This window comes from Metapseudomonas cellulosilytica (assembly GCF_049334135.1).
GTDB lineage: Bacteria > Pseudomonadota > Gammaproteobacteria > Pseudomonadales > Pseudomonadaceae > Metapseudomonas.
This window is the reverse complement of the sequence record NZ_JBHZGN010000008.1, coordinates 56,646-111,263: the sequence shown is the minus strand read 5'-3', so window position 1 is coordinate 111,263 and position 54,618 is coordinate 56,646. Positions and strand designations below refer to the sequence as shown.

Below are 54,618 nucleotides of genomic sequence, written 5' to 3'. Positions count from 1 at the left end.
GCGACGACGCCCCGATCATCAACAGGGTGTCGAAGATGCCCTGCAGCAGGCGGTCAAGCATGGGCGACATAGCCGAGCACCTCCGCCTTGTCCGCCAGCGGTCGTGCCCGCTCCAGCAACTCCAGGCCACCCTGCCCCGCCAGCGCGGCGCTGAGCAGCAGGTGCCCTTGTGCGCGGCCCTGGATGCGGTCGATGCCGCCATGCACCAGGCTCACCCGGGTGCCCAGCGCCTGGGCGATGGCCAACAGGTCCGGCTCGCGGCCGCTGGCGCCGGTGAAGTGCAGGTCCAGTAGCAGCTCGTTGGCACCGGCCTGTGGCTGGTTGACCAGGCGCGCCAGCAGATCGTCCGGCAGGTCATGACGCAAGGTGCCCAGCAGGGTCCGGGTGACCTCGTGCTGCGGGTCGCCGAACACCCGCCAGACTTCGCCCTGCTCCACCACCTGGCCACGCTCCAGCACCACTACGCGGTCGCAGATCTCGCGGATCACGCCCATCTCGTGGGTAATCAGCACGATAGTCAGGCCGAGGCGCCGGTTGATGTCCCGCAGCAGCGCGAGGATGGCCTGGGTGCTTTCCGGGTCCAGGGCCGAGGTGGCCTCGTCGCAGAGCAGGATTTCCGGCTGGTGCACCAGCGCCCGGGCGATGCCGACGCGCTGTTTCTGCCCACCGGAGAGCTGCGCCGGGTAGGCATCGCGCTTGTCCGCCAGGCCCACCAGCTCCAGCAGTTCGCCGACCTTGCGCTCGATCTCGGCCTTGGCCACGCCGGCCACCTTCAGCGGTAGGGCGACGTTCTGCCAGACCGTCTTGGCCGACATCAGGTTGAAGTGCTGGAAGATCATGCCGACCCGGCGGCGCAGGAGCACCAGCTGCTTGTCGTCGAAGGCGCCGATATCTTCCTGGTCGATCACCACCTGACCCGACGTGGGCTTCTCCAGGCGGTTCAAGGTGCGGATCAGCGACGACTTGCCGGCGCCGCTGCGACCGATGATGCCGAACACCTCGCCGCGGCGGATCTCAAGGTCGATGCCTTGCAGCGCCTGCACCGGCCCCTTGCTGCCCTGGTAGGCCTTGCCCAGTCCCTGCAGGCGGATATGCGGCAGGTCCAGGCTGATGTTGCGATTGAAACTGACCATGTAGGGCCCTCTCTGTTTCGTATGACCTCAAGGCGAAGAACCTGTAGGGGCGAATTCATTCGCCAAGCAGGCCGAAGGTCTGCCCTTCCAGGCCGCAGGGGGCAGCGTTGCTGCCCTTGGCGAATGAATTCGCCCCTACATCGCCTGCTTATTGCCAACCCGGCTGGTAAAGCTTGCCGTGGGCCTTGTCGAGGGCGGCGCGGACCTGCGGGGAGTGCTGGTAGATATCCACGAACTTGCCCAGGCGGCCGTCGTCCCGGTAATCGGCACGGGTGACGAACTGGATGATGTATTCCTTGTTCTCGATGCCGTCGAACAGCAGCGCGCTGTTCGGGTCGAGGGTGCCGGCCAGGCGGATGTAATGCGGGTAGCCCTGGGCCAGGTCGACGTCATCCAGGGCGCGCACCAGCTGCACCGCCTCCAGCTCGATGATCTTGATCTTCTTCGGGTTGTCGACAATGTCGTCCAGTGTGGCCTTGTACCCCACGCCCTCCTTCAGCTTCAGCAACCCGGCCTTCTGCAGCAGCTGCAGGCCGCGCCCGCCGTTGATGGGGTCGTTGGCGATGGCCACCTTGGCGCCTTCCGGCAGGTCGGCCAGGCCCGCGTACTTCTTCGAGTAGAGGCCGACGTTGTTGATCACGCCGGGGGCGAAGGGCTTGAGCTGGAAGCCGCCCTCCTTCTTGGCGTTTTCCAGGAAGGGCGTGTGCTGGAAGTAGTTCACGTCGATGTCGCCGGCGGCCAGGGTGATGTTCGGCGAGTTCCAGTCGGTGAACTCCACCAGCTCGACCTTGAGGCCCTGCTTCGCGGCCTCCTCCACCGCCACTTCCAGCGGCGGGGCGAAGGCGGCGGTGGTGCCGACCTTGAGGGTTTTGCTGTCGGCGCCATGGGCGAGGCCGGTGGCCAGGAGCAGGCCGAGGGTGAGGGATTTGAGGAGGTGTTTGGGCATGGTCGTCATCCTTATGAGCAAGGTCTTGAAGGGAAATCAGGTTGTTGTAGGGGCGAATTCATTCGCCAAGGAGCGCGCAGCGCTCCCACGGCCCTCGAAGGGCAGACCTTCGGCCTGCTTGGCGAATGAATTCGCCCCTACAGTGGTAATTCGCCCCACCGAGAAATGGGCGCCCGGGTGGTTCTCGGGAAGGCGATCCCCCGCGCCGAACAACTTGTGGCGCAGGGTGCCTTCGGCATACGCGGTCTTGTAGGCGCCACGGGCCTGCAGTTCCGGCACCACCAGGTCGATGAAGTCGGCGTAGCTTTCCGGGGTGACGATGCGGGTGAGGTTGAAGCCGTCCAGGCCGGTCTCGTCGATCCAGGCCAGCAGCTCATCGGCCACCTGGCTGGGCGACCCCACCAGCAGGATGTAGCGCCCGCCCAGGGCGTGCTGTTCCAGCAACTGGCGGCGGGTCAGGCTGTTGTCCCGGAGCTTGCTGGCGGCAGACTCGATGGCGTTGGTTTTCACGTAGGGAATCGGCTCGTCCAGGGCGTAGCGGGAAAAGTCGATGCCGGTGGAGCTGGCGAAGTGCGCCACGCCCGCCTCGGCGCTGGCATAAGCCAGGTACTCGGCATGCTTCGCCCGCGCCAGGGCTTCAGTCGGCGCGACGATCACGCTGATGCCCATGAACACCTTCACCGCCAATGGATCGCGGCCGGCGGCCTGGGCGGCGGCGCGCACCTTGTTCACCTGGGCGCGGGTGGCGGCCTTGTTGTTGCCGCTGATGAACACGCACTCGGCATGCTCGCCGGCAAAACGCAGACCCCGCGCCGAAGACCCGGCCTGGAACAGCACCGGGGTGCGCTGGGGCGAAGGTTCGCAGAGGTGGTAGCCCTCGACGTCGAAGAACTCGCCGTGGTGGCTGACCTTGTGCACCTTCTCCGGCTGGGCATAGAGCCGCCGCTGCCGGTCATTGAGCACCGCACCCTCCTCCCAGCTGCCCTGCCAGAGCTTGTAGAGCACCTCCAGGTACTCGTCGGCCTGGTCGTAGCGGCGGTCGTGCTCCACCTGCTGCGTGAGGCCCATGGCGCGGGCGGCGCTTTCCAGGTAGCCGGTGACGATGTTCCAGCCCACCCGGCCTTCGCTGAGGTGGTCCAGCGTCGACATGCGCCGGGCGAACAGGTAAGGCGCGTCGTAGCTCAGGTTGGCGGTGAGGCCGAAGCCCAGGTGGCGGGTCACCCCGGCCATGGCCGAAACCAGCAGCAGCGGGTCGTTCACCGGCAGTTGGATGCTCTCCTTCAGGGTCAGGTCGACGTTGCCCTGGTAGACGTCGTAGACGCCGACTATGTCCGCCAGGAACAGCCCGTCGAACAGGCCGCGCTCCAGCAGTTGGGCCAGGTCGGTCCAGTAGGAGAGCTTGCGATAGTCGGCCGAGCGATCGCGCGGGTGGGTCCAGAGCCCGTGGTTGATATGCCCCACGCAGTTCATGTTGAAGGCGTTGAGGAGGATCTCTTTGCGCGCCATCAGATCGTCCCCCGGCGCGGCGGCAACTGGCCGTTGAGGTAGTAGTTGCCCACCGCGTGGTACTTCCAGCGCACCGGGTCGTGCAGGGTATGCACCCGGGCGTTGCGCCAGTGGCGGTCGAGGTTGTGCTCGGCCAGGCTGGCGCGGGTGCCGGCGAGCTCGAACAGTTTGCTGCCGGCGGCCAGGGACACCTCGGTGGTCAGCGCGCGGGCCTCGGCCACGCCGAGGGAGGCGGCGGCCACGGTTTCGGCCTTCGGTTCGGCAGTGGCGGCATCCAGCAGGCGGCCGGCGCGGTCGAGGATGGCTTCGGCGGCGTGCAGGCGGATGGCCAGGCGACCGAATTCCTGGATGGTCAGCGGGTCGTCGCTGGCCTTGTCCACTCCGGAGTCGATCCAGGGCCGCGAACGGCTGCGGACGAATTCCAGGGCGTCCTCATAGGCGGCGCGGGCAATGCCGGCGTCGATGGCGGCATGGAGAATCTGGGCGAAGGGCCCGACCGTGGTCGGGCGCTCGAAGGCGGCCTGGAAGGACACCAGGTCCTCGGCCGCCACCGGCACGTCGTCGAACACCACCGAGCCGCTGCCGGTGGTGCGCTGGCCGAAGCCGGACCAGTCGTCGATCACTGTCAGGCCGGGGGCGTTGCGCTCGGCGAAGGCCAGGTACTGGTGGCCATCCTCGGCCACCACCAGGGTCGGCACGCGGTGGGCGTAGAGGGCGCCGGTGCAATAGAACTTGCGGCCCTGGATGCGGTAGCCGGCGCCATCCTTCACCAGCCGGGTGGTGCGGTCGTTGGCGGTACGGGTGCCGATCTCGGCCAGGGCGTTGCCGAAGCGCTGCCCGGCCAGGGCGGCGGCGAACAGGCGGCGCTGCTGCTCCGGCGTGCCGTTCACCCGCAGCACTTCCAGGGCATAGAAATGGTTCTGCGGGATCTGCCCCAGGGAGGCGTCCGCCGCACTGATAATGGCGATCACCCGCGCCAGGGTGACGCGGGATACCCCGGCGCCGCCGAATTCACGGGGCACGCCAATGCCCCACAGGCCAGAGCGGCTGAACAGTTCCAGTTCATCCAAGGGCAGGCGCCGCTCGCGGTCGCGTTCAACGGCGCCCGGTTTGAACAGGGCGGCGATGCGCCGGGCCACGTCGAGGGCTTCGGCATCGTCGCGGATGATGGCCACAGCATCGATGGGTTGCGGATGGACGATGGTCATGGCGGTCCTCAGATCCAGGAGTGGCGCGCCGGGAAGGCGCCGTTCAGGTGGTAGTTGCCGACGGCCTGGACCTTCCAGCGCACCGGGTCGTGCAGGGTATGCACGCGGGCGTTGCGCCAGTGACGGTCGAGGTTGAATTCGGCGAGGGTGGCGCGGCTGCCGGCCAGCTCGAAGAGCTTTTCGCTGGCGGCGAGGCTGATCTCGGTGGTCAGTACCTTGGCCTCGGCCACGGCGATGGAGGCACGCGCGGCGGACTCGGCGTCGATGGGCGCGGCGGCCACTTCGTCCAACACTTGGCCGGCGCGCTCCAGCAGGGCGTTGGCGGCATTCAGCTCGACCTTCAGGCGGCCGATCTCGGCGATGGTGTAGAGCTCTTCGCTGGCGCGCTCGACGCCGGCGTCCACCCAGGGCCGCGAGCGTTCGCGGATGAAGGCGATGGCGTCGTCGATGGCGGCTTCGGCGATGCCGGCATCGATGGCCGCCTGGATCAGCTGCGACAGCGCGCCCTGGATGCTCGGCACCTCGGCCAGGCGGCTGTTGTGGAACACCAGCTCATCGGCCACCGGGGCGCCATCCAGCAACACGGTGCCGCTGGCGGTGGTGCGCTGGCCGAAGCCGGACCAGTCGTCGACTATGGAGAGCCCCGGCACGCCCCGCTCCACCAGGCCGAGCACGCCGACACCGTTGTCGTCGATCGCCTTCACCGCCACCCAGTGGGCGAACAGCGCGCCGGTGGAATAGAACTTCTCGCCGGAAACTTTCAGGCCTTCGTCGGTGCGAGTGATGCGTGCCTTGATCTCCAGCGTGTGTTTCGTGTTCCGCTCCGGGCCGGCGTTGGCCAGGCGGCGGCCAGCCAGGATGCCGGTGAACACCTTGTGCTTTTGTTCCTCGCTGCCGACGTTCTCGACCACGCTGAGCAGGCCGAACTGGTTCTGCGGAATCTGCCCCAGCGCCGGGTCGGCGGCGCAGATGATGCGGAAGACTTCCGCCAGGGTGACGTGGGATACCTCGGCGCCGCCATAGGCGCGGGGGATGCGGATGCCACCCAGCCCCAGGCGGGTGAAGAGTTCCAGCTCGCGCCAGGGCAGCAGGCGCTCGCGGTCCCGCCTGGCGGCCTCGATCTTGGCCAGCTTCGCCACCTCGTGCGCGGCTTGCAGGGCCTGTGCATCGTTCTCGATCAGCGCCGCCGGGAGTAGTGGCGGGGCTTCATCACGAAATGCGTTGTGGGCTTTTTCGTTTGTCATGGGGTGTGGCCTTCAAGTGCGGAGTTGCGCCCTGCCCTCTCCCCCGGCCCCTCTCCCTGAAGGGAGAGGGGAGGCAAGCGGTGCGGAGCGGGAGGATCAGAACGCCGGGGCGATCTGGCCCTTGTAGCGGCTGAGGATGAAATTGCGGACTTCCGGCGAGTTCAGCGCCTTGGCCAGCTTCTGCAGGCCCGGGTCCTCGCGGTTGTCGGGACGGGCGACGAGGAATTCGGCATAGAGGTCCTTGCCCTTCTCCACGATCAGCGCGCTGTTGGTGTCGATGCCGGCTTCCAGGGCGTAGTTGGCGAAGACGAAGGCCAGGTCAACCTGGCTCACCGAGCGGGCCAGCAGCGCACCTTCCAGCTCACGAATCTTCAGCTTCTTCGGGTTCTCGGCGATGTCGCGTTGGGTGGCCAGGGTATTGCTCGGGTCCTTCAGCTTGATCAGCCCGGCTTCGTGCAGCAGCACCAGGGCGCGGCCGGTGTTCACCGGGTCGTTGGGGATGGCGACGGAAGCGCCGTCCTTCAGCTCGTCGAGTTTCTTGATCTTGGTGGAGTAGGCGCCGAAGGGTTCGATATGGATGCCCACCACTGGTACCAGGTTGGTGTGGCGGCTCTTGTTGAACTCATCGAGGAAGGGCCGGTACTGGTAGTAGTTGGCGTCGAGGTTCTTCTCCGCCAGCTGCACGTTGGGCTGGATGAAGTCGGTGAAGACCTTGATGTCCAGGTCCACGCCTTCCTTGGCAAGGGCGGGTTTGACGAACTCGAGGATCTCCGCGTGGGGAACCGGAGTGGCGCCGACCACCAGCTTCTCGCCCGCCTGGGCAGAGAAGGCAACGACGGCGGCCAGAATGGCGATGGCCTTTTTCATGTTTCGGGTGCTCCTGGGCTGTGATTGTTGGCCGTCGTGGGGTGAACGTGGGGCCGAAGTGGGCAGCGAAAGCCGGCTGCCCGGCGGTATGGGGATTCAGCGGCGGCTGTAGCGCACCACCAGGCGGTCGCCGCTCATCTGCAGGGCCTGCACCAGCAGGATCAGCAGGGCCACGGTGACCACCATCACGTCGGTCTGGAAACGCTGGTAGCCGAAGCGGATGGCGAGGTCGCCGAGGCCCCCGCCACCGATCACGCCGGCCATAGCCGTGTAGTCCACCAGCACGATGGCGGTGACGGTCACGGCGGCGATCAGCCCGGTGCGCGCCTCCGGCAGCAGCGTGTGCCAGATGATCTGCCAGGTGCTGGCGCCCATGGCCTGGGTGGCCTCCACCAGGCCACGGTCCACCTCGCGCAGGGCGGTTTCCACCAACCGTGCGAAGAAGGGTGTGCAGCCTGCCACCAGTGGCGGGATGGCCCCGGCAACACCGAGGGAGGTGCCGGTGACAAGCGTGGTCAGCGGGATCATCACGATCAGCAGGATGATGAAGGGCAGCGAGCGCAGCGCATTCACCAGGGCCGAGGCGAAGCGGTAGAAGCCGGGCTTCTCGTGCAACTGTTTCTTCGCGGTGAGGTAGAGCAGCACACCCAGCGGCAGGCCTAGCGCGACGGTGAAGCCCAGCGCCAGGGCGAGCATGGTCAGGGTGTCGATGCAGGCCTGGCCGATCTCCAGCCAGTCGAGGTTCGCGAGCAGCTCGTTCATGGCGCCACCTTCCTGCGCAGGCGCGCCGCCGGGTGCGGTTCGGCGAGGCGGTCGCCCTGGCCGAACAGCTTCTGGCGCAGGCTGCCGTCTTCGTACTCGCGCTTGAACAGGCCACGGGCCTGCAGCTCGGGCACCAGCAGGTCGACGATATCCACGAAGGTTTCCGGGGCGACGATGCTGGACAGGTTGAAACCGTCGACATCGGTCTCCTCCACCCAGGCCTGCAGCTCATCGGCCACGCTCTGCGGCGAGCCCACCAGCAGTGGGCCGTCGCCGCCGAGTGCGCAGTAGTCGGCGATCTCGGCGGTGGTCCAGGTGCGGCTGGGGTCGGCGGCGGTAAAGGCGTCCACCGCTGACTGGATGGCGTTGCTCTCTACCTGGCGCAGCACCTGGTCCGGCGCGTACTGGCCGAAGTCGATGCCGGTCCAGCCGGACATCAGCGTCAGGGCGCCGTCCCGGCTGGCGAACTCACGGTACTCGCGCCACTTGGCCTGGGCCTCGGCATCGGTGGCGGCGACGATCACGGTGAGCTGGTTGAACACCTTGATATCGCTGCCCTTGCGGCCGGCAGCCTCCGCCTGGCGGCGCAGATCGGCCACCTGGTTGCGCAGGATGTGGCAGGTGGGCGCGGCAACGAACACGCACTCGGCGTTGGCGGCGGCGAAGGCCTTGCCCCGGCTGGAGGCGCCGGCCTGGTAGAGCACCGGAGTGCGCTGCGGCGACGGCTCGCTGAGGTGGAATCCGGGCACCTGGAAGTGCGCGCCTTCATGGGCGATGGGGTGCACCCTGGCCGGGTCGGCGTAGATACCGCGCTCGGCGTCGGCGATCACCGCACCCTCCTCCCAGCTGGCTTCCCAGAGCTTGTAGCAGACCTCCAGGTACTCGGCGACCAGGGCGTAGCGCTGCTCGTGATTGAGCTGCTGTTTCAGGCCGATATTTCGCGCGCCGCTCTCCAGGTAGGAGGTGACGATATTCCACCCGGCGCGGCCGCCCGTGAGGTGGTCCAGAGTGCTCATGCGCCGGGCGAAGGGGTACGGATGCTCGAAGGACACCGAGGCGGTCACGCCGAAACCCAGGTGGCGGGTGGCGGCGGCCATGGCCGGCACCAGCAGCAGCGGGTCGTTCACCGGTACCTGGGCCGCTGTGCGCAGGGCCTGCTCCGGTCCGCCGTGGTAGACGTCGTAGACACCCAGCACGTCGGCGAGGAACAGGCCGTCGATCTTGCCGCGTTCCAGGGTCCGCGCCAGCTCGATCCAGTAGTGGATATCGGTGTAGCGCCGCGCCTGGTCGCGGGGATGGCGCCAGAGGCCGGGGGACAGGTGGCCCACGGCGTTCATGGCAAAGGCGTTGAGGCGGATCTGTTTGCTCATGGCGCGCGCCTCAGGACCAGTCGTGACGCGGCGGCTTGACGCCATTGAGCAGCCAGTTGCCGACCACGTGGTACTTCCAGCGCACCGGGTCGTGCAGGGTGTGCACCCGCGCGTTGCGCCAGTGGCGGTCGTGGTTGTGGCGTTGCAGGGTGGACCGGGTGCCGCCCAGCTCGAACAGCTTGTTGGCGGCCTCGATGGCGATCTCGGTGGTGAGCACCTTGGCCTTGGCCACGGCCACCGAGGCGGCGGCCACGTTGTTCTCGTCGGTTGCCGGGCGCGCTTCATCCATCACCTTGCCGGCGCGTTCCAGCAGGGCTTCGGCGGCTTCCAGGCGAATGCCCAGGTTACCCACCTGGATGATGGTCAGCGGGTCCTCGCTGGCCTTCTCCACCCCGGCATCGATCCAGGGCCGCGCCTGTTCACGGACGAAGACGAGGGTATCGCGCAGGGCGGCGCGGGCGATGCCGGCGTCGATGGCGGCAGTGGTGATCTGGGCGAAGGGGCCGGCCAGGGTGGGGTTGTCGTAGGAACGATGGGTGGGGAACAACCGTTCGGCCGGCACCCGCAGGTCCTGGGCCAGCACCGTGCCGCTGGAGGTGTTGCGCTGGCCGATGCTGGACCAGTCGTCGACTACCACCAGCCCTTCGCTGTTCCGAGGGACGAAGGCGAGTTGCACCTTATCCTCTTCGTCCAGGGCCAGCACCGCCAGCCAGTGGGCAAAAAGCGAGCCGGTGCAGTAGCCCTTGCGGCCGTTGATCAGGTAGGCGTCGCCATCGCGGCGGATGCGGGTCTGGATGTCTTGCACGTTCTTGCCGCCGGTTTCCGACAGGGCATTGGCGAAGCGGTTGCCCTTCAGCGCCAGGCCGAAGAAGTAACGCTTTTGCTCGTAGGTGCCCTGCAAACGGATGTCTTCCAGCAGGCAGTAATGGTTCTGCGGAATCTGCCCGAGGGAGGCGTCGGCAGCGGAAATGATGGCGATCACCTCGGCCAGGGTGGCGTAGCTCACCTCCGCGCCGCCGAACACCTTGGGCACGGTGATGCCCCACAGGCCGCTGTTGGAGAACAGGTCCACCACCTCCGGCGGCACCTCGCGGGTGCGGTCACGCTCCGCGTCACCCTCCAGCAGGAAGGCGGCGACGCGATGGGCTACTTCGATGGCCTCGGCGTCGCTGCGAATGATGTGGGCATCCGGGATGCCGAGGGGGTACTGGGCGGAAATCGGGGTCTGCGACATGGGGTTCTCTGCACTACTGTTTCGCCGCGAACAGTCGCGGCCTTGCTTGCAGAGGGATAAAGCAGTACCCGTGCCAGTTTTATTTTTCTTTTAAATTCAATAACTTGAACAAATCATCCAACAGTTCCCGACGAAGAAAGCAGGCAACTTGTTGGTCAGGTGTTGCTGGAGCAACACTTCGGCCTTCGCTCTCCATTCAGCAATTTTTTTGCACTTAACCACCAATAACATTCATTAGCCCGCTACCCAAAGCTTCCCGTAGGATTCCCGCCATCCCCGACGCCCGGCCCGGCCAGGGCCTGCGCAAGCAGGCCTCCCGAGGAACCGCGCGCGAGAAAAAGTCGTTTCCATATCCAAGGATGGAACCCCACCCCGGTGGGATTGAGGGGTCCCAGGGTCTGTACGAAAAGTCGTCGAGCGAAGGCCACTGAGCCTTGGCACTTTTCGTACAGCGCCTTGCGGCCCCTCCTTTTATCAACTGCCCAGTGTCATACCCATGCCCCAGAACCCTCTGCGTCTCTGGCTGCAACGCCTGCTGCCGGACGCCAGCAACGCCCCTCCCAGGGAGTGGCTGCGTGCCGCCATCGGCGGCTGCATCGCCGTCACCCTGGCCACATTCATCTGCTCCCGGCTGTTCGGCGCCGACCTCGCGTTGCGCCTGGCCGCGCCCTTCTGCGCCTCGTCCGTGCTGATCTTCGCCCTGGCCTCCAGCCCAGTCGCCCAGCCCTGGTCGGTAGTGGGCGGCAATGTGCTGGCGGCGGCCGTCGGCCTGCTGGTGGGGCACTGGGTGCAGCAGCCGCTGCTGGCCCCCGCGCTGGCCTTCGGCTTCAGCCTGGTGGGCATGCAGGCCCTGCGTTGCCTGCACCCGCCGAGCTGCGCCGTGGCCCTGGTCGCGGCCATGAGCGGGCACTTCCTTGCGGGATCGGGCTGGCACCTGCTGCTCCTGGTACTGTTGGGTTCACTGCTGCTGGTGGTCACGGCGCTGCTGTTCCACAACCTCAGTGGCACACCCTATCCGCGCAAGATCGCCCATCCCGCCAGCGGCCCGCACCTGACCGCCGACCCGCTCCCCGGGGAGCGCAATGGTTTCGCCGAAGTGGACCTGGACCGCGCCCTGGCCGAGTTCGGCAGCGTCGTCGACGTCACCCGCGACGATCTCCAGCGCCTGCTGCAACTCACCGAGAAGCACACCCTGCGCCGTACCATGGGCGACCTGCGGGCGGCGCGGATCATGTCCCGCGACCTGCGCACCGTCGGTCCCCAGGCGCCGGTCAGCGAGGCCTGGCGGCTGCTCGACCGCCATCACCTGAAAGCCCTGCCGGTGGTGGACGACAAGCAGCGGCTGGTGGGCATCCTCACCCTCTCCGACCTGCTCGGCCACGCCGCCAACACTGCATCACGCAGCCTGGCCGAACGCTTCCGCGCCCGCCGCGAGGCACCGGTATCGCGACTGATGACGCGCCCGGTGCGCTGCGTGACCCTGGATACGCCCGTGGTGGAGCTGGTGTCACTGCTGTCCGACCAGGGCCTGCATTGCCTGCCGGTGCTGGACGACGGCGGCCGCGTGGTGGGCATCGTCAGCCAGAGCGACCTGATCGCCGCGCTCTACCGCAACTGGCTGCAGGACCTGCACCAGCCGCCGGTGTTGCAGCTGGCGAGCTGACCGTAGGGTGCGCTGCGCGCTCCGGTGCGCACGGCGCACCCTACGCAATGGCCACCCATGTAGGGTGGATAGCGCTTTTCTATCCACCAGCGGGGTCGTGCAAGGCACCGATCGTGGAAATCCCCAAAGGGATTTCCACCCTACGTGCCGATTGACATGAAATCGCCCACTGTCCTCAGATCGGATCCCAGCGCCGGGACCAGTCGATATCCTCGGCCACCACTTCGCGCAGCACCTCGATGGCCTGGCGCAGCGCCGGAGAGTCCTTCTCGCGGGAATAGACCAGGTAGGTGGGATAGGTGAATTCCGGCGCCTTCTCCACCCGTTCCAATTCGCCGCTTTCCAGGTGGCCCTGCACCACGCGGGTGCGGAAGTAACCGGAGCCTCCGCATTGCAGGATGTAGTGCAGGGCCAGTGGGCCGAGGTTGGTGGCGAGCACGGCGCTGGCCTTCTCGGGTAGCGCGGCGTCGTGGCGCTGACGGAATTCCGGGCCCCAGTCGTTGTAGATGTAGGGCTCGGCGGTGACCACCGAACGCACCTGGATCAGCTTCTCCTCCAGCAGCAACTCCACCTGCAGGCCCGGCCAGTAGTCGGGACGGTAGACCAGCGCGGCATCCAGCAGCCCGCTCTGCAGTTGCTGTTGCAAGTGACTCGCCTCGCCCACCTCGGCGCGCACCGCAAGGGACGGCATGCGCTCGCGCAGGCGGATCACCCAGTTGAGCACCAGCGGGCTGCACAGGCTCGTCTCGCCCCCCAGGTTGAGCACGTCGCGATAGCCCTCGGGCAGCGGCAGGTCGCGCCTCGCCGCCTCCCAGGTCTGCACCAGCTGGTTGGCATAGGCGACGAACACCTCGCCGTCGGGAGTCAGCCGCGCCCCGGCGCGATTGCGCACGAAGAGTCGGCAGTCCAGCTGCTGCTCCAGGTTCTGCACCCGTGCGGTGATGGTGGTCTGAGTGACATGCAGGCGCTCGGCGGCAGCGACGAAGCTGCCGGTGCGGACGATCTCCAGGAAGGTACGCGCCAGGTCGATATCCATGGGCTCGCTCGGATACTGGGGGAAGGCCGAGTTTACCGGCTGGCAGGTGGCGCCGCCCCGTCTTGTGAGGGCGAATTCATCCGCGAAGAAGGATACCGCTCTTCTTATCCACAACCGGCGCCAGATCATAGTCCGCCTGGTGGACGAAAAGGCGCCGTCCACGTTACGGGCTGACTCGCTTTTCGTAGGGTGGATAGCGCTTTTCTATCCGCCAACGCGGCCGAGCCCGCCCCCGATGGTGGATCGATCAAGCGTGATCCACCCGGGCCGGGCCCGGATCAGGGCTGCAGGTCGAACAGGGCCTTGCCGCTTTCCATATCGAAGGGCGCGGAGAAGTGCTCGTGGACGATCTTCCACTGCCCGTCGCGCTTCACGTAACACTGGGTGCCGCGCATCCAGCTGGTCTTCACTTCGCCGTCCTGCTCGCCCCCGCAGCGAACGAGGCAGTGCAGGAAGGCCACGCTGGCGTCGGCCTGGATGGTCGGCTCGGCCGGCTCGAAGATGCTGTCGCCGCTGCATATCTCCATGCAGAAGCGCCAGTGCTGGTCGTAGGCCTGGATACCCTTGAATTGCAGCTTGAGGACGGCGTCGTAGGCGATCACGTCATCGGCATAGCAGGCCATGATCTTGTCCACGTCCTTGGCGCGGGCGGCTTTCAGCCACCGGTTGAAGACGTCGTGCACTTCCAGTTCGGCGGTGGCCTTGAGGGTTTCACTGCTCATGGTGCATCTCCTTGGTTCCAAGAAGGTGTTCCGTCCGGCGGCGTGCCGGCGGGTTCATCCCCGGTCGTGGATCGTGGTCCGGTGTCGACACCGCCATCGCCGCCAGCGACGAATGGCGTCGTCACGCCTCCAGTTCACGCAGGCGCTTCTCGATGAAGCGCCGCTCCGGCTCCTGGCGCACCAGCGCCAGGGCGCTGCGATAGGCCGCGATCGCCTCGCTCCTGCGCCCCAGGCGGCGGCACAGGTCGGCGCGGGCGGCATGGGCCAGGTGGTACTCGCCGAGCTCGCCGGCGTCCAGCAGCGCATCCACTTGCTTCAGGCCCGCCTCGGGCCCATCGCGCATGGCGATGGCCACCGCACGGTTCAGCGCCACCACCGGCGACTGCAGCAGGCGCTGCAACACATCATAGAGGCCGACGATCTGCCCCCAGTCGGTATGTGCCGCGTCCGGCGCCTGGGCATGCACGGCAGCGATGGCGGCCTGCAGCAGGTAGGCGCCGACGCGCCGGCTGGCCAGGGCCTGGTTCACCAGGGCGAGCCCCTCCACGATCTGCGCGCGATCCCAGAGGGAACGGTCCTGGTCGTCCAGCAGGATCAGCTCGCCATCGGCCGTGGCTCGCGCGGCCCGGCGCGAATCGTGCAGTAGCATCAGCGCCAGCAGGCCCATGACTTCCGGGTCCGGCAGCAGTTCGAGGAGCAGCCGCGCCAGGCGGATGGCTTCGGCGGAAAGATCGGTGCGGGTCAGGGAATCGCCGGAGGACGCGGAATAGCCCTCATTGAACACCAGGTAAATGACCCGCAAGACGTTATCCAGCCGCTCCGGCAGTTCGGCCAGGGCCGGTACCTGGTAGGGGATGCGGGCATCGCGGATCTTCGCCTTGGCGCGCACGATGCGCTGGGCGATGGTGGACGGGCTGCTGAGAAAGGCGCGGGCGATTTCCTCGGTCTTGAGGTCGCAGACCTCGCGCAGGGTCAGGGGTACCTGGGCGTCGGCGGGCAGCGCCGGGTGGCAGCAGGTGAAGATCAGCCGCAGGCGGTCGTCCTCCACATCCTCACCCTCCTCGAAGGCGCTGGCGGCCTCTTCCAGTTCCGCCACCAGGTGACGCTTGGAAGCATCGAAGCGGGCGCGCCGACGCAGGCTGTCGATGGCCTTGAAGCGGCCGGCGGACACCAGCCAGGCACGCGGACTGGCCGGCACGCCATCCCGCGGCCACTGCTGCACGGCGGCGATGAAGGCGTCGTGCAGGGCTTCCTCGGCCAGGTCGAAATCCCCCAGCAGGCGGATCAGGGTGGCGAGCACGCGCCGCGAGTCGCTGCGGTAGATCGCCTCGACCCGCTGGCGCAGATCGACCTCTTCCATCAGGGGCTCCTTGTCATCAGGAGGCGGCTTCCAGGGGGCGGATGTTCGGCCGCACCTCGGGCTCGCGGATCGGCCGCACCTCGATGCAGCCCAGCCGCGCCGGCGGGATCTTCGAGGCGATCTGGATGGCCTCGTTGAGATCGCGGGCTTCGATCATGTAGAAGCCGCCGAGCTGCTCCTTGGTTTCCGCGAAGGGGCCGTCGGTCATGGAGAGGCGACCGCCCTGTATGCGCAGGGTGGTGGCGCTCTGCACCGACTCCAGGGCATTGGATGCCAGGTAGTGGCCGCTGGCGGTGAGCTGCTCGGTGTAGTCCAGGCATTCGCTGGCGATGGCGTGGTAGTCGGCATCGGTCAGGCTGGCCAGCTTGGCTTCGTCGATATAGATCAGGCACAGGTATTTCATGGCGGGTTCCTCGGGTGGCTGTGGGGTACTGACACCCATTGGTCGTTCGGCGGCGCCAGGAATCGACAGGGCCGCTGGAAAATTCCGTTCTCCTTGAAAGCTGACCATCCTGGTAGGGGCGAATTCATTCGCCCCTACCAGGATTCCATCGAGGAATGAAGAATAGCCCGTCGGCCGCACCCGGCCCGACAAGGGGCCGGGTGGTCTGCGGGGCTATTTCTCGGCAGCCGCCTTGAGGTTGGTCAGGCCCTGGTCGAATTTGCCGCCCACCATGTCATCCATGTCGAAGAACACCTGCATCAGCCGGTGGGTGTAGGGCGAGGGACCGTACATCGCCCAGGTGACCTGGGTGCCGTTGCCGTTATGCGGCTGCAGGGTGAATTCAGCCGTGTTGTGGGCTTCGAAGGGCATCTCGAAGTCCAGCTTGATCTCTACCCGGGAAGCCGGTTCGCTGTGGGTGATCTGCATTCTCCCGGTGCCCACCTCGTTGTTGCCCTTCCATGCGTAGACCGAGCCAACACCCTGCTTGGGACCGCTGTATTCGCGTTTCAGGGTCGGGTCGAGCTTTTCCCATGGCGACCACGCGGTCCATTGACTGAAATCGTTGATCAGCGGGAAGACCTTGTCCGGCGGCGCCGCGATGGTGGCCGTGCGTTCGATGCGGAAATGGTCGGGACTGATTGCGGCGTACCCCAGCACGCCGAGTATCGCGACGACGATGATGGCGAGTATGGCTTTGAACATGGCGCCCTCCGGGGGGCTTCAGGCGGGTGGACTGGCACTTCGGCAGTACATCCTGAACAAGGTTAGCCGCTCTGCGAAGCGGTGCCCGGAAGACGGATGTACCGCCCCAGTTCGTCGAACAGCGTGGTGACCGAGCGCAGGGCACGGCAGTCGGGGCGGGTCAGAAGCCAGAGGGCACTGCTGCAACCGGGCAGGTCGGCTTCCAGCACCGCGAGTTCCTTCGCTCCTTCCACCAGGAAGGCCGGAAGTGCCGCCACGCCGAGGCCGGCCCGGACCAGTTGGGCCACCGACAACATGCTGTTGCAGCGATAGGCCGGCTGCGCCTCGGGATACCGTTGGCGGCGCCACGCCAGGCTGGGGTGGTTGGGCAGGAAATCGTCCGGGGCGATCCAGGCCAGGCGCGCCGGATCGCGGCTGGCCTGCCGCGCCAGATAGTCCTCCGCGGCGCAGAGCACATAGGGCACCGCGCCGAGGCAACGTCCTACAAGATGGCCCGGCGGCGTCGTGGTCAGGCGCAGGGCGATGTCGGCATCGCGGCGACTGAGGTTGGCGAAGTCGTTGGAGGTGGTCAGTTCCAGCTCCAGCGCCGGATAGGCCGGCATGAAACGCGCCAGCGCCGGCAGCAGCAGGCCGTGGAGCACCGCGTCGGTGCAGGTCAGGCGCAGGGTGCCGCTGACCGCCTCGCGGCCCTGTTCCAGCCCGAGGCGTGCGGCCTCCAGCGCCTTCTCCGCCAGCTCGGCCTGTTGCGCCATGAGTTGCGCCCTGGCATTGGGCAGGTAGCCCGCGCGGCTCTTTTCGAACAGCACGCTGCCCAGGGCCTGTTCCAGGCGCCGCAGGGAACGGAACACCGTGGACACATCCACCCTGAGCAGTTCAGCTGCCCGCGCCAGGGTGCCGCCACGGACCAGCGCCAGTACCAGGGCGAGGTCCGCATGGTCGATCCGATATTGCGTCATTGCAATCTCGCTTTGCTCAATCGCCAATATTGATTGCCATGACGCAACTATATAGTCGGCCTGAACGGGCGCAAGCCGCGCCCTCATGGGAGAACGGAAGATGCAGGAACCCCGGCAAGGACAGAGGACGCTGCGTATCGCCCTGGTGGGCGAACGGGACGATCGGATCACCGCTCACCGCGCCATTCCCCGCGCGCTGGAGCTGGCAGCGGAGGCCAAGGGCCAGGCGTTGCGGGCGGACTGGCTGGCCACCGACAGCATCACTGCGGCACACCTCGACGACTTCGACGGCCTCTGGTGCGTGCCCGGCAGCCCCTACCGTGACACCGAAGGCGCCCTGCAATCCATCGCCCATGCGCGGCGCCAGCTCCTGCCGTTCCTCGGCACCTGTGGCGGCTTCCAGCACGCGCTGCTGGAATACGCGCGCAATGTGCTCGGCTGGGCCGACGCCGAACATGCCGAATGCACCCCGGACGCTCCGCGCGCCGTGATCAGCCCCCTGCCCTGCGCCTTGCGGGAAACCCTGGAGCGGGTGCAACTGCGAGAGGGTTCACGGCTCGCCGAGGCCTACAGCGCGAGCGAAGCCTTCGAAGGCTATCACTGCGGTTACGGCCTCAACCCCGCCTTCCGCGAGGCGCTCACCCGGGGGCCGCTGCAGGTGGCCGCGACCGACGCCGTCGGCGCCGTGCGGGCGGTGGAGCTGGAGGGCCACCCCTTCTTCGTCGCCACCCTGTTCCAACCGGAACGCGCCGCCCTGATCGGTCGCCTGCCGCCGATAGTGGCGGCCTTCATCGAGGCCTGCCAGGGAGTCGTCCGATGATCGCCCGGACGCCGGAGCCACCTTATTACGCCGTGATCTTTACCTCGCTGCGCAGCGAAACCGATCAGGATTACGCCGCCACCGCCGAACGCATGCTGGAACTGGCACGCGAGCAACCGGGATTCCTCGGTGTGGAATCCGCCCGTGGCGCCGATGGACTGGGGATTACCGTGTCTTACTGGGCCAGCGAGGAGGCCATCCGAGCCTGGCGCACCCAGGCCGAGCACCGGGAAGCGCAGCGGCGCGGGCGGGAGGAGTGGTACCGGGCCTTTCGTACGCGGGTGGCTTATGTGGAAAGGGAGTATGGAACGACGTGATGGCGTCCGGGGCAGGCCTGCGGCCTGCTTGGCGATTGAATCCGCCGCTCGCCGCTAGCTCCCTCACCCCCGACCCCTCTCCCGGAGGGAGAGGGGTGACTCGCGCCGGTGGGTCCAGAGCCATCCTGAAGCCCAAACGGGCATGACGCCGAGCAGAAATGGTGGGACAGCGACTCCGCCCCGTCAGGAGGCCGAGCGGAATCGTTGCAGAGGGGGACGAGCGGCATGGATGCCGCGAGAGGCGTGCGGGGCCATGGATGGCCCCTCACGCCGGGCCCCCGGAGCGACGATGGAGCAAGGGAAGTTTGGCGAAGCCAAACCCGGATGCCGGGGCAAGCCTTTTGGTTCCTTTTTGGGGGGCGGCCATCCGTCGTTTGAAAAAGGGACTCACCCGGGAGGGCGAAACAGAAAGCCGCCGCCCACTCGGCAATGAGCTGGGCCGTTGAACAACAAGCTCACACAAGATTGCCCGTCCTCTGTGTTCCCGGAATTCCGCGAAGAATCAAAAAAAAAGCCCCGCCAGATGGCGGGGCTCAAGAAACCAAGAAGGAGCGGGACGTTTCGTCCTCTTAGAACACGTACTGGCCGCGGAGTACGAAGCCGGCGCCATCGTCGTCGCCGTTGGCGTTGGTGGCGTTGTCCACTTTGGTCATGACGTAGTAGCCGCCGATCTTCACCGCTTCGTTGGCGTACCAGTTCACACCGATGTTGTGCACCTTGGCTTCGACGTCATCGATGTTGGCGAAGGCGCCGTTGTCGTCATCCGCGCCGATGTCGTCATAGCGGTAGAACACTTCCCAGGCACCCAGACCCTTGTTGGCGGGCTTGATCTTGTCGAACTTGCCGAGTTTGTAGTCGCGGGCTTCACCGGTCAGGGTGTAGGCGACCTGGACGTAGTAGCCGTCGGCCTCGATGTCTTGGCGGTTGGCGGCCTTGGCTTCGACTTCGCGCTTCAGGTATTCGCTCTGGATGGAGAACGGACCCGCGGCGAAGGCGGCTTCCAGGCCCCAGGTGCTGTCGTCTTCGAACGCGCCGACCGGAGTGTTGTTGGCGCCGGCCAGTACCAGGCGGTTGCCGTTAGCGCCGGCATCCTGGCCACCGTCGGTGCTCACGCCACGCATGCCGAGGCGGCTGCGGATACGGCCGTCGAAGGCGGTGTCGGACAGGTCGCGCTGGGCGTAGTTGACGCCGAAGTGCAGTACGTTGCCGGCTTCATGCAGCGGTGCGAAGACGCCGCGGGCGTTGAACTGGCGAACGCTGTCGCCGTCCTTTTCCTGGTTGAGGGCGTCGTTGGCAGTGACGCCAGCGGAACCGTACAGGGAAGCGCCGTAGGTACCGGAAACCTGGATGCCCATGCCGCCGTTGTGGGCGTTGACGTAGTCGGCCAGGTCATAGGCAGCGGTACGCTCCTGGGCGGTCACCCACTTGGAGCTGGTGGCCTTTTCCAGGCCGAAATCGGGGTCGAAGCGGCCGAACTTGATGGCCACCGGCTGGAAGCCGAGGTAGGACAGGGAGGCTTCGTCGAAGTAGCCGTCACCGTTGGCGTCGCCGTTGCTGCCGCCACGGTTGTCGCCGCCGGCGTTGTGGGAGAAGTCGTAGTTGACCTGGTAGGCCCAGTCGGTGAAGGCGATACCGCCGATTTCAAGGAAGGCGCGGCGGAAATAGCCGGCGTCAGCGGTGTTGCCGTTGACGGTGTAGAAACCGTCGAAACGGCTGTAGTCAGCCTGCAGGCGGCCACCCAGCTTGAAGCTGAATGCTTTGTCGGTGGTGCCAACTTCAAGGCCGCCTTTGGTCTTGACGACGATGTCGGCGCCGTCAGTGGTAACGGTACCTGCGAAAGCCTGGGCGGAAATGGCCAGGGCCATGGCGCTGGCGGCAAAACCGGCGAAGTGCTTACGGATCATCGAAGAATTCCCCTATTGGTCTTTAGCGTTAGAAAACACTCGAGCGGAGGGCTCGTCGGTGCTGGTGGGGAATCTTGGCGATGGGTTATTTCAGCTCGGTTGCTCCTATATAAATATTTTGTGACAACGGAACTTTTTTACTTCGATTTTTCATAAGCAAAGAACCGCTCTGGAACGGGCATTCCAGCCATTTTCAGCGGCTTTTGAGCGACGATGGGACGTAAAAAAGCGGGTTGCGAAAATCGCGATTCGCGACTACCCAGTGGTTGGATTGGGTGGCTAGAGGGGTTCCCGGCGTTTCTGCGCCAGGAGCGCAGCCAGGTCGTCCAACTCGTCTCCATGGCGTTCGGGCAGGAGGCGGATGACGGCCTGGGTCAGCTTCATCTGCTTGATGAAGCGCCGGCAGTTGCGGCAGAGCATCAGGTGGCGGCGCATGGCGATGCGCTCGCGGAAACTCATTTCACCATCGAGAAGATCACTGGAACGGGCAACCAGCTCCTTGCAACTCAGCATTGGCCTGTCTCCTCGAAATGCTCCAGCGTGGCGAACAGCTTCAATCTCCCCCGGTGCAACAGCACCCGGACATTGGAGAGCGAGATCTCCAGTAAATTACAGATCTCCTCAAGCTCCAGTCCCTGGCGTTCGCGCAGCAACACCACGCTGCGCTGCATCTCCGAAAGGCTCAGCAGGGTCTTTTCCAGGCATTGGCGCAATTCGTCCTCGGCGAGCAGGGCTTCGGGCGAGTCCTGATGCCAGGCGGGAACGATCGCGGCCCAGTGGCCGTCCTCGGCGAAACGGGACTCGCCGATGGTCCCGTGGGGCGCTGGCAGGTCATCGAGCAGCACTTCGCGGCGGCTCTGCTTGAGGCGGCTGCGGGCGGCGTTGGCGACGATGGTCAGCAGCCAGGTCTTGAGGCTGGAGCGCTGCTGGAAGCCGTCGAGATTGCGCACCACCGCCAGCCAGGCGTCCTGCACCACTTCATCGGCGTGGCGCTGGCCAGCGATGGCATAGGCCACCGCACGCATGGCGCCCTGGTAGGCGCCGATCAGCTCGCGAAAGGCCGCCTGTTCCCCGGCCAGCAGCCGGGGCAGCAGGTCCACGTCGGCCGGGACGCTCATCAGCGCTTGCGCAGGATCACGCTGCCGATGGAGTAGCCGGCGCCGAAGGAGCTGAGCACGCCGAGCGCGCCACTGGGCAGGTCGTCCTGGTGCTTGTGGAAGGCGATCACCGAACCGGCGGAGCTGGTGTTGGCATAGGTGTCGAGGATCACCGGCGCCTCCTGGGGCTCGGCGTCACGGCCCAGCAGCTTGCGGGCGATCAGCAGGTTCATGTTGAGGTTCGCCTGGTGCAGCCAGAAGCGCTTCACGTCGGCGACGTTGAGCTTGTTTTCGTCCAGGTGGGTGGCGATCAGCTCGGCGACCATCGGGCAGACGTCCTTGAACACCTTGCGGCCTTCCTGGACGAACAGTTTGTCGCGGGCGCCGACGCCCTCTTCCGCCGCGCGGTTGAGGAAGCCGAAGTTGTTGCGGATGTTGTTGGAGAACTGGGTCAGCAGCTTGGTACCGACGACCTCGAACTGATGGTTGGAGGTGGCCTGGTCGGCGCGCTCGATGACCACCGCGGTGGCCGCGTCACCGAAGATGAAGTGGCTGTCGCGGTCGCGGAAGTTCAGATGGCCGGTGCAGATTTCCGGGTTGACCATCAGCACCGCGCGGGCCTCGCCGGTCTTCACGGCGTTGGTGGCCGCCTGGATGCCGAAGGTCGCCGAGGAGCAGGCGACGTTCATGTCATAGCCGAAGCCCTCGATGCCCAGGGCCGCCTGCACTTCGATGGCCACTGCCGGGTAGGCGCGCTGCAGGTTGGAGCAGGCGACGATCACGCCGTCGATGTCGGCCGGGGTCCTGCCGGCGCGCTCCAGGGCCTGCTTCGCGGCGCCCACCGCCATCTCGCAAAGGATGCCCCACTCGTCGTTGGAGCGTTCGGGGATGCGCGGCGTCATGCGCTTGGGATCGAGGATGCCGTCCTTGTCCACCACGAAACGGCTCTTGATGCCGGATGCCTTCTCGATGAAGGCCACACTGGATTCGGCCAGGGCTTCGATCTCGCCACGCTCGATGGCGGCGGCGTTCTCCGCATTGAACGCCTGGACATAGGCATTGAAGGACGCCACCAGCTCCTCGTTGGAGATGCTGTTGGGCGGGGTATACAGGCCGGTGCCACTGATCACGACATTGTGCACGGTCGATCCTCTCGATACTGGGCTGCCCCGGGAGGCAGCCGGTTAGGCATTCAGCTGTCGGCCATATCGGGCCGACGGCGTGAAGGGGTTGCCTCGCCACCGGGGCGAGACAAGCGATTCTTCCTGGCATTTGTTCCCGTCGCCCCTTCCAGCCTGGAAAGGAGCCCGGAGATAGCCGCAGGTCGATGCGAAGGTTAACTCCAGAAATGGCCTGTGGCGACGGGGACTTTGGCCAGAATTACGCCTAAATCGGGTGGATAAATAGTCAAAGTTGGACTACCCATCCACTTTCCTCCCCTCACCCCGGTTCGCGAATCCAAGGCGCACCATCACGCCGAATCCGTGCATTTCGGCCGGTCCGGGCTTCAATCCGCTGTCGACGGACGGTATGGTGCGCGGCTACTACCCGCCAATCGGAGAATGCTCGATGAGCCTGCACGGCACCTATGATCCGCAGAACGTCTTCGCCCAGATCATTCGCGGCGAGGCCCCCTGCTACAAGCTCTACGAAGACGACGACGTGCTCGCCTTCCTGGATATCTTTCCGCAGTCCTTCGGCCACACCCTGGTGATTCCCAAGCGCTCGGCCGCGCGCAACATCCTGGAGATCGAGGCCGAGGCCCTGGCCAAGGTGATGGCCGTGGTGCAACGACTGACCCATGTGCTGGTGAAGGAACTCGAACCGGCCGGCGTGCAGGTGGCCCAGTTCAACGGCGCGCCGGCGGGCCAGACGGTCTTCCATATCCACATGCACATCGTGCCGCGCTTCGAAGGCGAGTCCCTGGGCATCCACGCCAGCAAGAAAGCCGACCCGCAGGAGCTTGAATCTCTCCAGGCGCGCCTGCTCAAGCACCTTCAGTAACACCCGGCTGCGGTGCCGCTGCGGGACCGCAACGGTGGCTCGGTGAAGCGTGATCCACCCTACCACGGGCAATCCGAGCTACGCAGGGTGGATGGCGCTTTTTCCATCCACCATAGCGGGCCGACATGTGCGGCCTCTGACACGTCGCTTGTTGGGTTTCGTACCTCTACCCAACCTACGAGACTGCGGGGTCCCGTAGGTTGGCGCTGCGGAACGAAGCCCAACACAGGTGCCGGCCGTGAACGTTGGGCTTCGCTGCGCTCAGCGCCAACCTACAGATCCTTCACCGCCCCCAGCCAGGCCGGCTCCAGGCGGTTCTGCTCCGGGTCGAGGCCCTGGGCTTCCATGGCCTCGCGGTGCTGGTCCATCTCGCGCACCTGCTGGCTGAGGTCGGAGAGGTTGCCATCGAGCTGGTACATCTGGGTCAGGGCCAGGTGGTAGAAGCGCAGCAGCTTCATGGCCGTGGGGTCGCCCACGGCGACGCCCGCCTTGACCTTGTGCATGACATTGCCGATTCGCATCAGGCTGCGCTTGAGCTGCCAGCCGTACACTGCTGGCGCCATCCAGGGGCGCGGCCAGAACTGCAGGCGGACCATGGCCACAGTCAGGGCCAGGCCCAGCAGCACGCCGACCAGGTTCCAGCGGAAGTTGTCGCCACCGGCGCTGCCGAACAGCTGCACGCAGAAGGTCGACAGCAGCAGCGCCAGGGCGATGAACAGGCCGGCGACAATCAGGGTGATGCGCCGGGTCTGCTTGCGGTAGAGCTCGGGGCTCATGGGGCGGATTTCGAAGGTCGCGCTCATCAGGCTTCCACTTGGCTCCACTGCTTGTTCAATCGTTTGTCCGAAACCGCCATGCGCGTTCCCAGTTGCTGGGCGAACAGCGAGACGCGGTACTCCTCCAGCATCCAGCGGTAGAGCACCAGCTCGGGGTCGCGCTTGCCTTCCTGGGCGTGCTTGGCCAGGCGCGCCTGGTACTGCTCCCAGTAACCGGCCAGCTCGCCGGACCAGACGCGGTCGCGTTGCAGCTGCGCGGCGATCTTGTCGAAGCGCTGTTCGATGGCCTTGAGGTAGCGCGGCAATTCCTTCAGCCATTCAGCCGGGGTTTCACGGACGAAGCCCGGATAGACCAGGTTGCCGAGCTGCGCCTTGATGTCGTTCAGCGCCACCGCCTGGGCCAGGTCGATACGGCCCTTGAAGCGCTTCTGCAGGGCATGCCAGAGCTTGAGGATATCCAGGGTCAGCCGCGCCAGGCGCTCGGCGTGCTCGGCCCAGGCGCCGCGCTTTTTCTCGGCGAGCGATGCCAGGGCCGCGCCGTCGCGGGGCAGGCTGGCTTCGCCATCGAGGATGCAGCTGTCCAGGCTGGCCAGGAGGATGTCCTCCACCAGGGCATCGACACGGCCCATGTCGCGGTAGAGCAGGCCCAGCTCGGTCAGGCCAGGCAGCTTGCCGCGGAGGAATTTGGCGGTCTCGGCCAGCTGTTGCAGCAGCAGGCGCTGCAGGGCGCGGCGGTGCTGCCAGTCGGCCTCGGCCTGGGTCGGGAAGCGGCTTTCCTTGACCGTGCCACCCTCCTCCACCAGCGCCGGGTAGACGGTCATGGACAACCCGGCGACCTTCTGCTGGGTCTTCTCGGCCACCTGGGCGAAGCCCTTGGCCTCGACCGGCTTCTGCTCCTGCTGCGCCTGGGGGATGGCCAGGGCGGCCTGGCTGGCTTCGGCGAAGCGCGCGGTGATCTCGGCCAGGTCGCGGCCTTCGCCGAGGAACTTGCCGCGGGCGTCAACCACTTCCAGGTTCATCTTCAGGTGGTTTTCGAGCTGGGCCGCAGCCTCGGCCCAGGCGTCTTCCGGCACCCGGGCGCCGGTCATGCGGGTCAGCTCGCGGCCCAGGGATTCGGGCAGGGAGCCCTGGGCGAAGACGATCTTGTCCAGGGCGGCCTTGACGAAGTCCGGCACCGGCACGAAGTTCTTGCGTATCGCCTTGGGCAGGTTGCGCACCAGGGCGATGCATTTGGCTTCCAGCAGGCCGGGCACCAGCCACTCCAGGCGCTCGGCCGGCAGCTGCGGCAGGAGCGGCGCCGGCACCCGCAGGGTCACTCCGTCGCGGGGGTGGCCAGGCTCGAAGTGGTAGGACAGCGGCAGCTGCAGCTCGCCCAGGCGCAGCTTGTCCGGGTACTGCGCGGCGGTGACCTCGCTGGCCTCGCGGGCCAGCACGTCTTCCTCACGCATGATCAGCAGATCGGGGTTCTGCGCCCGTTCGCGCTCGTACCATTTCTCGAAGGAGGCGGTCTGGTAGATGTCCGCCGGCAGCCGCGCGGCATAGTAGGCGAAGAGGGTTTCCTCATCGGCCAGGATGTCGCGACGGCGCGCCTTGGCTTCCAGTTCGTCGAGCCTTTCCAGCAATTGGCGGTTGGCGGCGAGGCATTTCGCCTTGCTTTGGATTTCGCCGCGCACCAGCCCTTCACGGATGAACAGCTCGCGGGAAACCTCCGGGTCCACCGGACCATAGTGCACGGCACGGCGGCCAACGATGATCAGGCCGTAGAGGGTGATCTGCTCATAGGCCACCACCTGGCCACGACGCTTCTCCCAGTGGGGCTCCAGGTGGTTCTTCTTCACCAGGTGGCCGGCCAGCGGCTCCAGCCAGTCCGGTTCGATCTTGGCCACCATGCGCGCGAACAGCTTGGTGGTTTCCACCAGTTCGGCGGTCATGAGCCACTGCGGGCGCTTCTTGGCGATGGCGGTGCCGGGGTGGATCCAGAAACGCCGCTGGCGCGCGCCCAGGTAGTCGCCTTCCTCGGTCTTCTGGCCGATCTGGCTGAGCAGGCCGCAGAGGATGGCCTTGTGCACCTTGGCGTAGTCGATGCTGCGCTGTTGCTGTTCGGCCTTGGCCACAGCACCCGTCGCGTGATGCGGCGGATTGGCAGGAGCGCTCTGCGTAGGATGGCGCTGAGCGGAACGATGCCCATCGTTTCCGACAGCATGGGTATCGCTCCGCTCCACCCATCCTACGGGGGCTTCGGCGCGGGCTTTCTTGCCGGATTCGGGGAAAAGCTTCAGTTCGCGGCAGATCAGCACCAGTTGGCGGTGGGCATCGCGCCACTCGCGCAGGCGCAGGTAGTTGAGGAAGTTCTTCCGGCACCAGTTGCGCAGGGCGTTGGAGCCCAGGGCCTGACGTTGCTCCTCGAAGCCGCGCCAGAGGTTGATCAGCGCTGCGAAGTCGGAGTCCACGTCCTTCCACTGGGCATGGGCCTGGTCGGCGGCCTGCTGGCGCTCGATGGGGCGCTCGCGCGGGTCTTGCACGGACAGCGCGGCAGCGACCACCAGCACTTCGTCCAGGCTGCCCTGGCGGGCGCCCTCCAGCACCATGCGGCCCAGGCGCGGGTCGATGGGCAGGCGTGCCAGTTGGCGGCCGATGGGGGTGAGCTGGCTCTCGCGGTTCACCGCCGAGAGTTCCTGCAGCAGGGTGAAGCCGTCCTTGATCGCCTTGCCGTCCGGCGGCTCGATGAAGGGGAAGGCCTCGATGTCACCCAGGCGCAGGTGGAGCATCTGCAGGATCACCGCTGCGAGGTTGGTGCGCAGGATCTCCGGGTCAGTGAAGGCCGGGCGGGCGAGGAAGTCCTCCTCGCTGTAGAGGCGCACGCAGATGCCGGGCTCAACCCGGCCGCAACGGCCCTTGCGCTGGTTGGCGCTGGCCTGGGACACCGCTTCCACCGGCAGGCGCTGGACCTTGGCGCGGTAGCTGTAGCGGCTGATGCGCGCAGTGCCGCTGTCGATCACGTAGCGGATGCCGGGCACAGTGAGCGAGGTTTCCGCCACGTTGGTGGCCAGCACGATCTTGCGTCCCGGCATGGGCTGGAAGATCTTCTGCTGCTCGGCCGGGGTCAGGCGCGCATAAAGAGGCAGCACTTCGGTGTGGCGCAGGTTGGCCTTGCGCAGCACCTCGGCGCAGTCGCGGATTTCCCGCTCGCCGGGCAGGAACACCAGCACGTCGCCGGGGCGCTTGCCTACTTCGCGCTCATGGACGGTGATCTCGTCCAGGGCGCGGAGGATGCCCTGGTCCACGGACAGGTCGTCGAACAGCGCCTCGCCGTCCTCGTCCACTTCGGCGGCGAGCGGCCGGTACCAGGTGTCCACCGGATAGGTGCGGCCGGAGACTTCGATGATGGGCGCATCGCCGAAGTGCTTGGCGAAGCGCTCCAGGTCGATGGTGGCCGAGGTGATGATCAGCTTGAGGTCGGGGCGACGCGGCAGCAGGGTCTTGAGGTAGCCCAGCAGGAAGTCGATGTTCAGGCTGCGCTCGTGGGCCTCGTCGACAATGATGGTGTCGTAGCGCTCGAGGAAGCGGTCGTGCTGGGTCTCGGCCAGCAGGATGCCGTCGGTCATCAGCTTGATCAGGCTGCGCTCGTTGGACTGGTCCTCGAAGCGCACCTGATAGCCCACCAGCTCCCCGAGGGGGCTGCCGATCTCTTCCGCCACCCGGGTCGCCACGCTGCGCGCCGCCAGCCGGCGCGGCTGGGTATGGCCGATCAGGCCGTGGGCACCGCGACCGATCTCCAGGCAGATCTTCGGCAGCTGGGTGGTCTTGCCCGAACCGGTCTCGCCGGCGATCACCAGCACCTGGTGCTTCTCCAGCGCCGCCTTGATCTCGTCGCGCTTGGCGGCGATGGGCAGGGCGTCGTCATAGCGCATCCGCGGCACACTGGCGCGCCGCGCCTCGACCCGCGCCACCGAGGCCTGGAAGCGCTCGGCCCACTGCGCCAGCTTGGCGTCGTCCGGCTGCTTGCGCAGCTCGTGGAGCTGCCGGCGCAGGCGATGGCGGTCGGCGCCCATGGCCTGGTCGAGGCGTTTCAGGAGTTGTTCGGGGCTGGGGGATTGCTCGCTCATCGGGTCCGCTGGTTCTGCTGTCAATTTCGGCAAGGGCGGGATTGTCGCAGATTTCCCCGGGGGAGGGCTCGGACCTGTGGGGGCGAATTCATGGCATCTGCCCCCATGAGGGGCCTGACGGTGGACCTGCGGCCCACTTGGCGATTGAACTCTACAGCGGCAAGGGCTACAGCCTATCGGCAGGCATCACGCCGGTCGCGCCAGTACTCTGGGGCGCGGTGCAGGTGAGCAATGGCGAGCACCAGCAGGTCATCGCCGTCCTGGGCGTAAATCACGCCATAGGGGAAACGCGCCAGGCGGCATCGGCGGGTGTTCTGGCTGAGCGAGTGCCAGGCGTCGGGATAGTGCTCGATGAGCCGGAAGACCCGGACCAGTTCGATCAGGAAAGCATCGCCCAGGCCGGGGGCTTGTTCTTCGTACCAGGCGACCGCCTCGGCCAACTCGATCTCAGCCGCCTGGAGGAGCTTGAGGCTCATTTGTTCAGGTATTTTCCCAGTACCTCGGCCAGCGGCAGGGCCTTGATTTCGCCGCGTCGGTATGCGGCCAGCCGATCCTCAGCTTCCCCCGCCCACTGGGCGTCGAGGGTGGCGTCCGGGCTATCCAGGCTGTCCAGCAGGTCTTCCACCAGCTCCAGGCGCTCGCTGGCGGAAAGGCGCCGGGCCTCCTTGGACAGGGTGTGGCTGGACTGGCTCATGGGGTTCGCTCCAGTTGGGCAAAGTGGAAGTGACGCAGCACCTATATAACACGCCGGCACGCGGCGCCAGTCATGGAGCCACCACAGAAACGACAAGGCCCCGCGATTGCGGGGCCTTGTCTGGCAGGGGGGAAGGATCAGGCCCGGGCCTTTTCCTGCTTCGCCTTGAGCTTCTTCAGCTCTTCGTCGCGCAGTTCGCGGCGCAGGATCTTGCCGACGTTGGTGGTCGGCAGGGCGTCGCGGAACTCGATGGCACGCGGCACCTTGTAGCCGGTGACATTGCCGCGCATGTGCTCCATCACCTGGTCCTTGGTGAGGCTGACGCCGGGCTTGACCACCACGAACATCTTGATCGCCTCGCCGGACTTCTCGTCCGGCACGCCGATGGCGGCGCACTGCAGCACGCCCGGCAGGGTCGCCAGCACGTCTTCCAGCTCGTTCGGGTACACGTTGAAACCGGACACCAGGATCATGTCCTTCTTGCGGTCGACGATGCGCATGAAGCCGTCGTCCTGGATCACCGCGATGTCGCCCGTACGCAGCCAGCCGTCAGCGTCGAGGATTTCGTCGGTGGCGTCCTGGCGCTGCCAGTAGCCCTTCATTACCTGCGGCCCCTTCACGCACAGCTCGCCCGGCGCGCCCAGGCCGACGTCCTTGCCTTCCTCGTCCACCACCTTGCACTGGGTGGAAGGCACCGGGATGCCGATGGTGCCGACCTGGATGCTCTGGAAGGGGTTCACCGACACCACCGGGCTGGTCTCGGTCATGCCGTAGCCTTCGCTGATGGCGCAGCCGGTGACCTGCTTCCAGCGCTCGGCGGTGGCCAGTTGCAGCGCCATGCCGCCGGACAGGGTCAGTTTCAACGCGGAGAAGTCCAGCTTGCGGAAAGCCTCGTTGTTGCACAGGGCAACGAACAGGGTGTTCAGGCCGACGAAACCGGTGAACTTGTACTTCGCCAGCTCCTTGGTCATGGACGGCAGGTCGCGCGGGTTGGAGATGAGGATGTTGTGGTTGCCGGTCAGCATCATCGCCATGCAATGGAAGGTGAAGGCGTAGATGTGATAGAGCGGCAGCGGGGTGATGAGGATCTCGCAACCTTCGTTGAGGTTGGCGCCCATCAGCGCCTTGCACTGCAGCATGTTGGCGATCAGGTTGCGGTGGGTCAGCATCGCGCCCTTGGCCACGCCGGTGGTGCCGCCGGTGTACTGCAGCACGGCGATGTCGCCGCTCTGCGGGCTGACTTCGCGGACGGCGCGGCCGCGCCCCTTGGCCAGGGCGTCGTTGAGCTTGACCGCCTGGGGCAGGCTGAAGGGCGGCACCATCTTCTTCACATGCTTGATCACGGCATTGACCAGGATGCGCTTGAAGGTCGGCAGCAGGTCGCCCACTTCGGTGACGATGACGTGCTTGACGCCGGTTTTCGGCAGCACTTCCTCGGCCAGGTGGGCCATGTTGGCCAGGCACACCAGGGCCTTGGCGCCCGCGTCGTTGAACTGGTGCTCCATTTCCCGCGCGGTGTACAGCGGGTTGGTGTTGACCACGATCAGGCCGGCGCGCATGGCGCCGAAGACCACCACCGGATACTGCAGGATGTTCGGCAGCTGCACGGCGATGCGGTCGCCGGGCTTGAGGTCGGTGTGGTTCTGCAGGTAGGCGGCGAAGGCGCCGGACAGATCAAAGAGCTCACCGTAGGTGAGGGTCTTGCCCAGGTTGCTGAATGCGGGCTTGTCGGCAAAGCGTTGGCAGGACTGCTTCAATACCGCCTGGACGTTGGGGTACTGATCGGCGTTGATCTCGGCAGGAACGCCCGCTGGATATTTGTCCTTCCAGAAGTTATCGGTCATGGAGGCCCACTCCTAAGCAACAGCTGATTTCACTGCCCTCGGAGGGGCAGTTGTTTGTTGTGTTCTGTGCGATTGTGCGCCCGTCCGGGCAAAAAAACGCGCCGAGAGTAGCAGCTTTGCCAGAGGCTCACCAGCACCAAACCTGCCCTTGCCGGTCAGAAAAGTGACTACCACTAGTATTTACGGTCATTTTTGGAGTCTGAACTCTAAACGACCGACAAACGGCGTATTTCGGGGCTTTCGCGGGTTCTGCAATGGGCTTGGGGAAGGACCGAGACGGCGGAAGGGGGAAACGCGAAGGGGAACGGCGAGGGCAGGACGGACGACCCGCCCTGCCCTTTCGTATCAAGCGATGTCGCGCAGCTCGCGACGCAGGATCTTGCCCACCGGCGTCATCGGCAGGGCGTCCTTCAGCACGATGTGCTTGGGCACCTTGTAGCCGGTGAAATTCTCCTTGCAGTAGGCCTTCAGCTCCTCGACGCTGACGCCGCCGTCACGCGGCACCACGAAGAGCTTCACCGCCTCGCCGGACTTGTCGTCCGGTACGCCGATGGCCGCGCAGCTGGCCACCTTGGGGTGGGCCATGACCACATCTTCGATCTCGTTCGGGTAGACGTTGAATCCCGAGACGATGATCAGGTCCTTCTTGCGATCGACGATGCGCACGAAGCCATCCGGGTCGATCACGGCGATGTCGCCGGTCCGCAGCCAGCCCTCGGCGTCCAGCACCTCGGCAGTGGCCTCCGGGCGCTGCCAGTAGCCCTTCATCACCTGCGGCCCCTTGATGCACAGCTCGCCGCGCTCGCCCAGCGGCATCTCGTTGCCCGCATCGTCAATGGTCTTGAACGCCGTGCCCGGCACCGGGATGCCCACGGTACCCAGGCGCGCCTGGGCGCCGTAGGGGTTGGTGCTGGCCACCGGGGATGTCTCGGTCAGGCCGTAGCCTTCCACCACCGAGCAGCCGGTGATGGATTGCCAGCGCTCGGCGGTGGCCTTGACCAGGGCGGTGCCGCCGGAGTTGGTGACCTTGAGGTTGGAGAAGTCGAGGTGCTTGAACTCGGGGTGATCCATCAGCGCCACGAACAGGGTGTTCAGGCCCAGCAGCGCGGAGAAGCGCCACTTCTTCAACTCCTTGATGAAGCCGCCGATGTCCCGCGGGTTGGTGATGAGGATGTTGTGGTGGCCGTTGACGATCATGCACATGCAGTTCGCGGTGAAGGCATAGATATGGTAGAGCGGCAACGGCGCAATCATGATTTCCTGGCCCTGCTTCATCAGCGGCGCGCCGTCCGGCCCCAGCTGCGACAGGCAGGCGTCCACCTGCTGCATGTTGGCCACGAGGTTGCCGTGCGTCAGCATGGCGCCCTTGGCCACCCCCGTGGTGCCGCCGGTGTACTGCAGCACGGCGATATCCTCCAGCCCCACCCGGACCGGTTTCAGCGCGTGGCCCTGCCCCTGCTTCAGCGTCTCCTTGAAGGGTACCGCCTGGGGCAGGTGGAACTCGGGCACCATCTTCTTCACCTTCTTCACCAGGGTGTTCACCAGGCAGCCCTTGAGGCTTGGCAGCAGGTCCCCCATGCGGGCTTCGATCAGGTACTCGATCTCGGTGTCGGGCAGCACCTCTTCGACCAGCTTGCCGAACAGGTTGATATAGACCAGCGCGCGCACACCGGCGTCCTTGAACTGGTGGCGCATCTCGCGGGCGGTGTAGAGCGGGTTGGTGTTGACCACGATGAGCCCGGCGCGCAGGGCGCCGAACACGGCGATGGGGTATTGCAGGACATTGGGCATCTGCACGGCGATGCGGTCGCCGGGCGCGAGATCGGTGTGCTTCTGCAGGTAGGCGGCGAAGGCGGCGGACAGGCGATCCAGCTCGGCATAGGTCAGGGTCACGCCCAGGTTGCTGAAGGCCGGACGGTCGGCGAACTTCTTGCAGGACCGCTCGAACACCTCGATCACCGACTTGTAGGCGGCCAGATCGATATGGTTGGGCACGCCGGCCGGGCGTTTGTCGCTCCAGAAATCAGGTTGCATTGTTATTGTCCTCTAAGCCCTGAAATAGTCTGGCCCGCGCTGCGGGGTTGCCCGGAACTTAGCAGCTCCCCGGCTTAGCGCAAATACTCCGGGGCACGTCATTGACGGCGTGAATCTTGCCGCTCAAGAGTTGCACTTCATGGAACCGGCCGGTCACGACCGGACGCTTTGCTCTGCCTCGGAGGCCGTGCACAATGCGGCGATCAACCGGCAGAAGGATCGGCCATGCGCCACGATGCTTTCTGGCTCGACGCCAGCGATGCAGTGTCCCTGTACGTCAATCACTGGTCCGGCGATGCCGCGCCCAGGGCGGTGGTCATGCTCTCCCACGGCATGGCCGAGCACAGCGGCCGCTACGCCCGGCTGGGGGAGGCCCTGGTGGCCGCCGGCATCGAGTTGTACGCGATGGACCAGCGCGGCCATGGGCGCAGTGCCGAGCACGGCGTCCTTGGCCAGTACGCCGCGGAAGATGGCTGGAACAAGGTGATCGGCGACCTCGCCAGCCTCAACCACCATATCCGCCAGCAGCACCCGCATGCCCCGATTTTCCTGCTGGGCCACAGCATGGGCAGCTACATCGGCCAGGCCTACCTGATGCAGCACAGTTGCAGCCTGCACGGCGCCATTCTCTCCGGCTCGAACTACCAGCCGGTGGCGCTGTACAAGGTGGCCGGCCTGGTGGCCCGCTTCGAACGCTGGCGCCAGGGCAAGGAAGGCCGCAGCGCGTTGATCGACTTCCTCTCCTTCGGTTCCTTCAACAAGGCCTTCAAGCCCAACCGCACGGCCTTCGACTGGCTGAGCCGGGACTCGGCGGAAGTGGACAAGTACGTGGGCGATCCGCTGTGCGGCTTCCGTTGCACCAACCAGCTGTGGCTCGACCTGCTCGGCGGGCTTCTGAACATCACACCACCGAAGAACCTGGCGCAGATCGACCCTGACCTGCCGCTGCTGGTGATCGGCGGCGAGCACGACCCGGTCAGCGATGGCCGGCGCCTGCAGGATCTGGCCGCAGCCCTGCGCCAGGCCGGCATCAAGGACGTGCAACTGAACATCTATCCCGGCGCCCGCCACGAGTTGCTCAACGAGAGCAACCGCGACGAGGTGACCAGCGACTTGATCGACTGGCTGGAGCAGGCCCTTGCCCACAGTCGGCACCCACAACCGCAAGCCAAGGAGACCGCATGAGCCAGGTAACCAACTTCACCTACGACGCCCTGGAAGTCGGGCAGAAAGCCAACTTCTCCACCACCGTCGAAGAGCGCCACATCCAGCTGTTCGCCGCCGTCTCCGGCGACCGCAACCCGGTACACCTGGATGCCGAGTACGCCGCCGGCACCCTGTTCAAGGAACGCATCGCCCACGGCATGTTCACCGGCGCCCTGATCAGCGCGGCCATCGCCTGCGAGATGCCCGGCCCGGGCAGCATCTACCTCGGCCAGCAACTCAAGTTCACCCGCCCGGTGAAGCTGGGCGACAGCCTGACCGTGGAACTGGAAATCCTCGAGAAGCTGCCGAAGAACCGCGTGCGCATCGCCACCCGCGTGTTCAACCAGAACTCCGAGCAAGTCGTGGACGGCGAAGCCGAGGTGCTGGCGCCCAAGCAGCAGCTGTCGGTGGAACTGCCGGAGCTGCCGCCGATCACCATCGGCTGAGATTCGGCAGAATCGAAAAAGCCCGGCTGAGTCCGGGCTTTTTCATGGGCGACGCTGCCGCTTTTCTGTAGGGGCGAATTCATTCGCCAAGCAGGGCGAAGCCCTGCCGTAGGTTGGTGCTGAAGAGCGAAGCCCAACGATTCATACCTTCAGCCCCCTGCCGCGCCCAACCACCCTCACCCCCGACCCCTCTCCCGCAAGCGGTAGAGGGGTGACTCGCGCCGGCAAGGCACGAACAATCCTGAAGCCGACTGCAGCCTGAAACTGAGCAACGGAGGTGAGGCAGCGACTGCGCCCCGTCAGGAGGCCGAGCGGAATCGTTGCAGAGGGGGACGAGCGGCATGGATGCCGCGAGAGGCGTGCGGGGCCATGGATGGCCCCTCGCGCCGGCCCCCGGCGCAACGATGGAGCGAGGGGACCCGACGAAGTCGGGCCGGATGCAGGGGCAAGCCCTCTTGGTTACTTCTGGGGCGACTGCCAGAAGTGACTCGCCGGGAGGCGAAACAGATACCTCAAACCCACTCAGCAATGAGCCGGACTACATGACATCGGCCGCTCCTTCAAAAGGACAAGGGGCGAAGCTCCTACTCCTCCACCGTCACACTGGCCGTCATCCCCGCGCTCAACTGAACATCCTCAGGCACCTGGTCCAGCTTGATCCGCACCGGGATCCGCTGCGCCAGGCGCACCCAGTTGAAGGTGGGTTCGACATTGGCCAGCAGCTGGGTATCCGGGCTGGCATTGCGGTCGGTGATGCCCCGGCTGATGCTCTCCACCTTGCCGGTCAGCGGTTCGCCGGCACTCATCAGCCAGACCTTCACCGGCGCGCCCACCTTGATGCGCGGCAGCTTGGTTTCCTCGAAGTAGGCCTGGACATAGAAGGAGCCATCGTCCACCAGCGCCATCACCGGCTGGCCGGCACTCACGTAGTTGCCCTGGGCGAGGCGCAGGTTGGTGACCTGCCCGTTGCGCGGCGCACGCAATTCGCTGCGGGCCAGGTTCAGCTCGGCCACCTTGAGTTCAGCCTGGGCTTCGCGGTACTCGGCACGGGCCACTTCAGCGGTGATCAGCGCGTTCTCCCGCAGCTCGGCGCTGATGGCCTGGGTCCCCAGGTGCTCGCGGCGGGAAGCCTCGTGCTCACGCAGGCGCAACTGGTGCTGGCGGGTATCGGCCACCGCGCGGGCCTTTTCCACTGCCGCCTGGTAGCGCTCGCGGTCGACCGACAGCAGCAGGTCGCCGGACTTCACCTCCTGGTTGTCCCGGACCTTGAGGTCCATCACCCAGCCGGACACGTCCGGCGCGATCACCACCACGTCGGCGCGTACCCGCGCGTCACGGGTCCAGGGTGCAAGCATGTAGTGCTGCCAGAGCCAATAGCCGGACACCAATGCCGCCACGACCAGGCCGAGGGTTACCAGCACACGCAACATGGAACGCATTTCTCTCTCCTTCACCACTGCCCGGTCAGCGCTACCAGCGCGGCCAGCACACAGACATACAAAGCAGAATCGAACAGCGCTTCATGCCAGATCCAGCGGGTCGCGCCAATCCGGGCCAGGCCGAAGCGCAATACGCCGGTCGCCAGCAAAGCCAGCACTGCGTAGATCAGAAAGGGGCTGAGCAGCACGCCGCCCAGGGACCATTCACGCAAGCCCATGGCTCGCCTCCTGTTGTTCACACCATTGCCACCAGCTCTGCTGCAACTGCAGCAAGGCCGCCTGGGCCAGGCGGCGGTCGATGCTGCGCCCGGCGGCACGCAGCGCCGACAGCAGCTCGCCGGCGGGCTCGTCGAGGGCCTGGGCACGACCGGGCGCCGGCCCCTGTAGCAGGATGCGCTCCAACTGCCGCAGGAAGCGCTGCTCGGATGCCCCCAGGGGCTTGTCGGCGGCCGCCAGGCAGCGCCGCAGGTGCAGCAGCTCGTCGCCCAGGTCGAGGCTGGCGACACCGTCGTCCCAGCGGCTGCGGGTCTGTTCCGGCAGCACCGGATAGAGCCGCGCCAGCTGCAACAGGCGGTCGGCCATGCGCCCGCCGAACCAGTTTTCCGCACCGACCGGGGCCACGCTGGTCAGGCGCGCGAGATCGGCCAGGGTCGCCTTGAGCAGGCGACGGCCGTGCCAGACCGGATCGCGCAGCTTGATCAAGCGGAACGACAGCACGGCGAATCCCACCCCCAGGAGCATGGAAATCGCCTCGTTGAAGAACAGCCCGACATCGAAGCGCATGACGTTCTGCGGCGCGCAGAGCACGATGAAATGCAGGCAGAAGGAGGTAGCCGTGGCGCCCAGGGCCGGCTTGGCCATGCCCAGGGCACCGAAGAACAGCGGCACCCCCAGGGCCAGGCAGAGCATGGCGAAGCCACTGAGTTGGGGCAGTATCAGTTGCCCGACGACAAAGGCCGCCGGCAGCGCATACAAGATACCGCGCAGGAACAGGAAGCCGATCTGCTCGGCATTTTCGCGGCTGGCGAACAGCCCGCAGATCACGCAGGTGAGGGTCAGGGCGCCGACCGCCGAGGTCCAGGCAGTGGCCAGCCAGAACGCCGACAGCCCGAGGAAGGCCAAGGCACTGCGCAGGCCATAGATGGTGGCGGTCTGCAGGTCGCGATGGGTGGAAAGCGGCGGCGGTGCATCGGCCGGTGCCTCGCCACGTTCCACCGCGTGCATGGAGCCCACCGCCGCCGCAGCCTGACGCATCACCACCGCCATGCGCCCTAGGCAATACTGCTGGACGGTGGACAGGCTTTCGTCCTCGGACGCCAGCAGCAGGCGTTCGCGCAGAGCGTCCAGGCGCGGCGCGTCGGGCTCGGCCAGGGCCTGCTCCACTTCCTCCAGCCAGGGCCGCAACCGCTCGGCCTCACCCTCCCCCAACTGGCGCCACTGCCGAGAGACGCCACGGGCCAGGCGCAGCAGGCTGAGCAGGTCGTGGCTGAGCACCTGCAGGGCCATGGCGCGCTGGCGACCGCGGTTGCCCTCGAACCAGGCATGCTCGCGCTGGGCATCCACCGCAACGATGCGCCCGAGCACGCCGAGCAGGCCCTGGCGCTCGTGGCGTTCGCCCTTGAGCGCCGTGAGCGCCGCCTGGATTCCGCATTGCCAGGCGTCCTGCGCCTGCCGGGCCAGCTGCCGTTCGACCCGCTGCGGCCAGAGCAGCGCGCTGGTCAAGGTGGCGCAGATGATGCCGAGGCAGATTTCCGTGCTGCGGGCCACCGCCTGGTCGAACACCGTCAGCGGATGGGCGATGGCCGGCAGGCCGATGATGGCCACGGTGTAGCCGGCCAGCACGAAGGAGTAGGACCAGGCGCTGCGCATCATGGTCGACGCGGCGGTGCAGATGCCCAGCCAGGTGGCCAGCGCCAGCAGGAACAGCCAGGGCGTCTGGGCGAAGAGCGCCACGATCACCACCGACATGATCGTCCCCACCAGGGTGCCGAGCAGCCGCGCCAGGCCCTTCTGCACCACCATGCCGGAGAGCGGCTGGGCCACGATGAAGGCGGTCATCAGCGCCCACTGCGGCTGCTGCAGGTCGAAGCGGAATGCGCACCAAAGCGCCAGGCCGCCACCCAGCAGGGTCTTGATGACGAATTGCAGCGCCGGGATGTCAGGCGCCAGGAAGGCACGCAGGGTATCGCGCACGGGCAAGGTCCAGGGGTCAACCAGATAGAAATTGAAGATAGCCCGCCGGGGCCGGCCAGCTATACGCAAGACTTATTATTAGCTTCCTATCTGTTTTCGTCCAGAGGGCAATTTCGCGTTCGTCGGCTCTTCGTTGCTAATTAATTAAATGAATATTTAAATAAAACCGTTGTTCCTTCCCCGGAGAGTTCCCGTGACCCGCCCCCGCTCCCCCGGCCGCCCCACCGGCGATTCCCAGCTCCAGCGCGAGCGCCTGCTGGACGCCGCCACCCAGGCCTTCGCCCAAATCGGCATCCACGCCGCCAGCCTGCGCGGCATCGCCCAGCAGGCCGGGGTGACGCCGGCCCTGGTCAACTACTACTTCGGCAACAAGGAACGCCTGGTGGACGCCATGGTGGAAGAGCGCCTGCTGCCGCTGTTCCAGGGCATGGCCGAACGCCTGCAGCAAGTGGGAGACGACCCGCTGGAGCTGGTCACCGCCTTTGTCCGTGGCATGAGCGCCAACCTCAGCCGCAATCCCTGGCTGCCCCCGCTCTGGGTGCGCGAAGTGCTCTGCGAAGGCGGCGCCCTGCGGGAAATGCTCGCCGGGCGCTTCGCACCCATGGTGCCCATCCTGCTGGCCCAGCGCTTCGCCGCGGCCCAGGCCGGCGGACGCCTGAACCCCGACATCGACCCACGCCTGCTGGTGGTTTCGCTGGTGGGCCTGGTGATGCTGCCCTACGCCGCCGGGCAGATCTGGCGCGGCATCTTCGCCAGCCCGGAACTGGGTGACGAGGCCATGGTGAAGCACATACTGGCGCTGCTGGAGCGCGGCCTGGAGGTGAAACCATGAACAGGTTGCTGCCCTGCCTGCTGGCCTTCACCCTGCTCGCCGGCTGCGAAGACCCGGCGCGGGAACCCCTGCTCGGCACCCTGGAATGGGACCGCATCGGCCTGCCTGCCGAGGCCTCGGAAACCATCCTCGCCTGGCGCGTGGCGGAAGGCGATCGGGTGCACGAAGGCCAGCTCCTGCTGGAACTGGACCCGCGCCGTCTCGACGCCCGCCTCAAGGAAGCCGAAGGCGACGTCGGCCTGGCCCAGGCGCGGCTCGACGAGCTGGCCAACGGCGCGCGCAGCGAAACCATGGACGCCGCCCGCGCCACCCTCAGCCGCAACCGCGCCGAACTCACCGACGCCGAGCGTACCTTCCAGCGCATCCAGGCCCTCTACCAGCGCCACCAGGTGGCCATTGCCGAGCTGGATCGCGCCCGCGCCGCCCGCGACCAGGCGCACGCCGCGGTGAACAACGCCGACGCCCAGCTGCGCGAACTCACCAACGGCACCCGCCCGGAACAGATCGAGCAGGCCACCGCCCAGCTCCAGGCCGCCCAGGGCCGACTGGCGCAACTGCAGGTCACCCGCGAGCACCTCAGCCTGCGCGCGCCCCGCGCCGGCCGGGTCGACGCCCTGCCTTTCAAGCCTGGCGACCAACCGCCGCTGAACGCCGAACTGGTCAGCCTGCTGGTGGGTGACGCGCCCTATGCGCGGGTCTACGTGCCGGCCTCGGTGCGCCCGCAGATCGCCATCGGCGACGCCCTCAAGGTGAAGGTGGAAGGCGTGCCCGAGCCCTTCGATGCGACGGTGCGCAGTATCGCCAGCGAATCCAGCTTCACCCCCTACTTCGCGCTGACCGGTGAAGACGCCAGCCGCCTGGTCTACCGCGCCGAACTGGTGCTCAAGGGCGAGGCCGCGCGGCAGCTGCCCGCCGGCCTGCCGGTGCAGGCGGAGCGAGTGAGCCATGAACAGCAATGAAGAAATCGTCATCCGCGCCAGCGGCCTGACCAAGCACTTCGGCCAACTCGCCGCGGTCGACGGGCTGGACCTGCACGTCAACCGCGCCGAGGTCTTCGGCTTCCTCGGCCCCAACGGCAGCGGCAAGTCCACCACCATCCGCATGCTCTGCGGGCTGCTGCTGCCCAGCAGCGGCGAGATCGACGTATTGGGCTGCCAGGTCCCCCGCGACGCCGAGGTCCTGAAGCGGCGCATCGGCTACATGACCCAGAAGTTCTCCCTCTACGAAGACCTGACGGTGGGCGAGAACCTGGAATTCCTCGCCACCGTCCAGGGGCTGGACCGCCGCGCGGCGCGCCAGCGTATCGACGAACTGCTGGAGCGCTACTGGCTGGCCGATCGCCGCAAGCAGCTGGCCGGCACCATGAGCGGCGGCCAGAAGCAGCGCCTGGCCCTGGCCGGCGCGGTGCTGCACAAGCCCGACCTGCTGCTGCTGGACGAACCCACCAGCGCCGTGGACCCCCAGTCGCGCCGGGAATTCTGGGATTCGCTGTTCGAGCTGGCGGAAGCCGGCACCACCCTGCTGGTCTCCACCCACTACATGGATGAAGCGGAACGCTGCACCCGCCTCGGTATCCTCGACGCCGGCCGGCTGGTGGCCGACGGCAGCCCGGCGGAGCTGATGGCCGCCCTGCCGGGCCGCCCGCTGCTGGTGGAATGCGCCCAGCCGCGCCAGGCCCAGCGAGCCCTGCAAGGCGCCGAGGAGGTCATCGCCATGGCCCAGATCGGCGCCTCGCTGCGGGTGCTCAGTGCCGTCGCCGATGCCCGCGAGCGCATCGCCCGACGCCTGGCCGACCACGGCGTGGAAGCCGAAGTGACCTACACCCAGGCCAACCTCGAAGACGTCTTCGTCGCCGTCACCCACCGCCCGCTCGAACGGGCTGGAGCGTCATCATGAACCTGCGCCGCCTGGGGGCCATCGTCCTCAAGGAACTGCGCCAGCTGCGCCGCGACCGCCTGACCTTCGCCATGATCGTCGGCATCCCGATCATGCAGCTCATCCTTTTCGGCTACGCCATCAACATGGACGTGCGCGGCCTGCACGCCGCCGTGCTGGACCAGGCCGACACCGCCCGCTCCCGCGAAGTGGTGGCCGAATTCGGCGCCAGCCAGGTGCTGGATTACCGCTACCAACTGGCCAACCCGCAACAGCTCGACCAGTTGCTGCGCGAGGGCAGCATCAGCGCCGCCCTGGTGGTGCCACCGGACTTCGAGGCACGCCTGCAGCGCCGCGACCGCCCACCGCTGCAGCTGGTGGTGGACGGTTCCGACCAGGTGGTGCAGGCCTCCGCCCGCCAGCTGGCGGCCTACCCCCTGCCCGGCTGGCCCAACCTCACCGGCGTGCAAGTGGTCAACCTCTACAACCCGGAACGCCTGGCGCCGCTGAACACCGTACCGGGGCTGATCGGCGTGATCCTGACCATGACCATGGTGCTGTTCACCGCCATCGCGCTGGTGCGCGAGCGGGAGCGCGGCAACATGGAACTGCTGATCACCACGCCCGTTTCGCCCTGGGAACTGACCCTGGGCAAGGTGCTGCCCTTCGTCGGCATCGGCCTGGTGCAGGTGACGGTGATCCTGCTGGTGGGGCTCTGGCTGTTCGAGGTGCCGGTACGCGGCTCGTTGCTGGAGCTCTACGGCGCGGCGCTGGTGTTCATCCTCGCCAGCCTGACCCTCGGGGTGTTCATCTCCACCCTCGCCCGCAGCCAGTTCCAGGCGATGCAGATGGCCTTCTTCACCTTCCTGCCGCAGATTCTGCTGTCGGGTTTCATGTTCCCCTTCGCCGGTATGCCCAAGGTGGCGCAGTGGATAGCCGAGATACTGCCGCTGACCCACTTCCTGCGCCTGACCCGCGGCATCATGCTGCGCGGCGCGGGCCTGGCCGACCTCTGGTTGGAGCTGGTGGTGCTGGTGGTGTTCACCCTGGTGATGCTCACCGTCGCGGTGATGCGGGTGCACAAGCGGTTGGATTGATCCCGCATTCGATGGGGCGATCATTTCTCTGTAGGGGCGAATTCATTCGCCAAGCAGACCGAAGGTCTGCCCTTCGAGCTACCAGGGGGCAGCTGCGCCGCCCTTGGCGAATGAATTCGCCCCTACAACAAGCATTCCGCCCATTGCTCGGATCAGGCCAGCAACCCCGCCATCGTCCGCTCCCCGAGAGCCGGTCCCACGCTCATGCCCACGCCGCTGTGCATCAACACGGCGGTCACCCCCGGCGCCGCCCTGAGCACCGAATACGGCCCCGGCCCGCGAGCGCCGTAGACGCCCTGCCAACGCTCCACCACCTTCAGGCGGGTGCCCAGGGTGTGTTCGGCCAGCGCCAGCATGATGTCGTCCACCACCTCGGCATTGAACGGCGAGGCATCGCTGCCGTAGTGGTGGGAATCACCGACGATCAGCTCGCCGTAAGGCGTCGGGCTGACCAGCAGGTGGATGCCGTGCGCCTCCAGCTGCGGCTGCTCCTTCTGGATCTGCTCGCGGATGGCCTCCGCTTCCGGCAGGTCGGCGAAAGCGCCGTAGTGGACGCAGCTGAGCCCGGTGAGCACCGCCTGGTTCAGGCCGAAGTCGCACTCCGGGCGCACCCGCAGCATCTGCAGCCGGCATACCTGGGGCTGCAGCGGGGCGATCTGCTCGGCCAGCAGGGTCTGATAGTCATGCCCGGAACAGACGATGATCTGCTCGGCCCGGCAGCGGCCCTTGGTGCTGTGGATAACCCCCGGCTCGACATCACGCACCAGAGTGGAGAAATGAAACTCGACGCCGTACTCGCGGCGCAGGTAGTCCACCAGCGCGGGCACGGCCTCGCGGGAGTAGATCTGCTGGTCATCCAGGCCCAGCAGGGCGGCACGGTGGTGGCTGAACTGGCCCCGGTAGAGGTCATGCAGGCGTTCGCCGCGCAGCAGCTCGACGTGGTAGCCGTGTTCCGGCGCGCGCACTTCGCAGAAGGCTTCCAGCAGCTCCTCCTCGGCGCGGGTGCGGGCGAACAGCAGCGAGCCGTTGCGGCGGATATGGAATCCAGCGGCCTCGGCCCAGCCGGCCCAGATCTCGCGGCTGTCGCGGGCCAGGGCATGCATCGGGCCCGGCGGCTGGCCGGTGACCAGGGCCTGGCCGAAGTTGCGCACCGAAGCGCCGAGCGGCGTGGCGCTGCGTTCGAAAACGCTGACGCGCAGGCCACGCCGGGCGGCGGCGTAGGCGTGGGACAGGCCGAGGATGCCGGCGCCGACGACGGCGATATCGGTGTCTTGCAGGGGCATGGAGTGACTCCTTGGAATCGAGCGGGGCCCGGCATCCCTCACCCCAACCCCTCTCCCAGAGGGAGAGGGGCTAGCCATGCACGAGGCCGGGCCGGCGTATTACTGCGGCAGCTTCTCGGACTTGCCGTCGTAACGCTTGCGCCATTCGGCGAGGATCTGGTCGCGGTTCTGCGAGGCCCAGGCGAAGTCGTTCTTTATCAGGCGCTGCTCGTAGTCAGCCGGCAGTTCGGTCTGCGGCTTGGCGATGCCAGGGGCAGCGAGGACGGCGAAGTTCTCCTTGTACAGCTCCATGGCGGCGGGGCTGGCGGAGAAGTCGGCGAGTTTCTTCGCTGCTTCCATCTGGTCGGTGCCCTTGACAATGCCGGTGGCTTCGATTTCCCAGCCCAGGCCTTCCTTCGGCAGGACGATGTCCAGCGGAGCACCCTGGCGCTTCAGTTGCACAGCCGGGTATTCGAAGGAGATGCCGATGGGGAACTCACCCGCGGCAGCCAGCTTGCACGGCTTGGAGCCGGAATGGACGTACTGGCCAATGTTCTGGTGCAGGCCATCCATGTAGGCCCAACCCTGCTTCTCGCCGAAGGTCTGCAGCCAGGCGCTGACGTCGAGGAAGCCGGTGCCGGAGGAAGCCGGGTTCGGCATCACGATCTTGCCCTTGTATTCAGGCTTGGTCAGGTCTTCCCAGCTGCCGGGCTTGGCCAGGCCCTGCTTCTCGGCCTCAACGGTGTTGAAGCAGATGGTCGCGGCCCACACGTCCATGCCTACCCAGGCCGGCGGGTTGGCGGCGTCGCGGTAGTTGGCGCCGATGGTTTCCAGGTGCTTGGGCGCGTACTTCTCCAGCATGCCCTGCGCATCGAGGATGGCCAGGCTGGAAGCCGCCAGGCCCCAGACGGCGTCAGCCTGCGGGGCGTCTTTCTCGGCCAGCAGCTTGGCGGTGATGATGCCGGTGGAGTCGCGCACCCACTTGATCTCGATGTCCGGGTTCTGCGCTTCGAAGGCCTTCTTGTAGGCCGACAGCTGTTCGGCTTCCAGGGCGGTGTAAACGGTCAGCTCGGTGGCGGCGTGGGCCTGGAGGCTGAAGCCGGCCACTGCGGCAGCGGCGAGGGCGAGGCGTTTGAACATGGAAAGCTCCTTGTCGGGGTTGGCTTGCGGTTTGTGGTTGTTCAGGGAGTGGCCGGTGCGCCCCGGCGCCAGGCCTGGGACCGGCGCAGCAGGCCGCGCGAGGCCCAGGCCAGCAGCAGGGAAACCGCGGCCGAGGTGAGCAGGATCAGGGTGGACATGGCGGCCGCGCCGCCGACGTTGCCGGCGTCATCCATGTTCAGCACGGCCACGGCGGCGAGGATGCTGTCCGGGCTGTAGAGGAAGATGGCGGCGGACACCGTGGTCATGGCCGAGACGAACAGGTAGCGGACGATATCCAGCAGCGCCGGCAGGCAGATGGGCACCGTCACCCGCAGGTAGTGGCGCCACAGCGGCGCCTTGAGCGACAGCGCGGCAGCCTCGAACTCGCCGTCCAGCTGGCGCAGGGCGGTGGTGGCGGTCATCTGCGCGGTGGTCAGGAAGTGCGCGATGGAGCAGATCACCAGCAGGGTCATGCTGCCGTAGAGAAAATGCAGCGGGTTGCCCGGCAGGTTGAAGAAGAAGACGTAGCCGAGGCCGAGCACCAGGCCGGGTACCGCCATGGGCACGAAGCTCAGGAGACGCAGGGCCTGGTTCAGCCACTGCTGGCCACGGGTCTTCTCCATCAGGTAGGCGCCGGTGAAGATCAGCGCGCCGCCGAACAAGGCCGTGCAGGTGGCCAGGGTCAGGCTGTTGCGGTAGGCCAGCCAGCCGCCGCCGGCGGTTTCCTCGAAGGCGTAGTGACGCAGGGACAGCGACAGGTTGTAGGGCCAGAACTTCACCAGGGACGAGTACACGGCCATGCCCAGCACCAGCAGCAGGACAGCGCAGACCACCAGCACCAGGGCCAGGAAGCAGGCATCGCGCACCTTCGACGGCGCCGGATGGAACACCTGCGCACGGCCGCTCATGGCCTCGCCCTGGCGGCGACGCAGCCAGGCATCGACGCCGAAGCTGAGCAGCGCCGGCACCAGCAGCACCATGCCGATCAGCGCACCACGACCGAACTGCTGCTGGCCAACCACCGCCTTGTAGGCCTCCAGCGCCAGCACCTGGTAGTCGCCACCGACGACCACCGGCACGCCGAAGTCGGTGATGCACAGGGTGAACACCAGGCAGAAGGCGGCGAACACCGCCTGGCGGGTGGCCGGCCAGGTGATGCTGCGAAACGCCTTCCAGGGGCCGGCGCCCATGCTGGCGGCCGCGTCGAACAGGCGCGCGTCCGCCATGCCGAGGGCCGAGAGCAGCACCATCAGCGCATGGGGGAAGGTGTAGATGGCCTGGCCCAGGACGATGCCCCAGAAGCCATAGATGTTGTCCGGCAGCCAGTCGCGCAGCAGGCCCTGGTTGCCGAACAGGTAGATCAGCGCGATGCCCGGCAGCATCGACGGCGCCAGCAGCGGCAGCAGGGATATCCCCCGCCACAGCCCCTTGGCCGGAATCAGCGTGCGCTGCAGCGCATAGGCGAACAGGTAGGCGGTGGGCACCACGATGGCGGCCACGCTGAGGGATACCTTCAGGCTGTTGCCCAGCAGCCAGTGGAAGTTGGCGCTGGCGAACAACTCCCGGGCCGCAGCGAGACCGCCGCCCTGCCCTGCATCACCACTGAAGCCGCGCCAGAAGATGGCCAGCAGCGGCAGCAGCACGGCCACGGTCAGCACGCCCAGAAACAGGGTTTTGCCGCCCTGCACGAAGAGGCGGTCGCCCAGGTCGGTGCGTAGCACACCCTTGGCCGGGGCTTTGTCCAGCTTGATCACGGCATCCATCTCAGGCGAACACCTGCAGGCTGCGCGACGGCAGCGCCACCCAGATATCCGGGGTACCCAGGCGCGGCAGGCTCTCGGGATCCAGCTCGGCCAGCAGCGGATGACCCGGCAGTTGCTCCAGCTCGAAGCTCATGCGGCAACGATTGCCGAGGAAAGTGATCTCCCGCACCTGGGCGCGGAAACGGTTGTCCTGCTGCTCGGTGGGGTTGATGGCGATGGCTTCGGGGCGGCAGAACAGGCGGCCGCTAGCGGCAGCGCCAGCCGACTCGGGCAGGCGCAGGTCGAGGCTGCCGACGCGGGCATGGCCATTCTGGCGCGACTCGAAGGGCAGCCAGTTGCCCTGGCCAACGAACTCCGCGACGAAGGGCGTGGCCGGTTGGCGGTAGATCTCCTGCGGGGTACCGTACTGCTCCACGCGGCCCTGGTTCATCACCGCGATGCGGTCGGCCATCAGCATGGCCTCGTCCTGATTGTGGGTGACCATCAGAGTGGTGATGCCCAGGTTCTTCTGCAGCTGGCGCAGTTCGGTGCAGAGGTGTTCGCGCACGCGGGCATCCAGTGCCGACATGGGCTCGTCCAGCAGCAGCAGGGACGGCGCTGGCGCCAGGGCGCGGGCCAGGGCGACGCGTTGCTGCTGGCCGCCGGAGAGCTGGCCGGGGAACTTCTTCTCGCTGCCGGAAAGACCTACCAGCTCCAGCATCTCGGCCACCCGGGCGCGAGCCTGTTCACGGCTGGCGCCGGCCAGGCCGTAGGCGATGTTCTGCTCCACCGTCAGGTTGGGGAACAACGCGTAGGACTGGAACAGGATGCCGTAGTCACGGGCCTGGGGCGGCAGGCGGGAAATGTCCCGCTGGCCGATATGCAGGGTGCCGCTGTCCTGCTGTTCCAGCCCGGCGATGCAACGCAGCAGCGTGGTCTTGCCACAACCGGACGGCCCCAGCAGGCACACCAGTTCGCCCTCGGCGATATCCAGGCTCACCCCGCCCAGGGCGGTAAAGTGGCCGAAGCGCTTGTGGATATCTCGCACCCGCATATGGGTGGCGTGCTGGTCGGGGTGAGACATGGCGGTACCTCGTTAAGCGGTTGGCGTGCACAGGGGCACGGCTCGACGAGGTTGATGCTAGGGAGGGATTGCGAAGGCCAGATGGCGATTAGGCAAAGTCCGCCGATAGTGGCATTGGTGGATTTGGGATGGGGAGGTGGGCGTGATGTAGGGTGGATAGCGCTTTTCTATCCACCATCGCCGTTCGGCATGGCCTGATGGTGGATCGGTGAAGCGTGATCCACCCTTGGGACTACTCGTTGCCAGGCGGAACCCTGTGGGGGCGATTTCAATCGCTGAGCAGGCCGAAGGGCTGCTCTGCAATCCATCAGGGGGCAACTGCGTTGCCCTCAGCGAATGAAATCGCCTCCACATGAGAATTCGTGGCCCTCCCCCATTAGAGCTGCAATTGGTCGGACCTGATGCCCAAGGCCATTGCAATCCGCTCGCGAGTGGCCTTGCGTGGCCTGGAAGACGATTCCTGTTGTGCATAGGCGGACTGGGTGATGCCGAGATGCCCGGCCACCTCCGCCTGGGTAAGGCCCAGATGTTCGCGCCAGGCGCGAATCGCTGTGGCGCCATCGACCATGCGGCTGACCACATCGTGGGGGATCAGGTCGTCATGGAGGCGGCGTTGGGCAATGTACTCCTCATAGGGAATGACGACGAAAGCCGGCTTGCCATCCGCGCCGTTGATGATCTGAATGCTAGTAGGTCCGTTCATCGCGTTTCTTTACCTCCTGAACATCAACAACCCTGATTCCGCCATCCCAATCGAAGAGGACCCGGTAGTTGCCGACCCTGAGACGGTAGCCGTATTGATGGTTGTCCAGGGACTTGACGTTCTGACAATCGGGCATCCTGCTGAGCTCACCGACTGCATCTATTAGAGTTTGTTAAATAAAACTAATAACCAGGCAGGAGCCTTCTGAGGACTACCACCGTGCGGAACCCTGTGGGGGCGCGATTTCGATCGCCAAGCAGGCCGAAGGCTGCCCTGCAAGCCATGAGGGGCGGCGATACCGCCCTCAGCGAACCCCCACATGAGGGTTCGCCGCCCGGATGCAATCCGAGAGTTCCTGCGCGAGGGTTCCCCGGATTTCATCCGGGCTACGCGACTACCGGCACACGTAGGGTGGGAAATCGCCTTTCATTTCCACCGTCCGGCGTCCCGGGAGACCGCGAATGGTGGATCGATGAAGCGTGATCCACCCTACGTGGTTTCTTCGCGGGCCAGGGCCAGGAAGGCTGCCGGCAGCCGCGCCTGGCGGCGCTCCTTGAGGCAGTAGAGGTATTCGTCGATCAGGGGCGCGCCCTTGAGTTCGATCACCCGCAGCTCCGGGTTATCCGGCACTTCGTGGCGGGCGATGACGCTGATGCCGAGGTTGCGGATCACCGCTTCGCGGATGGACTCGCGGCTGCCGATTTCCAGCAGCGGGCCGATGGAGATGCCGGCTTCCTTGAGCATGTCCTCGGTGAGCTGGCGGGTGGTGGAGCCGGGTTCGCGCATCAAGAGGCAGTGGCCCTTGAGGTCCGAAAGGCTCACCGACTTGCGCCGGGCCAGCGGGTGTTCGCGGTGTACGGCGAGCACCAGCGGGTCGCTGCCGAGGACGATGCGGGTCAGGCGGGCGTCATCCAGGCACTGTGAGGAAGCGGCGAGATCGACCCGGTATTCCTCCAGCGCTTCGATCACCTGTTGGGAATTGCCGATCTCCAGTGACACGTCGGTCTGCGGGAAGCGCGCGCGAAAGGCGCGTACCAGGTCGAGGATGTAGTACGGCGCGGTGGCGCCGATGCGCAGGGTGCCCTGCATCTGCCCGCAATTGCGCAGGTAGAACTCGATATCGGCTTCCTGCTGCAGCAGCACCTTGACCATGGGCAGCAACCGGGCGCCCTCCTCGCTTACCACCAGCCGGCGACCGCCACGGCGGAACAGTTCGACGCCGTACTGGCCTTCAAGATTGCGGATCTGGGTGGTCACCGTGGGTTGGCTGAGGCCGAGCTTCTTCGCCGCCTGGGTGATGCTGCCCAGGCGGGCGACCATATAGAAGGCCTTGAGCTCAGCGCTGAGCATGGCGCGAGTTCACGAAGGGGGGATTTGGCACGGCCGAGACCTCGGGATGCAGTGAAATCCCGGGCATTCTGCCCGTGGCGGATCAAGCTGCACAGCCTGCAGGGGTGGCCATGAAACGAAAGCCCCGCGCAAGGCGGGGCTTCGATCGGTCTAGTAGCCTCCGCCACCGCCCATCGGCTCGCTTTGCTGCGAACCACCACCGCCACCACTGCCGCCATCGCAGGACGAGCCACTGATTGCAATGAACAACGCCACCATTAAGAAGGGGATCAAGCGCTTGAGCATCTGAGTTCTCCCGTGAGGTGAGCCCCCAATCATTCAGTCAAGCGCGGGGCGGTAGCGGGTGCAAGCCAAGCGCCTCTGCGCAGTGCAAGAGATGGCGGCAGCCACTCGGGATGAGGTCAGTGTTTATGGCCATGGCAGGTACATGGCTGAGAAAAAATCGTCAGCGGCGGAATAAACAGTCTCGTGGGGCGTCTCGTTCGCAGTGGCTGGGTTACGCCACAGCCCTGTGCACCGAAACCCGAACGTTGAACGTACCCTTCACGACACGAGAGGTTCTCCATGCTGAAAAAACTGCTGTCTCCTGCTGCTGCCCTGACCCTTTGCGGCCTGTCCTCCCTGGCCCTGGCCGCAGACCCGGCCAAGGCCGTCGACACCGCCTTGGGCAAGACCCTCGCCGACAGCCAGGGAATGACCCTCTACACCTTTGCCAAGGACTCTGAAGGCAAATCCGCCTGCAATGGCCCCTGCGCCCAGAACTGGCCACCCCTCATGGCCCCGGCCAGTGCCGAGCCTGGCAATGGCTACACGGTCATCACGCGCGATGATGGCAGCCAGCAATGGGCCTATCAGGGCAAGCCTCTGTACACCTGGATCAAGGACGCCAAGCCTGGCGACACGACCGGCGACGGCGTGAATCAGGTTTGGCAGGTGGCCAAACCCTGAATCCAGGGGAGGTATTGGTTGAACTGCCAATTGGCCTGCCCCAGCGGGCAGGTCAATTCGATGACGCAGCCACGGCTTTCCTGCCGCTCACGCCACTCGCTGGTTCAGGCGACCGCGGGTGATGGCCTTGATCTGGTTCAACGCATAGTCGAGCTCAAACGGGGTCTCGCGTGCGACACGGTTCTCCAGCTCGAAGAAGATGCCCGCCTTGGTGTAATGGCGGACGCAGATGATGAAGGGGAAGCCATGGCGCTCACGGTACTGGCGGTTCATCCGTTGCAAGTGCGCTTCCTCGTCCCGGGACAACACGTGCAGGCCGGCGCTGCTCTGTTCGTCGACGGAAGCGGCAGTCATGCCCCCCCCGCGCACCGCCTCGGCGGACAGTTCTGGGTGGCGGTCGAAGAAGGCTTTGCGCGCCTCGACGCTGCGGGCCCGGATGCTCGCCATCATGGCATCGTGCAGTGCCTCCACGGACGGAAACGGCCGGGCCTCCCAGGCATCCTCGGCCACATCGGGCGAGTGCTCGAAGATGTCGCCGAGCGTCTGGATGAACTGATCCTTACCCATCGCATTGATCGCTGCGAGACTGGTGGCTTGCTGATTGGTCTGGGACATGGTCGTTGAAATCCTGAAGGAGCCGAAAACGAGGCCCGAGTATAGGAACCCCGTTTTCACCACCGACAGTGGGCTGGCTCTATTGGCCGTATAACAATCGACGCATTTCCCGCGTCCGTGCTGGGGTGCAGCCCGGCGATGGCCGCTTGCCTAGGCGCTGCCAGAGACCGTCTTGAGCACGCCGGCACTGTCGGACAGCAGCCCACGCAGCCAGGCATGGGCCTTGGAGCGATGCTTGTTCGGATGCCACAGGGCGTAGAAGCGCATCAGCGGGAAGTCGAAGGGCGAGGGCTTGATGACCAGCGGCAGGCGGCGCGCATAGTAGGCGGCGAAGTGCCGCGCCGTGGTCAGGATCAGGTCCGACTCGCCCACCAGGTACGGCGCCAGGGTGAAGTAAGGGCAGGATACCTGCTTGCTGCGGCTCAGGCGCAGGGTGGCCAAGGTGCTCTCCACCACGCCACGCTGGGAGCTGGAGTAAGGCAGCGGCACCAGGTGGGAGGCATTGATGTAGCTCTGCGCCGTGAGCTTGCCGGCCTTGCCCAACGGGTGGTCCCTGGCCATCAGGCAGACCACCTCGTCCTCGAGCAGGACGGCCATGTGCAGGTGTTCGGGAGGGGTCGGCCAGTTGCCGATGACGAGGTCCACCTGCCCCTCGGCCAGGGCTTTCTCATAGTCGTACTCGCTCCCCAGCGGCAAGGTCACCAGCTTCGATCGTGGAGCGCTTTGCCGGAACCTGCGGACCAGGTCCGCCAGGAACGGCGGCGCCAGGTAGTCCGGCATGGCAATGGTGTAGGTTCGCTCCGAGCGCAGCGGGTCGAACACCTCGTCGGCGCTGAGCATCTTGTCCAGCGCGTTGAGTGCGACCTGCGCGTCCTGTACCAGCTGCAGCGCGCGTTCGGTCGGCACCATCGCGTTCTTTTCCCGGATCAACAGCGGATCGCCGAACAGCTTCCTCAGCCGCTTGAGCGCGGTGCTCAACGCCGGCTGCGACTGGTTCATCCGGATGGCGGTACGGGAAACGCTCCTTTCCTCGACCAGGGTGCACAGGACACGCAGGAGGTAAGTGTCCAATGGCTCATCGCTTCGCATGGCGCTCCCTAAATCCGCAGGGTTTTATCGTCGGTTATCGATTTCACTTTACTGGCAGGGCTGCGAAAGCAGCAATGTAAAGCGCCTCAGGCCTGCACCGCGACAATCGAATCCAGCCCTCCAGGCGGCTTCATTCCTGAATGACTACGAGTTTGCTATGGGGTCTATAACGCCACAGCGATGTTGGTGCGCCTGATGCTGGCCTATGGTGAGGGTCCACAACAAAAATACGGCCCTCACAGTCGTTGATGCGGCAGTCCCGATTCACGGTCGGTGCGTTCGCGGCTCTGGCAGGTCGATTCCTTGCAGGAGTTACCCATGTCTGTGACTGAACAGCACGCGTCAATTCATTCCGCCACGGAGTCTTGCGCCGAAGACACCGTGTACCGCAAGGTCTCATGGCGGCTGCTTCCCTTCCTCTGCACCCTGTGGGTACTGGCGTGGCTGGACCGGGTGAACATCGGGTTCGCCAAGTTGCAGATGCTCGACTCGCTCCAGTTCAGCGAGGCGGTCTACGGCCTGGGTGCCGGCATCTTCTTCCTCGGTTATTTCTTCTTTGAAGTCCCGTCCAACGCCCTGCTGCAGAAAATCGGGGCGAAGAAGACGATCATGCGCATCACCATCGGCTGGGGCGTCATCTGCATCCTCCAGTCGCTCGTCACCACCCCGACGCAGTTCTACATCCTGCGCTTCCTCCTGGGGGCCTTCGAGGCTGGCTTCTATCCCGGGATCATCCTCTACCTCACCTACTGGTACCCCAGCTCCCGTCGTGCAAAGGCCTTTGGCACCTTCATGTCGGCATCTGCCATCGCCGGCGTGATCGGTGGGCCGCTGGCGGGCAGCATCATGACCTCGATGGACGGCGTGGCCGGCCAGCACGGCTGGCAGTGGCTGTTCGTGCTCGAAGGGATCCCCTCGGTGCTGGCCGGTATCGTGGCGTACTTCTACATGACCGATCGCCCGGAGCAGGCAACGTGGCTGACGGCCGCCGAAAAACAGGTCATCGGCAACGTCCTGGAGCAGGACCGGCGCGCGATGGGCGAGCGTGGGCATGACTGGCGCACGCTGTTCCGCAACCCGAAGGTCTGGCTGCTGATCGCGATCTTCTTCTGCCTCTTGTGCGCGAACTCGGCATTGACCTTCTGGATCCCCACCATCATCCGTGACGCGGGCTTCGGCACGCCCATGGTGATCGGATGGATCGCCGCCCTCGCCTACGTCTTCGGCGCCGCCGGGATGATCCTCAACGGCACCCACTCCGACCGCAGCAAGGAGGTTTGCTGGCACTTCGCGCTGCCCGCCGGCTTCGCCGCCCTGGCCATGGCGGTGATGGCGACGCTGCTCGGCGCCACCAGCATCATGCCCGCCCTGGTCATGGCCGCCATGGTGATCGCGCTGGCGGGCACCATGAGCGCGATTCCGGTCTTCTGGCAGTTGCCCAACCTGTACCTGGCGGGCAGCGCCGCGGCCATCGGCGTCGCCCTGATCAACTCGGTGTCGAACCTGGCCGGCTTCGGTGCGCCCTATGTGCTGGGGCTGGTCAAGAACGCCACGGGCAGTCTCGCCCCGGGGCTCTACCTGGTAGCGGCGATCGAACTGCTGGCCGCGGTGCTGGTGATCGTCGGCATCGCCCATGCGCGTCGCAAGGAGGGTTGATCCATGACTGACATCCTTCATCCCAATCGCCGGCAGTTCGTCATGGGCACGATCGCCATGGCCGGCGGCCTGCTGATGTCCCGCCAGGCATGTTCCAATCCCTCGGGTGCTGGCCTGCAGCCTGCGCAGGCCGCGGGGCCGATCTCGCTGCACGGTGTGAGCCCGCGGCTGACGATCCACATCCTCGACACCTATCACGGCGCGGCCGCGACAGGCCTGCAGGTGACGTTCTCGCGGATGGACCAGGACCGCCCGGTCCTGCTGCAGAAGCTGGTGATCAACCAGAACGGCCGCACCGAAGCGCCGCTGCTGATCGACGACAGCTACCAGGTCGGCAACTACGAGCTGCTCCTGCACATCGACGACTACTACCGGATGAAAGGGGCACGGCTGCCGTCCCCTTCGTTCCTGTCCAAGGTGCCCATCCGCTTCCGGGTAACCAGCACGGAGCAACGCCTGCACCTGCCCGTGCAGTTCGGGCCGTGGAACTACGGGTACTACCGCGGCAGTTGAGCGAGTCATTGCCACGGCCCCATCCCCCCACTTCGGAGCAAGCGTATGGCTGGCATCAGCACCCACGTTCTCGACCTCGCGACAGGCAAGCCCATCGCCGGTGTGCCGATCGAACTCTACGACCTGGACACCACCCCGCCCACGTTGCTGAACCGCACCATCAGCAATGCCGATGGCCGCACGGACGCCCCCATGCTGGCCGCCGACGCAGCCAGGGCGGGCGACTTCGAACTGCGTTTCGCGATCGGCGCGCACTTCAAGGACCAGGTCGCGCTCACCGACGTCGTGCCGGTGAGGTTCACCGTTTTCGATCCGGCGCAGCACTACCACGTGCCGCTGATCTGCTCGCCGTGGAGCTTCTCGACCTACCGCGGCAGCTAACCCAACCCCACGAAAGGAGACGATTCATGTCCAATGCCGAGACCCACTTGATCGATTCGATCCGCCTTGCCATGGAAAACGTGCGCGAGCGCAAGAACTGGCCGTTCGGCGCCGTGCTGGTCAAGGACGGCCAGGTCCTGGCCCGATCGGTCAACGAGGTAGACACCACCTGCGACCCCACCGCCCATGCCGAAATGCAGGCCGTTCGCGCTGCGGCCAAGGCCCTGGGCAGCACGGACCTGACCGGCGCGGTGGTCTACGCCAGCGGCTACCCGTGCTCGATGTGCCTGACCGCCA

53 protein-coding genes and 1 pseudogene (2 of these 54 running past the window's edge) are annotated in these 54,618 nt (G+C 66.2%); 15 read left to right on the top strand and 39 right to left on the bottom strand.

The genetic code is table 11. The annotated features are described in order from the left end of the window. The 10 genes from ACFW0H_RS12415 to ACFW0H_RS12370 form a co-directional block, all read right to left on the bottom strand. On the bottom strand, positions 1-70 hold the 5' portion of the coding sequence (locus ACFW0H_RS12415) for a methionine ABC transporter permease (RefSeq protein ID WP_422914202.1). Its footprint begins 584 nt before the window's first position; the window shows 70 of its 654 coding nt (coding positions 1-70); its start codon is at positions 68-70; its stop codon lies beyond the left edge, outside the window. Next, positions 54-1,133, bottom strand: coding sequence for a methionine ABC transporter ATP-binding protein (locus ACFW0H_RS12410; protein ID WP_422914201.1), 1,080 nt, complete (start codon positions 1,131-1,133; stop codon positions 54-56). The genes ACFW0H_RS12415 and ACFW0H_RS12410 overlap by 17 nt, the downstream gene beginning before the upstream one ends. A gap of 148 nt (positions 1,134-1,281) precedes the next feature. Beyond that, complete coding sequence (locus tag ACFW0H_RS12405) at positions 1,282-2,079, bottom strand: MetQ/NlpA family ABC transporter substrate-binding protein (RefSeq protein ID WP_422914200.1); 798 nt, start codon at positions 2,077-2,079, stop codon at positions 1,282-1,284. Positions 2,080-2,115: 36 nt separating this feature from the next. After that, positions 2,116-3,585, bottom strand: coding sequence for an LLM class flavin-dependent oxidoreductase (locus tag ACFW0H_RS12400; RefSeq protein WP_422914199.1), 1,470 nt, complete (start codon positions 3,583-3,585; stop codon positions 2,116-2,118). Then, complete coding sequence (locus ACFW0H_RS12395; protein WP_422914198.1) at positions 3,585-4,793, bottom strand: SfnB family sulfur acquisition oxidoreductase; 1,209 nt, start codon at positions 4,791-4,793, stop codon at positions 3,585-3,587. Before ACFW0H_RS12395 ends, ACFW0H_RS12400 begins: the two co-directional genes overlap by 1 nt. A gap of 8 nt (positions 4,794-4,801) precedes the next feature. After that, positions 4,802-6,037, bottom strand: a complete 1,236-nt coding sequence (locus ACFW0H_RS12390; protein WP_422914197.1) for an SfnB family sulfur acquisition oxidoreductase — start codon at positions 6,035-6,037, stop codon at positions 4,802-4,804. A gap of 96 nt (positions 6,038-6,133) precedes the next feature. Next, positions 6,134-6,904, bottom strand: a complete 771-nt coding sequence (locus tag ACFW0H_RS12385) for a MetQ/NlpA family ABC transporter substrate-binding protein (RefSeq protein ID WP_422914196.1) — start codon at positions 6,902-6,904, stop codon at positions 6,134-6,136. A gap of 96 nt (positions 6,905-7,000) precedes the next feature. Beyond that, entirely contained in the window at positions 7,001-7,666 is a 666-nt protein-coding gene (locus ACFW0H_RS12380; protein ID WP_422914195.1) for a methionine ABC transporter permease, read from the bottom strand. Then, entirely contained in the window at positions 7,663-9,036 is a 1,374-nt protein-coding gene (locus tag ACFW0H_RS12375; RefSeq protein ID WP_422914194.1) for an LLM class flavin-dependent oxidoreductase, read from the bottom strand. Before ACFW0H_RS12375 ends, ACFW0H_RS12380 begins: the two co-directional genes overlap by 4 nt. A 10-nt stretch (positions 9,037-9,046) precedes the next feature. Then, positions 9,047-10,270 (bottom strand): SfnB family sulfur acquisition oxidoreductase, encoded by a 1,224-nt coding sequence (locus ACFW0H_RS12370; protein WP_422914193.1) that lies wholly within the window; start codon positions 10,268-10,270, stop codon positions 9,047-9,049. A 496-nt stretch (positions 10,271-10,766) separates the two neighbouring features. On the opposite strand from ACFW0H_RS12370, the gene ACFW0H_RS12365 reads away from it, so the two are divergent. Beyond that, positions 10,767-11,933: an HPP family protein gene (locus tag ACFW0H_RS12365; RefSeq protein ID WP_422914192.1), complete on the top strand. Its 1,167-nt coding sequence runs from the start codon at positions 10,767-10,769 to the stop codon at positions 11,931-11,933. A gap of 175 nt (positions 11,934-12,108) precedes the next feature. On the opposite strand, the gene ACFW0H_RS12360 is transcribed toward ACFW0H_RS12365, so the two are convergent. From ACFW0H_RS12360 to ACFW0H_RS12335, 6 genes are all read right to left on the bottom strand, one after another. Further along, entirely contained in the window at positions 12,109-12,969 is an 861-nt protein-coding gene (locus tag ACFW0H_RS12360; protein ID WP_422914191.1) for a LysR family transcriptional regulator, read from the bottom strand. 278 nt (positions 12,970-13,247) lie between these two features. After that, entirely contained in the window at positions 13,248-13,691 is a 444-nt protein-coding gene (locus ACFW0H_RS12355) for a YybH family protein (RefSeq protein WP_422914190.1), read from the bottom strand. A 121-nt stretch (positions 13,692-13,812) separates the two neighbouring features. Then, positions 13,813-15,036, bottom strand: coding sequence for an RNA polymerase sigma factor (locus ACFW0H_RS12350; protein ID WP_422914327.1), 1,224 nt, complete (start codon positions 15,034-15,036; stop codon positions 13,813-13,815). A gap of 31 nt (positions 15,037-15,067) precedes the next feature. Continuing rightward, positions 15,068-15,454: a YciI family protein gene (locus ACFW0H_RS12345; RefSeq protein ID WP_422914189.1), complete on the bottom strand. Its 387-nt coding sequence runs from the start codon at positions 15,452-15,454 to the stop codon at positions 15,068-15,070. A 213-nt stretch (positions 15,455-15,667) separates the two neighbouring features. After that, positions 15,668-16,198 carry an SRPBCC family protein gene (locus ACFW0H_RS12340; protein ID WP_422914188.1) on the bottom strand — a complete coding sequence of 177 codons (531 nt, stop codon included), beginning with the start codon at positions 16,196-16,198 and terminating at the stop codon, positions 15,668-15,670. 62 nt (positions 16,199-16,260) lie between these two features. Beyond that, positions 16,261-17,154, bottom strand: coding sequence for a LysR family transcriptional regulator (locus tag ACFW0H_RS12335; protein WP_422914187.1), 894 nt, complete (start codon positions 17,152-17,154; stop codon positions 16,261-16,263). Between the two features lie 100 nt (positions 17,155-17,254). Here ACFW0H_RS12335 and ACFW0H_RS12330 point away from each other — a divergent pair, with 100 nt between their 5' ends. Continuing rightward, the gene (locus ACFW0H_RS12330) at positions 17,255-17,974 is read left to right on the top strand and encodes a CTP synthase C-terminal region-related (seleno)protein (RefSeq protein WP_422914186.1); all 720 of its coding nucleotides are present in this window, start codon (positions 17,255-17,257) and stop codon (positions 17,972-17,974) included. Continuing rightward, the gene (locus ACFW0H_RS12325) at positions 17,971-18,291 is read left to right on the top strand and encodes an antibiotic biosynthesis monooxygenase family protein (protein WP_422914185.1); all 321 of its coding nucleotides are present in this window, start codon (positions 17,971-17,973) and stop codon (positions 18,289-18,291) included. The genes ACFW0H_RS12330 and ACFW0H_RS12325 overlap by 4 nt, the downstream gene beginning before the upstream one ends. A gap of 569 nt (positions 18,292-18,860) precedes the next feature. On the opposite strand, the gene ACFW0H_RS12320 is transcribed toward ACFW0H_RS12325, so the two are convergent. The 4 genes from ACFW0H_RS12320 to ACFW0H_RS12305 all read right to left on the bottom strand — a co-directional run bounded on the left by ACFW0H_RS12320 (position 18,861) and on the right by ACFW0H_RS12305 (position 22,434). Then, the gene (locus ACFW0H_RS12320; RefSeq protein WP_422914184.1) at positions 18,861-20,195 is read right to left on the bottom strand and encodes an OprO/OprP family phosphate-selective porin; all 1,335 of its coding nucleotides are present in this window, start codon (positions 20,193-20,195) and stop codon (positions 18,861-18,863) included. A gap of 279 nt (positions 20,196-20,474) precedes the next feature. After that, on the bottom strand, positions 20,475-20,708 hold the full coding sequence (locus tag ACFW0H_RS12315; protein WP_422914183.1) for a zf-HC2 domain-containing protein: 234 nt from the start codon (positions 20,706-20,708) through the stop codon (positions 20,475-20,477). Continuing rightward, positions 20,702-21,313, bottom strand: a complete 612-nt coding sequence (locus ACFW0H_RS12310; protein ID WP_422914182.1) for an RNA polymerase sigma factor — start codon at positions 21,311-21,313, stop codon at positions 20,702-20,704. Before ACFW0H_RS12310 ends, ACFW0H_RS12315 begins: the two co-directional genes overlap by 7 nt. Next, on the bottom strand, positions 21,313-22,434 hold the full coding sequence (locus tag ACFW0H_RS12305; protein WP_422914181.1) for a beta-ketoacyl-ACP synthase III: 1,122 nt from the start codon (positions 22,432-22,434) through the stop codon (positions 21,313-21,315). The genes ACFW0H_RS12310 and ACFW0H_RS12305 overlap by 1 nt, the downstream gene beginning before the upstream one ends. Positions 22,435-22,861: 427 nt before the next feature. Here ACFW0H_RS12305 and ACFW0H_RS12300 point away from each other — a divergent pair, with 427 nt between their 5' ends. Beyond that, complete coding sequence (locus ACFW0H_RS12300; RefSeq protein WP_422914180.1) at positions 22,862-23,296, top strand: HIT family protein; 435 nt, start codon at positions 22,862-22,864, stop codon at positions 23,294-23,296. A 272-nt stretch (positions 23,297-23,568) separates the two neighbouring features. Here the strand turns inward: ACFW0H_RS12300 and ACFW0H_RS12295 are convergent, their stop codons facing one another. The 6 genes from ACFW0H_RS12295 to fadD2 form a co-directional block, all read right to left on the bottom strand. Then, a complete protein-coding gene (locus ACFW0H_RS12295; RefSeq protein ID WP_422914179.1) occupies positions 23,569-24,099 on the bottom strand; it encodes a DUF3087 domain-containing protein in 531 nt (176 codons plus the stop codon). Continuing rightward, positions 24,099-28,178 carry an ATP-dependent RNA helicase HrpA gene (gene hrpA, locus ACFW0H_RS12290; protein WP_422914178.1) on the bottom strand — a complete coding sequence of 1,360 codons (4,080 nt, stop codon included), beginning with the start codon at positions 28,176-28,178 and terminating at the stop codon, positions 24,099-24,101. Before hrpA ends, ACFW0H_RS12295 begins: the two co-directional genes overlap by 1 nt. Positions 28,179-28,351: 173 nt before the next feature. Next, positions 28,352-28,654: a type II toxin-antitoxin system RelE/ParE family toxin gene (locus ACFW0H_RS12285; RefSeq protein WP_422914177.1), complete on the bottom strand. Its 303-nt coding sequence runs from the start codon at positions 28,652-28,654 to the stop codon at positions 28,352-28,354. Then, positions 28,651-28,872, bottom strand: coding sequence for an addiction module protein (locus ACFW0H_RS12280; RefSeq protein ID WP_422914176.1), 222 nt, complete (start codon positions 28,870-28,872; stop codon positions 28,651-28,653). The genes ACFW0H_RS12285 and ACFW0H_RS12280 overlap by 4 nt, the downstream gene beginning before the upstream one ends. A gap of 137 nt (positions 28,873-29,009) precedes the next feature. Continuing rightward, positions 29,010-30,716 (bottom strand): long-chain-fatty-acid--CoA ligase FadD1, encoded by a 1,707-nt coding sequence (gene fadD1, locus ACFW0H_RS12275; protein ID WP_422914175.1) that lies wholly within the window; start codon positions 30,714-30,716, stop codon positions 29,010-29,012. A gap of 345 nt (positions 30,717-31,061) precedes the next feature. Then, positions 31,062-32,750, bottom strand: coding sequence for a long-chain-fatty-acid--CoA ligase FadD2 (fadD2, locus tag ACFW0H_RS12270; RefSeq protein WP_422914174.1), 1,689 nt, complete (start codon positions 32,748-32,750; stop codon positions 31,062-31,064). A 225-nt stretch (positions 32,751-32,975) separates the two neighbouring features. On the opposite strand from fadD2, the gene ACFW0H_RS12265 reads away from it, so the two are divergent. Both ACFW0H_RS12265 and ACFW0H_RS12260 read left to right on the top strand, forming a co-directional pair. Continuing rightward, the gene (locus ACFW0H_RS12265) at positions 32,976-33,935 is read left to right on the top strand and encodes an alpha/beta hydrolase (RefSeq protein WP_422914173.1); all 960 of its coding nucleotides are present in this window, start codon (positions 32,976-32,978) and stop codon (positions 33,933-33,935) included. Next, positions 33,932-34,402, top strand: coding sequence for a MaoC family dehydratase (locus ACFW0H_RS12260; protein ID WP_377692470.1), 471 nt, complete (start codon positions 33,932-33,934; stop codon positions 34,400-34,402). Before ACFW0H_RS12265 ends, ACFW0H_RS12260 begins: the two co-directional genes overlap by 4 nt. Before the next feature lie 584 nt (positions 34,403-34,986). Here ACFW0H_RS12260 and ACFW0H_RS12255 read toward each other — a convergent pair. Genes ACFW0H_RS12255 through ACFW0H_RS12245 form a run of 3 tightly spaced genes read right to left on the bottom strand, consistent with a single transcriptional unit; the run spans position 34,987 to position 38,034 of the window. Continuing rightward, positions 34,987-35,841 (bottom strand): efflux RND transporter periplasmic adaptor subunit, encoded by an 855-nt coding sequence (locus ACFW0H_RS12255; RefSeq protein WP_422914172.1) that lies wholly within the window; start codon positions 35,839-35,841, stop codon positions 34,987-34,989. 11 nt (positions 35,842-35,852) lie between these two features. Continuing rightward, the gene (locus ACFW0H_RS12250; RefSeq protein WP_422914171.1) at positions 35,853-36,059 is read right to left on the bottom strand and encodes a DUF1656 domain-containing protein; all 207 of its coding nucleotides are present in this window, start codon (positions 36,057-36,059) and stop codon (positions 35,853-35,855) included. After that, positions 36,046-38,034: an FUSC family protein gene (locus ACFW0H_RS12245; RefSeq protein ID WP_422914170.1), complete on the bottom strand. Its 1,989-nt coding sequence runs from the start codon at positions 38,032-38,034 to the stop codon at positions 36,046-36,048. The genes ACFW0H_RS12250 and ACFW0H_RS12245 overlap by 14 nt, the downstream gene beginning before the upstream one ends. Positions 38,035-38,227: 193 nt before the next feature. Here ACFW0H_RS12245 and ACFW0H_RS12240 point away from each other — a divergent pair, with 193 nt between their 5' ends. From ACFW0H_RS12240 to ACFW0H_RS12225, 4 genes are read left to right on the top strand one after another with little or no spacing between them, the layout of a single operon-like run. Continuing rightward, the gene (locus ACFW0H_RS12240; protein ID WP_422914169.1) at positions 38,228-38,866 is read left to right on the top strand and encodes a TetR/AcrR family transcriptional regulator; all 639 of its coding nucleotides are present in this window, start codon (positions 38,228-38,230) and stop codon (positions 38,864-38,866) included. After that, a complete protein-coding gene (locus tag ACFW0H_RS12235; RefSeq protein ID WP_422914168.1) occupies positions 38,863-39,825 on the top strand; it encodes an HlyD family secretion protein in 963 nt (320 codons plus the stop codon). The genes ACFW0H_RS12240 and ACFW0H_RS12235 overlap by 4 nt, the downstream gene beginning before the upstream one ends. Continuing rightward, positions 39,812-40,762: an ABC transporter ATP-binding protein gene (locus ACFW0H_RS12230; RefSeq protein WP_422914167.1), complete on the top strand. Its 951-nt coding sequence runs from the start codon at positions 39,812-39,814 to the stop codon at positions 40,760-40,762. The genes ACFW0H_RS12235 and ACFW0H_RS12230 overlap by 14 nt, the downstream gene beginning before the upstream one ends. After that, positions 40,759-41,838, top strand: coding sequence for an ABC transporter permease (locus tag ACFW0H_RS12225; RefSeq protein ID WP_422914166.1), 1,080 nt, complete (start codon positions 40,759-40,761; stop codon positions 41,836-41,838). The genes ACFW0H_RS12230 and ACFW0H_RS12225 overlap by 4 nt, the downstream gene beginning before the upstream one ends. Positions 41,839-41,990: 152 nt before the next feature. On the opposite strand, the gene ACFW0H_RS12220 is transcribed toward ACFW0H_RS12225, so the two are convergent. The 8 genes and pseudogenes from ACFW0H_RS12220 to ACFW0H_RS12185 form a co-directional block, all read right to left on the bottom strand. Next, positions 41,991-43,121 (bottom strand): TIGR03364 family FAD-dependent oxidoreductase, encoded by a 1,131-nt coding sequence (locus ACFW0H_RS12220; protein WP_422914165.1) that lies wholly within the window; start codon positions 43,119-43,121, stop codon positions 41,991-41,993. Positions 43,122-43,220: 99 nt separating this feature from the next. Further along, positions 43,221-44,240, bottom strand: coding sequence for a putative 2-aminoethylphosphonate ABC transporter substrate-binding protein (locus tag ACFW0H_RS12215; RefSeq protein ID WP_422914164.1), 1,020 nt, complete (start codon positions 44,238-44,240; stop codon positions 43,221-43,223). 41 nt (positions 44,241-44,281) lie between these two features. Continuing rightward, a complete protein-coding gene (locus ACFW0H_RS12210; protein WP_422914163.1) occupies positions 44,282-46,003 on the bottom strand; it encodes a putative 2-aminoethylphosphonate ABC transporter permease subunit in 1,722 nt (573 codons plus the stop codon). 1 nt (position 46,004) lies between these two features. Beyond that, positions 46,005-47,066 carry a putative 2-aminoethylphosphonate ABC transporter ATP-binding protein gene (locus tag ACFW0H_RS12205; RefSeq protein ID WP_422914162.1) on the bottom strand — a complete coding sequence of 354 codons (1,062 nt, stop codon included), beginning with the start codon at positions 47,064-47,066 and terminating at the stop codon, positions 46,005-46,007. 376 nt (positions 47,067-47,442) lie between these two features. Then, positions 47,443-47,769 (bottom strand): helix-turn-helix domain-containing protein, encoded by a 327-nt coding sequence (locus tag ACFW0H_RS12200; protein ID WP_422914161.1) that lies wholly within the window; start codon positions 47,767-47,769, stop codon positions 47,443-47,445. Further along, positions 47,753-47,929: pseudogene (locus tag ACFW0H_RS12195) on the bottom strand (type II toxin-antitoxin system RelE family toxin); the annotation flags it as partial. The gene ACFW0H_RS12200 and the pseudogene ACFW0H_RS12195, both read right to left, overlap by 17 nt. 329 nt (positions 47,930-48,258) lie before the next feature. Further along, a complete protein-coding gene (locus ACFW0H_RS12190) occupies positions 48,259-49,119 on the bottom strand; it encodes a LysR family transcriptional regulator (protein ID WP_422914160.1) in 861 nt (286 codons plus the stop codon). A gap of 150 nt (positions 49,120-49,269) precedes the next feature. After that, positions 49,270-49,404 carry a hypothetical protein gene (locus ACFW0H_RS12185; RefSeq protein ID WP_422914159.1) on the bottom strand — a complete coding sequence of 45 codons (135 nt, stop codon included), beginning with the start codon at positions 49,402-49,404 and terminating at the stop codon, positions 49,270-49,272. Between the two features lie 279 nt (positions 49,405-49,683). On the opposite strand from ACFW0H_RS12185, the gene ACFW0H_RS12180 reads away from it, so the two are divergent. Further along, a complete protein-coding gene (locus ACFW0H_RS12180) occupies positions 49,684-50,067 on the top strand; it encodes a COG4315 family predicted lipoprotein (RefSeq protein WP_422914158.1) in 384 nt (127 codons plus the stop codon). An 87-nt stretch (positions 50,068-50,154) separates the two neighbouring features. Here the strand turns inward: ACFW0H_RS12180 and uraD are convergent, their stop codons facing one another. Further along, complete coding sequence (gene uraD / locus ACFW0H_RS12175; RefSeq protein WP_422914157.1) at positions 50,155-50,682, bottom strand: 2-oxo-4-hydroxy-4-carboxy-5-ureidoimidazoline decarboxylase; 528 nt, start codon at positions 50,680-50,682, stop codon at positions 50,155-50,157. Positions 50,683-50,832: 150 nt separating this feature from the next. Further along, the gene (locus ACFW0H_RS12170; RefSeq protein ID WP_422914156.1) at positions 50,833-51,753 is read right to left on the bottom strand and encodes a LysR substrate-binding domain-containing protein; all 921 of its coding nucleotides are present in this window, start codon (positions 51,751-51,753) and stop codon (positions 50,833-50,835) included. A gap of 336 nt (positions 51,754-52,089) precedes the next feature. Here ACFW0H_RS12170 and ACFW0H_RS12165 point away from each other — a divergent pair, with 336 nt between their 5' ends. The 4 genes in view from ACFW0H_RS12165 to ACFW0H_RS12150 are tightly spaced (at most 45 nt apart) and all read left to right on the top strand, a layout consistent with a single transcriptional unit that may run on beyond the window. Beyond that, entirely contained in the window at positions 52,090-53,427 is a 1,338-nt protein-coding gene (locus ACFW0H_RS12165) for an MFS transporter (RefSeq protein ID WP_422914155.1), read from the top strand. Positions 53,428-53,430: 3 nt separating this feature from the next. Next, positions 53,431-53,940 carry a hydroxyisourate hydrolase gene (gene uraH / locus ACFW0H_RS12160; RefSeq protein WP_422914154.1) on the top strand — a complete coding sequence of 170 codons (510 nt, stop codon included), beginning with the start codon at positions 53,431-53,433 and terminating at the stop codon, positions 53,938-53,940. A 45-nt stretch (positions 53,941-53,985) separates the two neighbouring features. Further along, positions 53,986-54,321, top strand: a complete 336-nt coding sequence (uraH, locus tag ACFW0H_RS12155; protein ID WP_422914153.1) for a hydroxyisourate hydrolase — start codon at positions 53,986-53,988, stop codon at positions 54,319-54,321. Positions 54,322-54,347: 26 nt separating this feature from the next. Further along, positions 54,348-54,618 carry the 5' portion of a nucleoside deaminase gene (locus ACFW0H_RS12150; RefSeq protein WP_422914152.1) on the top strand. Its footprint extends 197 nt past the window's final position, so the window shows 271 of its 468 coding nt (coding positions 1-271); its start codon is at positions 54,348-54,350; its stop codon lies beyond the right edge, outside the window.

Excerpts from the sequence above, each read along its gene's own strand:
- ACFW0H_RS12185 (WP_422914159.1), bottom strand. The coding sequence starts at position 49,404 with ATGCTCAAGCGCTTGATCCCCTTCTTAATGGTGGCGTTGTTCATTGCA.
- ACFW0H_RS12320 (WP_422914184.1), bottom strand. The coding sequence starts at position 20,195 with ATGATCCGTAAGCACTTCGCCGGTTTTGCCGCCAGCGCCATGGCCCTG.
- ACFW0H_RS12265 (WP_422914173.1), top strand. The coding sequence starts at position 32,976 with ATGCGCCACGATGCTTTCTGGCTCGACGCCAGCGATGCAGTGTCCCTG.
- ACFW0H_RS12280 (WP_422914176.1), bottom strand. The coding sequence starts at position 28,872 with ATGAGCCAGTCCAGCCACACCCTGTCCAAGGAGGCCCGGCGCCTTTCC.
- ACFW0H_RS12410 (WP_422914201.1), bottom strand. The coding sequence starts at position 1,133 with ATGGTCAGTTTCAATCGCAACATCAGCCTGGACCTGCCGCATATCCGC.
- ACFW0H_RS12205 (WP_422914162.1), bottom strand. The coding sequence starts at position 47,066 with ATGTCTCACCCCGACCAGCACGCCACCCATATGCGGGTGCGAGATATC.
- ACFW0H_RS12390 (WP_422914197.1), bottom strand. The coding sequence starts at position 6,037 with ATGACAAACGAAAAAGCCCACAACGCATTTCGTGATGAAGCCCCGCCA.
- ACFW0H_RS12285 (WP_422914177.1), bottom strand. The coding sequence starts at position 28,654 with ATGAGCCTCAAGCTCCTCCAGGCGGCTGAGATCGAGTTGGCCGAGGCG.
- ACFW0H_RS12405 (WP_422914200.1), bottom strand. The coding sequence starts at position 2,079 with ATGCCCAAACACCTCCTCAAATCCCTCACCCTCGGCCTGCTCCTGGCC.
- ACFW0H_RS12360 (WP_422914191.1), bottom strand. The coding sequence starts at position 12,969 with ATGGATATCGACCTGGCGCGTACCTTCCTGGAGATCGTCCGCACCGGC.
- ACFW0H_RS12260 (WP_377692470.1), top strand. The coding sequence starts at position 33,932 with ATGAGCCAGGTAACCAACTTCACCTACGACGCCCTGGAAGTCGGGCAG.
- ACFW0H_RS12230 (WP_422914167.1), top strand. The coding sequence starts at position 39,812 with ATGAACAGCAATGAAGAAATCGTCATCCGCGCCAGCGGCCTGACCAAG.
- ACFW0H_RS12385 (WP_422914196.1), bottom strand. The coding sequence starts at position 6,904 with ATGAAAAAGGCCATCGCCATTCTGGCCGCCGTCGTTGCCTTCTCTGCC.
- ACFW0H_RS12295 (WP_422914179.1), bottom strand. The coding sequence starts at position 24,099 with ATGAGCGCGACCTTCGAAATCCGCCCCATGAGCCCCGAGCTCTACCGC.
- ACFW0H_RS12370 (WP_422914193.1), bottom strand. The coding sequence starts at position 10,270 with ATGTCGCAGACCCCGATTTCCGCCCAGTACCCCCTCGGCATCCCGGAT.
- uraH (WP_422914153.1), top strand. The coding sequence starts at position 53,986 with ATGGCTGGCATCAGCACCCACGTTCTCGACCTCGCGACAGGCAAGCCC.
- ACFW0H_RS12200 (WP_422914161.1), bottom strand. The coding sequence starts at position 47,769 with ATGAACGGACCTACTAGCATTCAGATCATCAACGGCGCGGATGGCAAG.
- uraD (WP_422914157.1), bottom strand. The coding sequence starts at position 50,682 with ATGTCCCAGACCAATCAGCAAGCCACCAGTCTCGCAGCGATCAATGCG.
- ACFW0H_RS12250 (WP_422914171.1), bottom strand. The coding sequence starts at position 36,059 with ATGGGCTTGCGTGAATGGTCCCTGGGCGGCGTGCTGCTCAGCCCCTTT.
- ACFW0H_RS12365 (WP_422914192.1), top strand. The coding sequence starts at position 10,767 with ATGCCCCAGAACCCTCTGCGTCTCTGGCTGCAACGCCTGCTGCCGGAC.
- ACFW0H_RS12300 (WP_422914180.1), top strand. The coding sequence starts at position 22,862 with ATGAGCCTGCACGGCACCTATGATCCGCAGAACGTCTTCGCCCAGATC.
- ACFW0H_RS12165 (WP_422914155.1), top strand. The coding sequence starts at position 52,090 with ATGTCTGTGACTGAACAGCACGCGTCAATTCATTCCGCCACGGAGTCT.
- ACFW0H_RS12400 (WP_422914199.1), bottom strand. The coding sequence starts at position 3,585 with ATGGCGCGCAAAGAGATCCTCCTCAACGCCTTCAACATGAACTGCGTG.
- fadD1 (WP_422914175.1), bottom strand. The coding sequence starts at position 30,716 with ATGACCGATAACTTCTGGAAGGACAAATATCCAGCGGGCGTTCCTGCC.
- ACFW0H_RS12180 (WP_422914158.1), top strand. The coding sequence starts at position 49,684 with ATGCTGAAAAAACTGCTGTCTCCTGCTGCTGCCCTGACCCTTTGCGGC.
- ACFW0H_RS12215 (WP_422914164.1), bottom strand. The coding sequence starts at position 44,240 with ATGTTCAAACGCCTCGCCCTCGCCGCTGCCGCAGTGGCCGGCTTCAGC.
- ACFW0H_RS12315 (WP_422914183.1), bottom strand. The coding sequence starts at position 20,708 with ATGCTGAGTTGCAAGGAGCTGGTTGCCCGTTCCAGTGATCTTCTCGAT.
- ACFW0H_RS12255 (WP_422914172.1), bottom strand. The coding sequence starts at position 35,841 with ATGCGTTCCATGTTGCGTGTGCTGGTAACCCTCGGCCTGGTCGTGGCG.
- fadD2 (WP_422914174.1), bottom strand. The coding sequence starts at position 32,750 with ATGCAACCTGATTTCTGGAGCGACAAACGCCCGGCCGGCGTGCCCAAC.
- ACFW0H_RS12220 (WP_422914165.1), bottom strand. The coding sequence starts at position 43,121 with ATGCCCCTGCAAGACACCGATATCGCCGTCGTCGGCGCCGGCATCCTC.
- ACFW0H_RS12345 (WP_422914189.1), bottom strand. The coding sequence starts at position 15,454 with ATGAAATACCTGTGCCTGATCTATATCGACGAAGCCAAGCTGGCCAGC.
- hrpA (WP_422914178.1), bottom strand. The coding sequence starts at position 28,178 with ATGAGCGAGCAATCCCCCAGCCCCGAACAACTCCTGAAACGCCTCGAC.
- ACFW0H_RS12190 (WP_422914160.1), bottom strand. The coding sequence starts at position 49,119 with ATGCTCAGCGCTGAGCTCAAGGCCTTCTATATGGTCGCCCGCCTGGGC.
- ACFW0H_RS12325 (WP_422914185.1), top strand. The coding sequence starts at position 17,971 with ATGATCGCCCGGACGCCGGAGCCACCTTATTACGCCGTGATCTTTACC.
- ACFW0H_RS12330 (WP_422914186.1), top strand. The coding sequence starts at position 17,255 with ATGCAGGAACCCCGGCAAGGACAGAGGACGCTGCGTATCGCCCTGGTG.
- ACFW0H_RS12340 (WP_422914188.1), bottom strand. The coding sequence starts at position 16,198 with ATGTTCAAAGCCATACTCGCCATCATCGTCGTCGCGATACTCGGCGTG.
- ACFW0H_RS12380 (WP_422914195.1), bottom strand. The coding sequence starts at position 7,666 with ATGAACGAGCTGCTCGCGAACCTCGACTGGCTGGAGATCGGCCAGGCC.
- ACFW0H_RS12375 (WP_422914194.1), bottom strand. The coding sequence starts at position 9,036 with ATGAGCAAACAGATCCGCCTCAACGCCTTTGCCATGAACGCCGTGGGC.
- ACFW0H_RS12335 (WP_422914187.1), bottom strand. The coding sequence starts at position 17,154 with ATGACGCAATATCGGATCGACCATGCGGACCTCGCCCTGGTACTGGCG.
- ACFW0H_RS12395 (WP_422914198.1), bottom strand. The coding sequence starts at position 4,793 with ATGACCATCGTCCATCCGCAACCCATCGATGCTGTGGCCATCATCCGC.
- ACFW0H_RS12235 (WP_422914168.1), top strand. The coding sequence starts at position 38,863 with ATGAACAGGTTGCTGCCCTGCCTGCTGGCCTTCACCCTGCTCGCCGGC.
- ACFW0H_RS12210 (WP_422914163.1), bottom strand. The coding sequence starts at position 46,003 with ATGGATGCCGTGATCAAGCTGGACAAAGCCCCGGCCAAGGGTGTGCTA.
- ACFW0H_RS12225 (WP_422914166.1), top strand. The coding sequence starts at position 40,759 with ATGAACCTGCGCCGCCTGGGGGCCATCGTCCTCAAGGAACTGCGCCAG.
- uraH (WP_422914154.1), top strand. The coding sequence starts at position 53,431 with ATGACTGACATCCTTCATCCCAATCGCCGGCAGTTCGTCATGGGCACG.
- ACFW0H_RS12310 (WP_422914182.1), bottom strand. The coding sequence starts at position 21,313 with ATGAGCGTCCCGGCCGACGTGGACCTGCTGCCCCGGCTGCTGGCCGGG.
- ACFW0H_RS12355 (WP_422914190.1), bottom strand. The coding sequence starts at position 13,691 with ATGAGCAGTGAAACCCTCAAGGCCACCGCCGAACTGGAAGTGCACGAC.